The sequence below is a fragment of the Photorhabdus bodei genome, from assembly GCF_003287735.1.
GTDB lineage: Bacteria > Pseudomonadota > Gammaproteobacteria > Enterobacterales > Enterobacteriaceae > Photorhabdus > Photorhabdus kayaii.
Window position 1 is genome coordinate 1 of the sequence record NZ_NSCM01000015.1, and the last position, 57671, is coordinate 57671.

The window sequence follows — 57671 nt, forward strand, 5'->3', positions numbered from 1 at the left end:
CTTTCCGGTAAATAAAAGTAATAGATCAAAATTGGCGATTACCGTCAACCCCACTGATATCATCAATACAAAAAACCTGTGTAAGATCACACTATTTTTAAATCAGAAATACGGTGCGGAATGACGGTTAAACTGGTGTATTTAAGGTATCGCGGTGTTGCATAATAAATGCAAAATAATAACACTGCAAGTAACACAACTCATGTGCTGTTAAATCAGTACATGGAGATGTTGTTATGCCGATAATTAATTTTTCTCTTTTTTTGTTTTTATTTTTTAGGTTTAAAAATAACAACAGGTCTGTTAATAATATTAAAATCGAATCCAATTTATTTAATAGTTTTTAATGTTGCTAAACGTTTTTGGTTTTTCCTCTAATAATTTTCTTAATGTGGTTAATATTGTTATTTTATCACTTATCAATAAATTTAAAATCTGTTCTTCCTGATATTTTCTCTTTTAATATCAGTTATAGAATCGAACTTTCTAGCCGCTTTAAAAAACCTTTAATCACTGTTTTTTACCTTTAATGATTAAAGGTTTTATTTGTTTTTTTCATGATACGCTTACCTTTTTTCCAGATTTTAAAACCACACTAACGGGCAAAAAACGAATTTTCTTAACTAACACTTGTTTTATCATCACCTAAAATGGGAGGTTTTTTACCTCCCATTCATTGGTATCGAAATTACACCGCAGTTTGGAAAATCACATCATCCGCTTTTTCAGTGTATTGGTTCAGTTGATCAAAATTGAGATAACGGTAAGTATCTTCCGCGGTCTCATCAACTTTAGCCATAAATTGCTGATACTCTTCTGGAGTAGGCAGACGTCCCAACAGAGAAGCCACAGCCGCCAGTTCAGCCGATGCCAGATAAACATTCGCACCCGTCCCCAAACGATTTGGGAAGTTACGAGTCGAAGTGGAGACCACAGTTACACCGTCAGCAACGCGTGCTTGGTTACCCATGCACAAGGAACAGCCAGGAATTTCAACCCGTGCTCCACTCTTGCCAAAGATGCTGTAATAACCTTCCTCTGTGAGTTGAGCCGCATCCATTTTCGTTGGTGGAGCAACCCACAAACGAGTGGGTAATTGACCTTTATGTTGATCCAATAACTTACCGGCTGCACGGAAATGACCAATGTTAGTCATACAAGAACCGATAAAAACCTCATCGATCTTACTGTTAGCCACATCAGACAGTAAACGGGCATCATCTGGATCATTCGGCGCGCATAGAATAGGCTCTTTAATTTCAGCCAGATCGATTTCGATAACTGCGGCATATTCCGCATCAGCATCAGCTTCCAACAATTGAGGATCTTTCAGCCAATTCTCCATGCCCGTTACACGACGTTCTAAAGTACGGCGATCGCCATAACCTTCAGCAATCATCCATTTCAGCAATACAATATTGGATTGCAGATATTCAATAATCGGTGCTTTATCCAATTTAATGGTACAACCCGCCGCGGAGCGCTCCGCAGACGCATCCGCCAGCTCAAATGCCTGCTCGACTTTCAGATCTGGCAAACCTTCAATTTCGAGGATACGGCCAGAGAAGATGTTTTTCTTACCTTTCTTTTCAACCGTCAGAAGGCCTTGCTGAATCGCATAGTAAGGAATCGCATGAACCAAATCACGCAAAGTAATACCGGGCTGCATCTGCCCTTTAAAACGAACCAGCACAGATTCTGGCATATCCAAAGGCATCACCCCCGTCGCAGCAGCAAACGCTACCAGACCAGAGCCAGCCGGGAAGGAAATACCAATCGGGAAACGCGTATGAGAATCACCGCCCGTACCAACAGTATCAGGCAACAGCATACGGTTCAGCCATGAGTGAATAATGCCATCACCCGGACGCAGAGAAACCCCGCCACGATTCATGATGAAGTCAGGCAAGGTATGGTGAGTGGTGACGTCAACTGGCTTAGGATAAGCCGCCGTATGGCAGAATGACTGCATTACCAGATCCGCAGAGAAACCCAAACACGCCAGATCTTTCAGTTCGTCACGGGTCATTGGGCCAGTTGTATCCTGAGAACCAACAGAGGTCATTTTAGGTTCACAGTATTCACCAGGGCGAATACCCACCGTGCCACATGCCCGACCAACCATTTTCTGAGCCAGAGAGAAACCTCGACGACTTTCTTCAACCGCTTTCGCCTGACGGAAGACATCGCTGGGTGGTAAACCAAGAGACTCACGCGCCTTACTGGTCAAACCACGGCCGATAATCAGTGGAATACGGCCACCCGCACGCACTTCATCCAACAATACATCTGTTTTCAGTTCAAATTCAGCCAGTAACTCATTGGTTTCGTGGTGACGTACTTCCCCTTTATAAGGGTAGATATCAATTACCTCCCCCATATTTAATTTGTTCACATCCAGCTCAATTGGCAGCGCACCGGCATCTTCCATCGTATTGAAGAAGATTGGCGCAATTTTACCGCCCAGAACAACACCACCACCACGTTTGTTTGGCACAAATGGAATATCATCGCCCATAAACCATAACACTGAGTTAGTGGCTGATTTGCGGGAAGAACCTGTACCAACCACATCACCAACATAAGCCAGCGGATAGCCTTTCTTATTCAGCTCTTCAATCTGTTTGATTGGGCCAATAACACCAGCTTGATCCGGGACAATCCCTTCGCGGGCATTTTTCAACATAGCCAGAGCATGCAGAGGAATATCAGGGCGTGACCATGCATCCTGCGCGGGAGATAAGTCGTCAGTGTTTGTTTCACCCGTCACTTTAAATACTGTGACTGTAATTTTTTCTGCCAATTCAGGGCGTTCCAGATACCACTGCGCATCAGCCCAAGATTGCATAATTTGTTTGGCTTGTGGATTACCTGCTCTTGCTTTTTCTTCTACATCATAGAAGTTGTCAAACATCAACAAAGTATGAGAGAGCGCTTTAGCTGCAATTGGAGCCAGTTTTTCATTATCCAGAGCATCAATCAAAGGATGAATATTATAACCACCTTGCATCGTTCCAAGCAGTTCAACCGCCTTTTCTGGCGCGATTAGCGGTGAAATGGTTTCATCTTTCGCAATGGCGGCAAGAAAACCGGCTTTTACATAGGCCGCTTCATCAACGCCAGGGGGAATACGGTTAATCAACAGATCTAACAGGAAATCTTCTTCACCTTTTGGTGGGCTCTTCAGTAACTCAACCAGCGCCGCCGCTTGTGTCGCGTCCAATGGTTTAGGGACAACACCTTGGGCTGCACGCTCGGCTACGTGCTTGCGGTATTCTTCTAGCACGACTTTCTCCTCGCTCTCATTGTCATTTTATCTACCCGGCTCTGCACCCGCCTTAGAACCTGCCTCACCAGACTATCGTCTTTGCGCAACAATATGTGTTTTCGCAACAAATAGCTCCTCCTGGGACAGGTTGTTAGTTATGGTTCCGGGTGCCAGGTCAGAGGATTGCCGACATAACTTAACAAGTACAAATCAAGTTATGCCCAGCTTCGGGCGCTCAGCATACCAAAATTTGAATGCGATGTTAATTCGTTCACATAAAAGTAACATTAACTGATAGTAATATTCTGAATTAACAGCAGACAAAGCTATTAAAACAGATTATTCCGCTGATTTTTGCCAATAGCACCTACAAAAGCCATAATTTTTATACTGTACTTTCCCAAACAGGTCATACCAGATAAAAAAACGGCTTTCAATAAATGAAAGCCGCTTCGGTGAATTACATTAATCGATTTAAGAAATTACTTCTTTTTCTTTGCCTTCGCATTCGGCAAATCAGTAATACTGCCTTCAAAGACTTCAGCAGCCAGACCTACCGATTCATGCAATGTTGGGTGAGCATGGATGGTCAATGCGATATCTTCCGCATCACAACCCATTTCAATTGCCAGACCGATTTCACCCAACAATTCACCACCGTTAGTACCCACAATAGCACCACCGATAATACGATTACTTTCTTTATCGAAAATCAGTTTGGTCATACCGTCAGCACAATCAGAAGCAATTGCGCGGCCAGAAGCTGCCCACGGGAAAGTAGCCGTTTCATAGCTAATACCTTTCTCTTTCGCTTCTTTCTCAGTCAGGCCAACCCATGCAACTTCGGGTTCAGTGTAAGCAATGGATGGAATCACTTTTGGATCAAAGTAGTGTTTCTTACCAGAAATAACTTCCGCCGCAACGTGACCTTCATGAACACCTTTATGCGCCAACATAGGCTGACCAACGATGTCACCAATAGCAAAGATGTGCGGTACATTGGTGCGCATTTGCTTATCAACGTGGATAAAGCCGCGGTCGTCAACGTCAACACCAGCTTTACCTGCATCCAGCATTTTACCGTTAGGTACACGACCGATAGCAACCAGAACCGCGTCATAACGCTGTGGTTCTGTCGGTGCGTTTTTGCCTTCCATCGTGACGTAGATACCATCTTCTTTGGCTTCTACTACGGTAACTTTGGTTTCCAGCATCAGATTGAATTGTTTGCTGATACGTTTGGTAAAGACTTTCACCACATCTTTATCAGCCGCGGGAATAACCTGATCCAACATTTCAACAACATCAATCTGAGAACCCAGAGCGTGGTAGACGGTTCCCATTTCCAGACCGATAATACCACCGCCCATGACCAACAAGCGGCCAGGAACGGTTGTCAGCGCCAAAGCATCTGTAGAATCCCAAACGCGCGGGTCATCATGAGGAATAAATGGCAATTGGATAGGACGGGAGCCCGCTGCAATAATGGCGTTATCAAAATTAATCGTTGTTGCGCCATCTTCACCTTCAACAACCAGCGTGTTCGCCCCTGTAAATTTACCAACACCATTAACCACTTTAACTTTACGGCCTTTAGCCATACCAGCCAAACCACCGGTTAGCTGATTAATAACTTTTTCTTTCCAAACACGGACTTTTTCGATGTCAGTTTTGGGTTCACCAAAAACGATGCCATGATCTGCCAGCGCTTTAGCTTCCTCAATAACTTTTGCTACATGCAGCAATGCCTTGGAAGGGATACAACCAACGTTAAGACAAACACCACCTAAGGTAGAGTAACGTTCCACCAGAACGGTTTCCAAACCTAAATCCGCGCAACGAAAAGCAGCAGAATACCCTGCTGGACCTGCCCCAAGTACCACTACTTGGGCTTTAATTTCAGTACTCATCATGACCTCTTAATTGTTTGTCCGGCGGGTCAGGCGCCAAAAACGATATATTCCACCGGGACCTACACACCGCGAGCAGTTTACAGAATTGTTAATAACCTGAAAAGTGCGTTAACGTGACAGAACTCGCAACAAACTCACCAGATGTAAGCTGTCTCTCTGTCACCGCAATAACAATCAGGCCGGCACATGGCCGGCCTTTGAGATTACATCACCAGACGGCGGATATCGCTCATCGCATGATTAATAAATGTGATGAAACGCGCACCATCAGCACCATCGATCACACGGTGATCGAAAGAGAGTGACAGAGGTAGCATCAGGCGTGGAACAAACTCTTTACCATTCCATACCGGCTTCATTGATGAGCGGGATACGCCCAGGATAGCCACTTCTGGTGCATTAACGATTGGCGTAAATGCTGTGCCACCGATACCACCCAGGCTTGAAATAGTGAAGCATCCCCCCTGCATATCAGATGCAGTCAGTTTGCCTGCACGCGCTTTCTTAGACATCTCAGTCAGCTCGCGGGACAATTCGATGATGCCCTTCTTATTCACATCACGGAACACTGGAACCACCAGACCATTAGGTGTATCCACGGCCACACCAATGTTGATGTATTTTTTCAGCGTCAGTTTCTGACCATCTTCCGAGATAGAGCTGTTAAAGCGCGGCATCTCTTCCAGCGCTTTTGCTACCGCTTTCAGGATGAATACCAATGGCGTGATCTTCACACCAAGCTGTTTCTTCTCAGCTTCCTGATTCTGCTGCTTACGGAAGTTTTCAACTTCAGTAATATCCGTTTCGTCGAACTGTGTAACATGTGGGATCATCACCCAGTTACGGCTCAGGTTAGCACCAGAGATTTTCTGAATACGACCCAGCTCAACTTCTTCAATTTCACCAAATTTACTGAAATCCACTTTCGGCCAAGGCAACATACCCGGCAGACCACCACCGGCTGATGCAGGAGCAGATTCTGCACGTTTAACCGCGTCTTTCACGTAAGCCTGAACATCTTCACGCAGAACACGGCCTTTACGCCCTGTACCTTTCACTTTAGCCAGGTTAACGCCGAATTCACGCGCCAGACGACGGATCACCGGCGTTGCATGAACATAAGCACTATTTTCAGCGAAATCATTTTTGTCTTCTTCCGCGAAGCTTCTGCTAGCAATAACCGGTGCCGCCGCTTTCTCTGGTTCAGCCGCTGGCGCTGGCGCAGAGGCAGCCGGAGCAGCAGGCGCTGCACCCGCGACTTCAAATACCATAATCATAGAATCGGTTTTCACTTTATCACCGACCTTGATTTGAATTTCTTTAACGATACCTGCGAATGGCGCGGGGACTTCCATAGAGGCTTTATCACCTTCTACGGTGATCAGCGATTGTTCAGCTTCCACCGCATCGCCAACTTTCACCATCACTTCGGTAACTTCGACTTCATCACCACCGATATCCGGTACATGAACATTCATAGCCGCAGAAGCTACTGGTTCTGCCTCTGCCATACGCGAAGACAATGTTATCGCGGCTGGCTCTTCCGCTGGCGCAGCTGCTACAGCACCTTCCGCGGAATCAAAAATCATAATCAGTTTGTCGGTTTCAACTTTATCGCCAACCGCAATGATGATCTCTTTAACAACACCCGCCCGAGGGGATGGAACTTCCATAGAAGCCTTATCACCTTCCACGGTGATCAGCGATTGTTCAGCTTCCACTGTATCACCAACTTTCACCATGATTTCGGTGACTTCAACTTCATCCGCACCGATATCCGGTACCTTAATCTCGATAGCCATTGATTCTTTACCTCTTATGCCAGACGCGGGTTAACTTTTTCCGGGTTAATGTTGTATTTTTTGATTGCTTCTTCCACAACACTCACATCGATTTCGCCGCGCTTAGCCAATTCACCCAAAGCAGCAACCACCACGTAAGAAGCATCAACTTCAAAATGATGACGCAGATTTTCACGGCTATCTGAACGACCGAAACCGTCAGTACCCAATACGCGGAATTCGCTTGCAGGGATGAAGTTACGAATTTGTTCCGCGAACAGCTTCATATAGTCAGTAGAAGCCACTGCCGGTGCTTCATTCATGATCTGAGCAACATAAGGTACACGTGGCGTTTCTGTTGGATGCAACATGTTCCAACGTTCACAATCCTGACCATCACGAGCCAGTTCAGTGAATGAAGTCACGCTGTACACATCAGAACCCACACCATAATCGTTAGCCAGAATCTGCGCTGCTTCACGCACATGACGCAGAATAGAACCTGAACCTAATAGCTGAACTTTACCTTTGCTACCTTCCAAGCTTTCCAGCTTGTAGATACCTTTACGGATACCTTCTTCCGCGCCTTGTGGCATCGCCGGCATGTGGTAGTTTTCGTTCAACGTGGTGATGTAGTAGTAAATATTCTCTTGTTTTTCACCATACATACGCTCCAAACCATCATGCATAATCACAGCAACTTCATAAGCAAATGCCGGATCATAAGAGATACAGTTAGGGATAGTCAGAGACTGAATATGGCTGTGACCATCTTCGTGTTGCAGACCTTCGCCATTCAGGGTTGTACGACCAGAAGTACCACCAATCAGGAAGCCACGAGCCTGTTGGTCGCCAGCTGCCCAGCACAGGTCGCCAATACGTTGGAACCCGAACATAGAGTAGTAGATGTAGAACGGAATCATTGGCAGGTTATTGGTGCTATAAGACGTTGCCGCCGCCAGCCATGATGAACCGGCACCCAGTTCATTGATACCTTCTTGTAGAATCTGACCTTTGGCGTCTTCTTTATAGTAAGCAACCTGCTCACGGTCCTGCGGAGTATATTGCTGGCCGTTAGGGCTGTAGATGCCGATCTGACGGAACAGACCTTCCATACCAAAAGTACGCGCTTCATCGGCAATGATTGGAACCAGACGATCTTTGATTGACTTGTTTTTCAACATCACGTTCAAAGCACGAACGAAAGCAATAGTAGTAGAAATTTCTTTGTTTTGTTCTTCCAGCAACGCACCAAAATCTTCCAGCGTTGGCAGTTCCAGTTTCTCTTCAAAATGAGTACGACGGCTTGGCAAATAGCCACCAAGCGCTGCACGACGCTCATGCAGGTATTTGTATTCTTCAGAATCTTTATCGAAAGTCACATATGGCAGGTTTTCGATTTGCTCATCAGCAACAGGGACATTGAAACGATCACGGAAATGGCGAACGCCTTCCATATTCATCTTCTTAACCTGATGAGCGATATTTTTACCTTCCGCCGTATCACCCATACCGTAACCTTTGATAGTCTGAGCCAGGATAACCGTTGGTTTACCGGTAGTTTCCTGCGCTTTTTTCAAAGCAGCAAAGACTTTCTTAGGATCATGACCACCACGGTTCAACGCCCAAATCTGGTCATCGGTCATATCTTTGACTAATTCAGCGGTCTCTGGGTAACGACCAAAGAAATGCTGACGCACATAAGCGCCATCTTTGGATTTGAACGTCTGGTAATCACCGTCCAGCGTTTCGTTCATCAGTTGGATCAATTTACCGCTGGTATCTTTACGCAACAGTTCATCCCAACGCTCGCCCCAAAGCACTTTAATAACCTGCCAGCCTGCGCCATCAAAAATGCCTTCCAGCTCATTAACGATTTTGCCATTACCCGTCACTGGACCATCCAGACGTTGCAGGTTACAGTTGATAACAAATACCAGGTTATCCAGTTTCTCGCGGGTTGCGATAGTGATCGCACCTTTGGATTCTGGCTCATCCATTTCACCGTCGCCCAAGAAGGCATAAACGGTCTGCTTGGAGGTATCTTTCAGACCACGGTGTTCCAGATATTTCAGGAATTTAGCCTGATAAATCGCACCGATTGGCCCCAATCCCATTGAAACGGTTGGGAACTGCCAGAATTCAGGCATCAATTTTGGATGCGGATAAGAAGAGAGACCGTTGCCATGAATTTCCTGACGGAAATTATTCATCTGCCCCTCAGTTAAACGACCTTCAAGGAAAGCACGAGCGTAGACGCCTGGAGAGATGTGGCCTTGGAAATAAACCAAGTCACCGCCGTCATTTTCATTACGGGCACGGAAGAAATGGTTGAAACAAACTTCATACATGGTTGCCGAAGACTGGAATGAAGCCATGTGACCGCCTAATTCCAGATCTTTTTTGGATGCCCGCAACACGGTCATCACAGCATTCCAACGAATAGCAGAGCGAATACGGCGCTCCAAATCCAGATTGCCAGGGTAAGCAGGCTCATCCTCAACAGCAATGGTATTGATATAATCGCGGTTAGCAGCACCGGCTGCAACATTCACGCCACCTTTACGTGCTTCGTTCAGTACCTGATCAATCAAGAACTGGGCACGATCAACACCCTCTTCACGGATGACCGATTCGATCGCCTGTAACCAGTCGCGAGTTTCGATCGGATCCACGTCATTTTTCAAAATGTCTGACATGGTGTATTCCTTATCTGTTATCTGTTTCTAATGATTGTTTTGGAGCCTACCTTCCCGTCATACCCTTTGACGTTCAGCCGGTCATGACTGGAAGATAGGCCCTCACTGTTGTTGCCGCTAGCGCCCTCAGTAAAGGGACTCAACTTAGCTGTGCAGACGCAGCAAACTTCAAGATCTACACAGCTAATTTTATTCCTGATGCTGTTGAAGACGTCGTAATGATCGCTCACGGCGAGTGTGCTCGCGGCTGAGATCTAATAAGACATCTTCGATAAAAGCTAAATGGCGATGGGAGGCCTCACGGGCTTTCTCTGGTTGCCTCGCCATTATTGCTTCAAAAATCTTCGCCCGATGATCGCTGACAGCCGTCAGCATTTCCCGGCGGGTATACAAAAACTCAAAATTCTGCCGGATATTTTGTTCCAGCATAGGTGCCATACAACGTAATAAATGAAGGAGAACCACATTATGCGCGGCTTCAGCAACGACAAGCTGATATTGCAAAACAGCTTCGGATTCAGCATTGACATCACCACTTTCCTGAGCTTGTTGAATAACAAGGTGATACTGCCGAATACGCTCAAAATCTTCGTCAGTTCCACGCAGTGCCGCGTAATAGGCAGCAACACCTTCCAAAGCATGGCGGGTTTCAAGGAGGTCAAATTGAGATTCTGGGTGACCAGCCAGTAATTGTGCCAGCGGATCACTGAAACTTTGCCAGAGGTTACTCTGAACAAACGTTCCCCCACCCTGACGGCGAAAAAGAAAACCTTTAGCTTCTAACCGTTGAATGGCTTCGCGCAGTGAAGGACGTGACACATCAAACTGTTTCGCCAACTCACGTTCAGGCGGCAACTTCTCCCCTGGACGCACGGAGCCTTCAAGGATGAGATGCTCAAGACGCTGCTCAATGACATCTGATAATTTTGGTTGGCGGATTTTACTATAAGCCATATTTATTATAAGTCAGTTAGAACCAAGCCAGTTAGAACCTATCTCATGAGGCTATTTTGTTTGTTGTTTCGGTCTTTGCCGAAGTCAATTGGTAATACCAATTTAAACCACCGGGCCATAAAAGTAACAAAGTATTCATCAACTGTCTATAAAGACCTTTTGCTAAATCATAAAAACCTGCAAAATTTGACAATTTTTTTTAAAAATTAGTAAAAGCTGATAACCAGTAGGTTAATAAACATCCTAAGATAATATTTTAACCAACCTTTTTTAAACACATAAATGGGTATATTGAATCGTTACAGCAATAAAATAGTTGAACCTTTATTAAAAAGATATAGCTACCAAATCATCACCTGTTGATTTTAAATACAAATGTATACCATCAGGTTATAAATGTAGCTCAAATCAATAAAACCGAGAGGCTAAAACTAACGATTAGAAAGGAATAATGACAAAATGTGAGGAACCACCAGCAACAGCTCCACATAACTCCTGCTGATGGAAAAAATGAACTATACCCGTCATCTTTCAAGCTGCCTCTTTGTTGGCTGCACTCACGCACCCCGGTCACATAGTTATCTATGCTCCCGGGGATTCGTTCCCTTGCCGTCGCGATGCAACTTGAAATCCATAGGGTATATATTAAAACCAATAGCGCGTCTCTTCATGCCACCCTTTTCTATACATACAGGATGAAATTATCCAACGCCTTGACGATTCATTTTTATCCCAATGCTTAACTTCAGTTTTTGGCACAGTAATGTAATGATTACAGGATTTATCTTCTTTTTCGTCTTTATCTTTACAGGGAAAATGTTCTGTCTCGAAAGAATGAACAACTTCGCTGGTCCAGTCTGATGGTAACTGATAATAACCCAATGCTTTACATTCAGCATAATCTCTGTCTCTTTCATACTGAGTTGCGCCTGGTTTTTCCCATGATGTACAACCCGCCAATACAGTAAATAAGGTAAATAAAGGGATAATAGCTATTTTTCTTATAAAATTCATATAACAATACCTTAATTAAAAATAAAGAAATAACCAAAGAAATTAAATTAGAATTTAAAAGTCCCCCCAATACGGTAACTCTTATCTTCAAAAGATGGCTGTCCACCAGACTGTATAATTTGTCTATCTTGGTTTGAGATATCTCTGTAAATATCAGGAATAGAATGTATATTATCTACTTTAACTTCACTGCCTGAAACTATATCCTTGATATTACATTCAAAATAACCACAGGTTGAAATATAGCTATCAGTAAGCCGTGGCATGGAACATCCCGTAACTACAAATATTGATAATAAAGCAATGAGAAATTTATTCATTCTTAATATCCTTAAATTGCTGTATATTTTATAAAAATTTAACTTAAATGAAAAACCATATAAAAAGAGAGATCATTTCTTATGATCGAGTAAATAATATCTACATATGCATTTTATCTTTCTGGCATTCCACGGAATATCAGAACAATATCCCCCCAGAGAGAAATATATATTCTTATCGCTAGGAAAAACCTGCTTTATTGGTGAACCATTAACACCAAAGAGTAACAGGCTAGATAAAAAACATGAAATAATTAATATTTTCATGTACTTAAAACTGGCTAATGAATATAAAGTTCTATCTTATAAGATACCAAAAGACATACAATGACTTTATTTGTTATATTAACGGCTATCCTCTCCATCTTCCACATATTCCAATATATCTCCAGGTTGACACTGCAAATGCCTACAAATTTTTTCCAGCGTCTCGATACGGATACCTTTTATTTTGCCATTTTTCAGTAATGATAAATTTTGCTCAGTAATACCAATAATGGCAGCTAATTCTTTAGACTTTACTTTCCTTTTCGCTAAGATCACATCCAACCTTATTATAATACTCATGATGATTCTCAGATAAAATAACGTTGCTCATCGCTTATCTTCTTAGATTCACGCATAATTAAGCTAAATATCAGAAGGAATACACCAAACATAATAATAAACAGAGATTCTGAATTAACTCCAAACGAAAAACTAAATACCCGTTGCCCTTTCACTAAATCCACAGATAACGCCATTCCTTGTAACATATTAATCACAGGGTAGAGAAGTTGCTCTAGAATCATCAGGAAACCAATAATAAATGAAGCGGAAATATTACGGTTACTCCATATTTCACCTTTAGCAAACCGGAAAAACAGAATGCCAATTAATATATAAGATGACGTTGATATAATCCGAGGTATCGTATCCAACGAGATATAAAGCACCTGACTTAATAAAGATTGCTTAAATCCTTTTGCAGTCAATGCCGGCATAAGATCGCTATACGCCTGAAGAACAGCCTGGCGAGTGGCATCATGCCATAACGACCAAGACGCAATATGGAACCCAATATCACCAATTACCATAATGGAAGCAATAATAATAGCCAGAAAGCTGAGTAGCTTGATTCTGGGATTAGTTACAAACTCCTGTTTATCACACATCTTGTGTCATTCCATATACATGTTTAACTAAACTGTCGCTAAAGTACTTTAAAAGTTATCGTATGACAATAATTTTTTATCACTAAATAGACAGAACACACGTCAAAGTAATCAATAAATCATAGCGATAATCATTGAAAACTATCATTAATTTATTGATAGAAAAAGAAAAAAGTCATCATTTACCTGAATATCTTCAAACAGTATATGTTATTTGGTCACTGTTCTATTATCCTGCCATCACATGGTTTACCGCGATAGTTTGTTGTGAAGATTGTATGACAAATACAGAACGGTTTACTCCGGGTGCCTTTCAAAGCCCACGCAATGCCGGTCAATTTCAATACAGAGTGAATCGAAAATAATGGCTCAAAATGAACCTGATATCAGATTTTAACCAATCCCCTCATCAACACTGAAAATCAATAAGAATAATTGATGTAATGCTTTTGCGATGCTGGAGATTCGTGTTTCTGCGCAACGGCAAGAAAGTGTAAGCGCGAGGAAAAGCGTTACCCCGTATCAGCAAAAAATATAGAGGTCAAACTAGTTAAGTGTGGTCCTCAATATGGAACCGCAGTAGGCAAAAAATTCACTCCTAATACTGCAATTGAGATGAATGTTTTTGGACAGGCCATTGATACAGCTAAGAAGATATTTAATGCCAACTCTGCCGCTACCGCAGGGATGATTGATCCGTCTCTGTGGGATAACGGGATCCCGGCCTTTTTGATGAACTACACTGTCAACGGTTCGGAAGAACGTTATGACGGTCAGGGAAACTGGGGAGGATCACGTTCCCGTAATCTGTTTGCTTCTTTTCGTAACGGGTTGAATCTGGGGCCGTGGCGTCTGCGCAGTACGCAAACTTACATCTACAATCGTCAGCGCAACGAGGGCACCTCCGGTTTTTCCTCGCCGGCACAGACCCAATGCACCACCAAAAGCGAAGTTAGCCCCGATAGTGAAAGAGCGATGTGAACAGATGAGTAATTTGGAGAGAGAAGGATGTTAAACACTGAACGTTTGTGGGGCGGTCATGCAGCAAACCCCGCCTCAACTATCATGGGGCTGGGGGCGTCACTGCTCTTTTTATTGACCGCATTACCCCTCCAGGCGGCCGTCGCGGTCATTTCCGTATGGTCGGATGTTAACTTCGTCGACCCATCGGCTTAGTTATTACTCTTGTTGCAGCGCCTACTGGCGCTGCAACAAGCTAGCCGACAACCCCAGATAAGTTGAATGACTCCTTATAGAGTGATTAATTTGATGAAGCTTGGACAAATCAGAGTCATTAATACAACGAATCAAACCAATGCCCCATAAATCGTCAGTAAGGCAACGACAACAATGATAGAAAAAGTCACCTTTTTCGCCAATATCACCGCTGCAACAGGCGTTTGAATTGAATCAAGATGAGGCCCGCGACTTAATGAAAACTGAGCAAGCTGACAGAGCACTTTATATTGTGAAGTTCTTAAATCACTAAGAGAAGCAACCCACGCCGGTAAAGCCCGTTCACCATGCCCTAATAAAGCATAGGCAACGCCAGCCAGACGAGCAGGAACCCAATCCAACCAATGCAACAAGCTGTCAACACCAGATTGCGCTCGCTGAACCGAAGTACCATATTGCGCTAACCATCCCTGATAAGCTCTCAAAAAACCATATCCCATCAAAACAACCGGACCTAATTTACCCGCTACAATCAACCAAAAAATCGGTGCCAAATAATAGCGAAAATTTATCCATAGCAACGCGTTTTGTATCTCTCGCAACATATTCTCTTTGCTGGCATCAGCGGGTAAACCATGAATAATTGCGAGACGCGTAAGATATTCCCTTTGTTGTTCCCTATCATCCTGATGAACAGTACGAAAATATTCACGATAGTCATGCCGTAAGCGCCCCGCTCCGATGCACAGCAAACAAATGAACACCCATAACACCAGTTCAAGAACACCGAACATAAAATCATTTAATATTTCAATCAATACCCATGTAATCAGCATGACTACTAACGTCATTAAAAGGCTTTTCCATAACGAAAAGGATTTCATACCGGTAAATAATGGCTCAAGACGGTGCTCCAATTGCCAATGGTCACCCATTTTAAAAACTCGTTCCCACGCCAACACTAACAACAGTATAAAGAGAGTCATTCTTTCTGCTCCTGTAACAATTGCTGGTAATGTGTCCAATCGAAATAAAGTCCCAGATCAATTTTTCTTCCCAGAACAACATCATTATAGCCAGTGATATGCTCTTTTATATCCAGCCCTTCCTATATACCCGTTATCTTTCAAGTTGCCTCTTTATTGGCGGCACTCATCCCGGTCACATAGTTATCCATGCTCCCGGAGATTCGTTCCCTTGCCGTCGCGATGCATCTTGAAATCCATAGGGTATAAATCATTATGTCAGTACAACAAAATTTTCCTGGAGACAAACTATTTTCCTGGAGACAAACTATTTTCCTGGAGACAAACTAATACGATGAATAACCAATAAAACGGTTGCTCACCCTGTGGGCACAAATCGTGTGAAAGAAATTTTCTAACTCAATTCATCATGCAACCACATTTTTTCCTTTCCTTAATCTAGATGATAAAACCAAGATAGTAGTTGTTCACTACACAACAGGGTAGCATGTTAAGATCATTAATATTGTTATCACCTCTGGAGCTTTTTAATGACAAAACAAAATTACGATGTAGATCAGCGCCGTACAGTTCTTATGGAACACTTGCAGAACAACATTCCTGCCAGTGTAACCCTCGCGCTAAAAGAAGATCTGGGCGGAAATACAAATTTCACCTCTGATATTACCGGCCAATTAATTCCCGCAGATAAACAAGCCACCGCTGTCATTATCACTCGGGAAGATGGCATTTTCTGTGGACAACAATGGTTGAATGAAGTTTTTACTCAATTAGGCGACCAAATCTCCATTGAATGGTTAGTCAAAGATAGTGATACGATTACAGTTAACCAAAAACTTTGCATATTACGAGGCCCAGCACAGATATTACTGACCGGTGAACGCACCGCCCTTAACTTTATTCAAACTCTCTCTGGCGTTGCAACGGAAGTCAGTCATTATGTTCACCGTCTTACCGGTTTAAAAACTCAATTACTTGATACACGCAAAACGCTACCAGGATTACGCACAGCCTTAAAATATGCCGTACTTTGCGGAGGTGGTAATAATCACCGCCTCGGATTATTCGATGCTTTCCTTATTAAAGAAAACCATATTATTGCCAATGGCTCTATTAAACAGGCAGTAGATAAAGCTCGTTATTCTCACCCTGATGTCCCTGTTGAAGTCGAAGTAGAAACGCTAGATGAACTCATTCTGGCACTCAAGGCTAATGTTGATATTATTATGCTAGATAATTTTACTATCCCAATGATGAAAGAAGCCGTCGCTATCACATCAGGAAAAGTCGCTTTAGAAGTATCCGGTAATATCACCCTGGATACTCTGCGCAGCTATGCTGAAACAGGTATCGATTTTATCTCTGTTGGAGCACTCACCAAACATATTAGAGCATTAGATCTCTCAATGCGCTTTCAGTAATTATACCCGTCATCTTTCAAGCTGCCTCTTTGTTGGCTGCACTCACTCACCCCGGTCACATAGTTATCTATGCTCCCGGGGATTCGTTCCCTTGCCGTCGCGATCCATCTTGAAATCCATAGGGTATATACCCGTTATCTTTCAAGTTGCCTCTTTGTTGGCGGCACTTATCCCCCCGGTCACATAGTTATCCATGCTCCCGGGGATTCGCTCCCTTGCCGTCGCGATCCATCTTGAAATCCATTGGGTATAGCAATAATGATATTGATGGTGGTGTAAATCAGCAATTAGTTACTCACAAATTTGCGAACACCACCGTAAATATTTTTGCAAACCTTGCAATTCAGAAATTATTTTTCGAGTCAATTCCATAACCTTTATACATCCTGTTTCATTTTTTCCTCTTTCCTTCATTCTCTATATCGCAATACCACAACACGGAGAAAGAATATGAAACAACAAGGATTTACTTTAATGGAGATCATGGTTGCCATTGCTATCATTTCCATCTTAAGTGCCATTGGTATTCCTAGTTATCAGGGATATATTCAGAAAGCCGCTTTAACAGATATATTACAAACTATTGTGCCTTACAAATCAGGTATAGAGCTTTGCAGTTTTGAAGCTGAAGATTTCATAGGTTGCAATACAGGAATACCATCAATTCCCAAAGGTCATAACAGCAGATATATCGGGAGTATTTCAGTTAAAAATGGAGAAGTGATCATTAACGGGCAACAGAGTCTTAAAAATCTCAGCGTTACATTAAAGCCGATACAAAATACACAAACAGGTACAATTAAATGGAATAATAAATGTGAATCAACAAATAGTTCATTAAAGAGCCGTTGTCAGGAAATATTTGAATTTTAATTCATTACTCTTATCAATACATATTTACACAGGAAGCAATCAATAATGAACTCACTTTCAACGGCAGAAAACACATTGATGGAAAGAGAAATTCATGATATTTGTCAACGCCATCAATCTGTTGTAATAAAAAAAGATGATAATACGATAACAATTGCCAGCAGCGAATTACCCAATGATGATTTATTATCAGCATTACGTTTTATTTCCGGATGTATTGTTAATGTAGAAATTTGGCCACTGGCAAGGATCGAATCAGTATTACATCAAAATATTTCACTGAGTCATGTACCAGAGGAAAAATCCTCTCTATTACCACTTAAAGCTGATATCAATACAGATGAAAATGATGCCCCCGTCATTCAACTTATTAATCAAACTTTATTAACTGCAATTCAACGGCGTGCATCCGATATTCATTTTGAACCCTTCCAACAGGGTTATCGTATCCGTATCCGGGTTGATGGCGCATTACACCTCTTGTCTTCGCCATCTCATCAAATGAATGCAAGCATTGCCGCACGCCTTAAAATAATGGCGAAATTGAATATTGCTGAAAAACGGTTACCTCAAGATGGACAATTTGATTGGTCTGACACCCGACACAACTATGCTATCCGTATGGCGACTTTGCCAACCATACACGGAGAAAAAGTTGTGCTTAGAATATTAAATACAATGCAGCAATTATCGTTAGATCAATTAGGTATTCCTGACCCATTATTGAATCAGCTCCGACAAAAACTCGCATTACCACAAGGAATGATTTTAGTGACTGGTCCAACGGGTAGTGGAAAAACCGTAACTTTATATAGCTGCTTACAATATCTGGATCAGAATAAAAAGAATATTTGTAGTGTAGAAGATCCCGTCGAGATCCCACTGAATGGCATTAATCAGACACAAACTAATAGCAAAATCGAGCTCAATTTTGCCAAAGTATTACGGGCACTATTACGCCAAGATCCTGATGTCATTATGGTAGGAGAAATACGTGATGGCGAAACAGCCGAAATTTCAGTAAAAGCGGCACAAACAGGTCATTTGGTTCTTTCTACATTACATACTAATTCAACCATAGATACATTATCGCGCCTACAAAATCTGGGTATTTCAGGTTATATGGCCGCTTCTTGTATCAAATTAATTATCGCCCAACGACTTGTCAGAAAATTATGTCTTCATTGCCGCAAGCAACAAACAGAAGAAACCATTATTAACATTGAAAATAATTCTCTATTTATTAAGCAATGGTTAGCAGTTGGTTGTGAGCATTGTTTCTCCGGTTATTATGGCCGAACGGCTATTTATGAATTCTTAGAAATAACTTATGATATTCAACAAATATTATCAGAACAGAATCCTAAAAATGTGCAAAAAACCATTATGGCTCAAAGAAAAGACACTTTACTTTCATCAGGTATTTTATTAGTGGAACAAGGTATCACGACATTAGAAGAAATTTATCAAGTCACAGGTCAGGAATAATAATGAAAATTCATTATCTTTATAATTGGCAAGCAGTGAACAACAAAGGCGAAATATCAAAAGGGAAATCACTATGTGATAACAGGAAAGTTTTATATCATCAGCTTATTCATTCTGGATTGCAACCTTATAATATAAAATGTGAAAAATTGATATTTTATCATCAACAACAAATTGCCTACCGTTTGAATTTCATTCGTCAATTGGCAACACTATTATCATCAGGAATGCCATTACTGAATTGCCTCAACATTCTTATTCGAGAATGTGCTCATCCATTATGGCACTGTGTATTATTAGATATTAGCAAGAAAATTACCCGTGGAGAATCATTTTCCTCCTCATTAAAAAATTATCCATTTCTATTCCCACCTTTATTTTGTCAACTTATTTCTGTTGGTGAATTAACCGGGCAATTAGAAGTCTGCTGTCAATTATTGGTTAAACAACAGGAGCAACAAGACAAGTTACAGAAGAAAATAGCAAAAGCACTACGTTATCCTCTGATTATTACCATTGTTGCCAGCATCATTATTTTATTGATGCTTATTTTTGTTTTACCTGAATTTGAACATATTTATCATTCATTTGATGCACAACTTCCTCTGCTCACCCGCAGTTTATTAATCACTTCCAACTGGCTGATTCAATACGGTGGCTATGGTGTTATTGGATTAATTATACTGTTCCTATTTTATCTACAATTACGTCAACGCCATACAATATGGATTACTCGTGAAAAAAATCTAATGTTACGTTTACCCGTTATTGCAAAATTAATTAGTTGCCAGCAATTAGGACAACTTTTCCATATTCTGTTTATGACACAAAAAGCCGGCCTAACACTCACCGCAGGGTTAGACAGTGCTATTGCATCAATAAATCATCCGGTATTTCTGCAAGCGACTAAATTCTTACGAGCTCAAATTAATCAAGGGGTACCAATGAGCGAAACACTGAAACAACAATCTTGTTTTCCTGCTCTGTGTCAGCAGTTTGTCAGTGTTGGTGAAGAATCTGGCAATCTGGAGCTATTATTAGGCAATCTCGCTAATTGGTACCAACAACAAGCATTGGAGATTTCTGATAATATGACCCAGTTACTAGAACCAATACTTATAGTCATAATAGCAATTATTGTCGGTACGCTATTGCTCGCAATGTATTTACCCATTTTTCAACTGGGTACAATACTCACCTAAAGCAAAAATGATTCTGTCGCTTTGTCTCTAGGTCATCTGCCCCCTTTCGGTTACAATCCCGAAATAGTATCAAGTAATATTAAGGGATAGGATGACTTATATTATTGCACTCACAGGTGGGATTGGCAGCGGTAAAACCACCATCGCCAATGCTTTTGCAGCGCTTGGTGTTCCTCTTGTTGACGCAGATATTATTGCCAGAGAAGTCGTTGCTCCTGGAACGCCTGCCTTACAAACCATTTCAGAACACTTTGGTCATGACATATTGACACCCGATGGTAACCTTAACAGAGCGCTGTTACGCCAGAAAATATTCACAAACAATCAAGAAAAACAGTGGGTTAATCAACTTCTTCACCCTCTAATACATCAAGAAACCCGACGGCAATTAGAACAGATAACGGCACCTTATGTTATTTGGGTTATTCCATTATTAGTCGAAAATAATTTAAGGCATTTGGCGGATCGGATTTTAGTCGTTGACGTTTCACCTGAATTACAAATCAGCCGGGTAGCCACTCGTGATGGTATTAGCAACCAACAGGTTGAAAATATTTTGGCTGCCCAGGCATCCCGTAGCGAGAGGCTGGCTTATGCCGATGACATTATCTCAAATCATGATAACGTACAGGCAATTGCTCCTCGTGTTGCCGAACTACATCAACAATATTTAAAGTTAGCTGGATCAGCCAGGCAGGATAATCATGATGAGTGACACAACTTCTACAATCATTTTTGAACACCCACTGAATGAAAAAATGCGGGCATGGTTGAGAATTGAATCTTCTCTGCAACAACTCACCAGTCAACGCCATCTAGACTCACTAGCAAGCAGCCTCGCCTTCTTCCGCACTGTGACTGAGCTACTTGAAGTGCTAGAACGAGGGGAAGTACGTTCTGAATTGCTAAAAGAGTTAGAACGCCAACAGGCAAAATTAAAACAATGGGCTGAAATACCCGATGTTGATATTAATATCGTCAATAGTTTCAGATTAAAATTGAAAGAGCGAGCTCTCGCATTAAGTAAAGCTCCACGGCTGGGACAATCCCTTAAAGAAGATAAAATTATCAGCCTGGTGCGCCAGCGTCTCAGTATTCCCAGTGGCTGTTGTGGTTTTGATCTACCCACCTTACATCTATGGCTTCACTTACCACAATCAGAAAGAGATAAAATGGTCGCATTCTGGATTGATAGTTTGCTACCTCTCCAACAAGCCCTGGAAAGTATTTTAGAACTCATCCGCCAATCTGCTATTTTTCGTTCAGAAATCAGTAAAAACGGTTTCCATCAGAATACAGCAGAAGGCGCAGATTTACTAAGATTACGTTTGCCATTAACACCTTTATTGTTTCCCCAAATTTCCGGTCATAAGACCCGCTTTGCTATTCGTTTTTTACCATTAGATAGTGAAAAAGGCTCCGTGCCAGCTCATTTACCATTTGAATTGGCATGCTGTTAATATTACGAACTAATTATCAGGAAAATTATTATGTCTGAATTACTCACGATTGAATGTCCAACATGTGGTAAGACTGTGGTTTGGGGAGAAATAAGCCCATATCGCCCATTTTGCAGTAAACGCTGTCAATTAATTGACTTAGGCCAGTGGGCAAATGAAGAGAAACGGATACCAAGCCAAACTGAAAACTCCGATAGTGATGATTGGAGTGGACAACCTGAGCAATAATAAATAGCCGCGTTATTAATAATGCGGCTATTGACAACTCAAGCGGTAAGTAATGCAACAATGCTGCGATTAGCAGGCGGGAATTCATCAGCAATTAAATCTTTCTGTAATACCCACCGAGAAAGTTGCTCTTCTTTACCGAAAGGTTCATTTTCCCATTCATCCACCAAGAAGAAATACAGAGTAATCAACCTGTCAGGAAAATCATGTTCAACCGTTTTTACCAGCTCATAATGAGTAACTGTAATACCAATTTCTTCCTGTAACTCACGTATTAAAGCCTGTTCAGGCGTTTCTTCTTTCTCAACTTTCCCACCAGGGAATTCCCAGAAACCACCCATATGGGCATCAGCATGACGCTGAGTAATAAAAATTTCATGTTGCGTATTTCTGATAATCCCAGCGGCTATATGCAGGTGTTTCTTTTCCATATTACCCTTACTTCTTCATCTATTTTTTTGATTGCTCAACAACTAAATGCTATATCCAACGTTGCTCACTTAAAACTAACAGTAAAAAGGCGGTTTCCCGCCTTTTCATTGTTACTGCAAGCGCCCGTGGCAATGTTTATATTTTCTACCCGACCCACAAGGACAAGGATCATTACGGCCTACTTTACGAGCTCCACTGGCAATCTGAGCTTCTGTTGTAGACATCAACGCGCCTTTTTCAACCTCATGGCTTAATTGCTGTTGCCTTGCCAAGCGTTCAGCTTCCGCCCGGCGCTGTTGCTCCAATGCCTCTACTTCTTCCGGCAATCTCACTTGAACTTTGCTCAATGTACTAATCACTTCATATTTCAGCGATTCCAGCATGTTTGCAAACATAGCGAAAGATTCACGTTTATATTCCTGTTTTGGATCTTTCTGAGCATAACCACGGAGATGGATCCCCTGACGTAGGTAATCCATTGCTGCCAGATGCTCTTTCCACAACATATCCAGAGTCTGCAACATGATACCTTTTTCGAAATTACGCATCATTTCAATGCCAACAATCTCTTCTTTACGTTTATAGACTTCAACAGCCTGTTCAAGGATACGCTCACGCAACGTCTCTTCGTGTAACTCAGGCTCTTTATCCAACCACTCTTTGATCGGCAACTCTAAATCGAAATCAGTCACTAAACGTTGCTGCAAACCTTCCACATCCCACATCTCTTCCAGAGATTGAGGGGGAATATAAGCATCGATGGTTGCTTTAAATACATCTTCACGAATGCTACCAATGGTTTCACTAACATCACTCACATCCAGCAAGTCGTTACGCTGAGCATAAATAGCACGGCGCTGATCGTTAGCAACATCATCGTATTCTAACAATTGCTTACGTATATCGAAGTTACGGCTCTCCACTTTACGTTGAGCATTAGCAATGGCTTTGGTTACCCACGGATGTTCAATCGCCTCACCCGGTTTCATACCCAGTTTACGCATCATGCCAGTGACACGATCAGAGGCAAAAATACGCATCAGTGAGTCTTCCATTGATAAATAGAAACGGGATGATCCCGCATCCCCTTGACGCCCGGAACGCCCGCGTAACTGATTATCAATACGACGAGACTCATGACGCTCCGTACCGATAATATGCAAACCACCCGCAGCCAGAACCATATCATGACGCTCCTGCCATGCGGTTTTAATCTCTTCAATCTGAGCTTCTGTGGGCTCTGTCAATTTAGCAATTTCTGCCTGCCAACTGCCACCCAGCACAATATCTGTACCACGACCAGCCATGTTAGTCGCAATAGTTACCGCACTCGCCTGACCCGCCTGAGCAATAATATCCGCTTCCATTGCATGAAATTTGGCGTTAAGTACGTTGTGCTCGATACCCGCGTTAGTCAGTTCACGGGAAACCAGTTCAGATTTTTCAATAGAAATAGTTCCCACCAATACAGGTTGCCCCTTGCTGGTGCGTTCTCGGATATCTTCAATGATAGCTTCAATTTTTTCAGCTTCGGTCATATAAACCAGATCTGGCAAATCATTACGGATCATTGGACGGTTTGTCGGAACCACAATGGTATCAAGCTTATAAATAGAGCTAAACTCAAACGCTTCTGTATCTGCCGTACCGGTCATACCCGCCAGTTTTTTATACAACCGGAAGTAGTTTTGGAAGGTAATTGAAGCTAACGTTTGGTTTTCATTCTGAATTTCTACACCCTCTTTAGCTTCAACAGCCTGATGCAATCCATCAGACCAGCGACGCCCCTGCATAGTACGGCCCGTATGCTCATCAACAATAATGACTTCACCCTCTTTCACGATATAGTCAACATCACGGGTAAACAGCGCATGGGCACGTAGTGCGGCTGTAACATGGTGCATTAACATGATGTTAGTGGGTGAATACAGAGATTCACCTTCTTCCATCAATTTCGCTTCCACTAACAATTGCTCAACCAGAACCAGACCACGTTCTGTCAAGTTAACCTGACGGGATTTCTCATCAACAGAAAAGTGGCCTTCTCCCTGGAAAGTCTCTGAATCTTCTTTTTCCTGGCGAATCAGTTTAGGGATCAACTTATTGACCTTGATATAAAGTTCAGAGCTGTCTTCCGCCGGGCCGGAAATAATCAATGGGGTACGCGCTTCGTCAATCAGAATGGAGTCAACCTCATCCACCAGCGCATAATGCAATTTACGCTGAACACGCTCTTCCGGGCTAAATGCCATGTTGTCACGAAGATAGTCAAAGCCATATTCGTTGTTAGTACCATAGGTAATATCCGCAGCATATGCCTGGCGTTTAACGGGTGCCGGCATACCTGGCAGGTTAATACCAACACTCAATCCCAGAAATTCAAACAATGGGCGGTTATTTTCGGCATCACGCTGCGCCAGATAATCATTCACTGTGACTACGTGAACACCATGCCCAGTTAATGCATTCAAATAAGCAGGCAAAGTCGCTGTCAGTGTTTTACCTTCACCAGTGCGCATCTCCGCAATACAACGTTCATTCAGAACCATACCACCCAGTAACTGAACGTCGAAATGACGCATAGCAAACACGCGCTTACTTGCTTCACGTACTGTTGCAAACGCTTCAGGTAACAGATTTTCCAGCGATTCGCCTTTTTCCAAACGGGCCCGGAATTCGGCTGTTTTACCCTTCAATTCATCATCAGACAATTTTTCAAACTCTGGCTCCATGCGGTTGATGACATCAACAACTTTACGCATACGACGCAGTGTACGGTCATTACGACTACCAAAAACCTTTGTTAATAATTTAATCAGCATAGTTAATTACATCTCAGATAAGGCCGTTATCTCGCAGCCAGCAAATAGTTATTTATTTCGAAAATTTGTAAAAAAACGAAGATTCAGAGGTAAACAGTAGGACCTGCACGAATACCTTGGGCTTTAGCAATCCAAAACGTCGGAGTATAAGAAGATTGTGATGCAACATTCAGGAACAGTATATCTAAGACTGGTTCAGGTGGCTTAGGTTCCCGAACTAATAGTGTATTCAGGGTTTCCAGAACAAGCTGCTGAATACTGCAAGAACTTAACCGGATACTTTGTTTTGCTGTTTCATCGCTCATAGGTTGCGAAACAGAAAAAGCAAAAGAAAGCTGTCTGATCACGTTACGTACAGCATGTTGTTGCCAGTAATTAACGCCATTGGCTGGCTGGTGTTGAACATTCTGCAATGAGAATAGATTATCAAAAGCCGATAAAGCCTGATTTTGCCAACTCTGGCTAGGCGAGGTATTAGCTTGTGAAATATTATCGGTAACACCCGCTAAAATGGTAGGAACGCCAATACTTGCCGCAACCACCCCTAATAACAGATGTGACCAGAAATAACGTCTGCCAAATTGTCGCCAAAGATTTAGAATACCCATTAATCCTTCATCATACCGGAGCTACTTTCATTATGCGCGATAGCCGCCCACAATCATTAGATGTTCTTTTTGAAGACGCCGCCGTTGAGAAAAGCCCGCTTCATGTTATCCAGCAACGTGCCGTCGCTTTGTTAAAACTTAACCGTGCCGTTGTCAGCTTGCTTCCCGCACAATTACATCCGTGGTGCCGGGTCGCTAATTATCGCAAACAAATTCTGGTACTGGAAGCAGGAAACGCCAGTTGGATGACCAGATTACGTTACGAGCTGCCAACGCTGCTTTCTACACTAAGAAGCGAAATTCTACCATCATTGTCATCTATCGACATCAGGATTAACCCATCACTCATGATTAAGCATGGCAATAGTGCGCAGAGCTTCGCAAAAACGATGAGCGATGATCATAAAACTTTACCGACACGTCAGTTAAGTCAAGAGAGTGCGAAAGAATTAATAATGCTAGCGAACCGTAGTCCAAAAAAGCTGAAGGAAAGATTAGAACGACTAGCTGCACTGGCCGGAGAGAGTGCCAGTACAGCTAAAACGACTAAGCGATAACGCCAAATAAATTTAAGTGCTAACGCTGATAAGTGCTAACGCTGAATAGTGTTAACGCCGAGTAAAAAACATCAGCGAGAACAAAATCACTGATAACATAACCCACTGATATATCATTGAATTATTATCAGCATACTAGAGAGTTATGCCATTACAGTTGATGGAGCACGAAAAGCCAATGGCATTTCAGCTTCATCTTCGAAAGTAGTCAGCTCCCATGCACTTTCTTGCGCCAGAACGGCCTGCAATAGTTTATTATTCAACGCATGACCAGATTTGAACGCAGTAAATGCGCCAATGATGTTATAGCCACACATAAACAGATCACCAATCGCATCCAGCATTTTATGGCGGACAAATTCGTCTTCAAAACGCAAGCCATCTTCATTAAGCACACGATAGTCATCAACAACAATCGCACAATCAAAGCTGCCACCTAAACACAACCCTTTAGATTGTAAGTACTCAATATCACGCATAAAGCCAAATGTACGTGCACGACTGATTTGACGAACAAACGCTTCTGCCGAGAAATCCAGACAGTAACGTTGAGTGCTTGAATCAATCGCAGGGTGATTGAAATCAATAGTGAAATCCAGGCTGAAACCATTATAAGGTGCCATCTCTGCCCACTTATCCCCCTCCTCCACACGCACGGTTTCCTTAATACGCAGGAATTTTTTAGATGTGTTCAGCTCTTCAATACCCGCATCCAGCAGCAGGAAAACAAACGGGCTAGCACTACCATCCATAATGGGAATTTCTGGCGCATCAACTTCGATAATAATATTATCGATACCTAACCCCGCAAGCGCTGCATTCAGGTGCTCAACCGTTGAGATTCGCACGTCATGCTCATTTACCAGGCAAGTACAGAGCATAGTATCACGCACGGATTTTGCATCTGCCGGAAAATCAACCGGTGGATTCAAGTCAGTGCGGCGATAGATGACCCCGGTGTTAGCCGGTGCTGGGCGCATTGTTAGCGTGACTTTTTTGCCGGTATGTAGACCGACACCAGTCGCCTGAACAATACGTTTAAGTGTCCTTTGTTTGATCATCGTTTTATCTCGCAATGTTATCCATCCTGCCAACCACTATACACTATGATTGGCGGGCAAGTTTAGCACAAAAAGCGGAGAATCCAATTTTTTAGCTATTAATCGGCCTGTTTACGCAAAAATGCAGGAATATCCAAATAATCGGGCTCCTTGCTAGTTTGTACGCTTTGGTCATTCACCACTTTTGCTGCTGGTTTATTTTCTTCAGACAATGAAGACATACCGCCAGGCATTTGCTGATGGCGGTGTTCCATTACACTTGACTGAGAAGACTTATTGGTAACCAACGTAATTTCAGGACGTTTATCCATACCAATACCCGTGGCAACCACAGTCACACGCAACTCATCATTCATGTCTGGATCCAGAGAGGTACCGATCACGACAGTTGCATTATCAGATGCAAATGCACGGATCGTGTTACCCACTGTTTCGAACTCATCCAAACGCAGATCAAAGCCAGCAGTAATGTTAACCAGAACACCACGAGCGCCTGACAAGTCGATATCTTCCAGCAATGGGCTGGATATCGCCATCTCAGCAGCTTCTTCCGCACGATCTTCACCCTGCGCAATACCGGAACCCATCATAGCGTAGCCCATTTCGGACATCACGGTACGCACATCAGCAAAGTCAACATTCATTAGACCTGGACGCGTGATCAGTTCAGCGATACCCTGAACCGCACCTTTCAAAACATCATTAGCTGCGCCGAAAGCGTCCAGGAGTGAAATGCCGCGGCCAAGCACTTTTAACAGTTTGTCGTTAGGAATAGTAATCAATGAATCTACATGCTTGGACAATTCAGTGATCCCTTGTTCGGCAAACGCCATACGTTTCTTACCTTCGAAATTGAAAGGCTTAGTCACCACGGCAACTGTCAAAATTCCCAGCTCTTTTGCAATCTCAGCCACCACAGGCGCGGCACCAGTACCGGTACCACCGCCCATACCGGCAGCGATAAATACCATATCCGCACCATCAAGCGCAGTACGCAATGCATCCCGATCTTCTTGAGCAGCAGTACGACCAACTTCCGGGTTTGCACCCGCCCCCAAACCTTTAGTAATACCATTACCAATCTGGATAGTCTGGCCGACAGCAGTTTTACGCAATGCCTGAGCATCCGTATTTACTGCAAAGAATTCAACACCTTCGATGCGTTCACGCACCATGTGCTCAACAGCGTTACCGCCGCCGCCGCCGACGCCGATGACCTTAATCACCGCGTCATTGGTTAATTCTATTGGTTCAAACATAGTTTCTCTCCGCTTTATGCCTTTATATCGAGACTAAAAATAGATGTAGTCTCTGTATAAAATTAAAACTCTTTTTTCAGCCAGCTACTGACTCTCTTAAACCAACGGCTCACTGAAACATGTTTTTCAATATCCGCATCACCATTAAGATGAGAGGCTTTTCCGTAATGCAGCAACCCTACCGCTGTTGAATAATAGGGTTGCTGCGCATAGTCCGTCAGACCAGTAATATTAAGAGGTTGACCGATACGCACCTGAGCATGGAACACACGCTGAGCGCATTCAGCCAAACCATCAATCTGAGCACCACCGCCAGTCAAGACAATACCCGCCGCCAGATGGTGTTTAACCCCCTGCTGGCGTAACTGTTCCTGCAATCGCAAGATTTCATCATTCACTAAATTCAGTAATTCGATGTAACGCGGCTCAATGACTTCAGCCAACGTCTGACGCTGTAAGCTACGTGGTGGACGTCCACCGACACTAGGTACCTCCACACTTTCATCTTTGCTGACCAACGAACCTAGTGCGCAACCGTGGCGTACTTTTATCGTTTCCGCGTCGCTTGGTGGCGTACCAAAGGCATAAGCAATATCACTGGTGACAACGTTACCGGCATAAGGAATAACTTTGGTATGACGCAGCGCTCCGCCGGTATACACCGCAATATCCATCGTCCCTCCGCCAATATCTACCACGCAAACGCCCAATTCACGCTCGTCTTCGGTCAAAACAGCGTAGCTGGCAGCCAACCCGGAAAAAATAAGCTGATCGACTTTCAAGCCACAGCGTTCAACGGCTTTTGCAATATTCTTCGCCATATCATTATGACAGGTAATCAAGTGAACTTTCGCCTGCATACGCACACCGGAAAGCCCCACCGGATTTTTAATGCCTTCCTGATAATCGATAGCATATTCTTGCGGAATAACATGCAGTATTCGGTATTCATCACGTACACGAACTGATTTGGCAGTATGAACAACATTGTCCACATCTTCCTGAGTAACTTCCTCTTCGGAAATAGGAACCATCCCGATTTCATTCTGACAACTGATATGTTTTCCAGATAACGCCAGATAAACAGAGGAAATTTGACAATCTGCCATCAATTCAGCCTGATCGATAGCCCGCTGTACACATTTAACAACCGACTCCAGGTCGTTTACACCGCCTTTATCCATACCGCGGGATGGACAGCTTCCCACCCCGATAATATTAACCATACCATCGGGCAGAATTTCACCAACAAGGGCAGATACCTTTGCTGTGCCAATCTCTAGGCCAACTACTAATTTTCTGTCCGTCGATTTGATCATCGTTGTTCTGCCTGCCTCATATAATTATTGCCAGTAATTGTTTATTGCCCTTTGACCGGAGCATTAGGATCACCAATTGGTAAAGATGCCCAACCTACCGCGGCACCACTGTCATAACGCAAATCCACATAATCTACCCTTTTCTCTGTGTTCTGCTGTAACAGCGGATAAAGCTCGATAAAACGTTTAATACGGCCTGTTGTATCCATTCTTCCCAGCTTTAGCTGGATACCATTATCCAGAGTCAGTTGCCAGGAACGACGCGCAGTCATCGCCGCCGCTTTTAATTTCAGTTTATTGGCAGCGAGAAGTTTAGCCATGGCTCGGTAACCATCAAGTACTTCTTTTTCACTGCCTTGTGGGCCATAAAGTATCGGGAAATACCCTTTAGCTCCCCATTCAGCCGGAATGCTGAATACCTGACCTTCGGCATCCAGCATCTGTGTGTCATTCCAGCGCACATAAGGGATATATTCTACCAGATGAATTCTCAGTTCATCAGGCCACTGTTTACGGACAGTGACTTGCCTTATCCACGGCATCCGTTCAATTTGTTGCTGAATGATATTCACATCCTGCGTCATGAAAGTTCCCGGTTGCCCTAGTGACAAAATTGCCTGCCGGATATCATCGTTGGTAGTGTAGTGACGCTCACCCGTTACCACCAGTTTTGAAATAGGCAATCTGTTAGCATCTTTCATCCAATTAAGGACGGCCAAACCTCCCCAAATAATGGTCCCAAGTACCATCAGGAAGAAGATAAGCCCTGCCAGGTAAGAGCCATTACTAGGACGGGAACTGCTATTTTCATTATCCCGTCCCCTCACTTTCAGGGCCGCTTGAGACATATCAATCAGCCAACTCCAAAATCTTTACCACCAACTGTGAAAAACTTAATCCCGCCTGACGCGCAGCCATCGGCACCAAGCTGTGACTGGTCATCCCCGGAGAGGTATTCACTTCCAACAGATAGAAATCACCATCAGTATCCATCATGACATCAACTCGCCCCCAACCACCGCACCCAACTGACTGATAAGCTTTAAGCGCCAGTTCTGTCAATTGCTGCTCTTTTTCATCACTTAAGCCACTTGGACAAAAATATTGTGTTTCTTCAGACCAATATTTTGCATCATAGTCATAAAAAACAGCAGCGGGTTGAATACGAATAGAAGGTAAAGCCGTATCACCAAGGATGGCTACTGTGTATTCCGGGCCGTTCAACCATTTTTCCACCAGCAAGTCAACGTCATAACGAAACGCTGCCTCTAATGCGCCACGCAACTCTGAAATCTCATCAACCTTAGTCATACCAACACTGGAACCTTCCAGACTTGGCTTAACAATTAATGGCAAACCTAAATCCGCTACATATTCTTGGAGTTGAGAATCAGTCAATCGTTCAAATTGCTGAGAATTAATTGAAACATATGGCGAAACAGTCAACCCAATTCCCTGCCATAACTGTTTTGTCCGCAATTTATCCATTGACAGTGCAGAGGCCATCACGCCACTACCGGTATAGGGTAACTGCAAAAATTCCAATACACCTTGCAAAGTACCGTCTTCCCCACCACGCCCATGAAGCGCGATAAAGACTTTCTCGAATCCAGCTTCTTTAAGTTGAGTCACAGGAAAATCTTTTGTATCAACTGGATGTGCATCAATACCCGCTTCTCTCAATCCAGCCAACACGGCTTGTCCCGATAACAGCGAAACTTCACGCTCAGCGGAAGTTCCTCCCAACAGTACCGCGACTTTCTCAGCCATTGTGTTTTTCCTCATTCAAAGATGGCTGTAATTTCGTTTCAGCCAGATTACGCGCTATTTTGCCTATATTGCCGGCCCCTTGAACCAGAATTAAATCATTACCATCCAGCACCTGTGCCAATGCAGCGGTCACCTTTGCCGGATCAGAGACCAAAATCGGATCTAACTTACCGCGGCTACGGATAGTACGGCACAACGAACGACTATCTGCCCCCGGAATAACCACTTCACCCGCAGAGTAAACATCCAACATCAGCAATACATCTACCTGATTCAATACATTGGCAAAGTCATCGTACAAATCACGGGTTCGGGTATAACGATGAGGTTGAAATATCATCACAATCCGTTTATCCGGCCAGCCAGCACGAGCGGCTTTAATGGTTGCATCCACTTCCGTTGGATGATGACCATAATCATCAACCAACATCGCACTGCCACCTTTGCCGTTAACATGTTCCAGAGGAAAATTCCCCAAAAAATCAAAACGGCGCCCGGTTCCCTGAAAACCTGCCAACGCAGCCAAAATATCACTGCCAGAAATCCCCTCCTCAGTCGCAACAGCCACTGCCGCCGCCGCATTCAGCGCATTATGGCGACCCGGTGCATTCAATACGACTTTCAGATCCGCCATATCTTGACGACTAACAGTAAAATATCCCTGAGCACCTTTTTGCTGATAATGGGTGATACGTACGTCCGCTTCTTCACTAAAACCATACGTCGTGATATAGCGCCCAACACGAGGAATTAACTCTTTGGCAACCGGATCATCAATGCACATGACTGCACGCCCGTAAAAAGGTAGGTTGTGCAAGAAGTTGATAAACGTCTGTTTCAAGTTTTCGAAGTCACCATGATAGGTATCCATATGGTCTGCTTCGATATTCGTAATGACCGCCACCATCGGCTGCAAATGCAAGAAAGAAGCATCACTTTCATCAGCTTCCGCAATTAAATAACGGCTACTGCCAAGACGAGCATGCGTTCCTGCTGCTTTAACTAAACCACCATTAACAAAAGTGGGATCTAAACCAGCCTGTGCATAGATGCTAGAAATCATCGCTGTTGTTGTCGTTTTACCGTGAGTCCCGGCAATAGCAATACCATGACGGTAGCGCATCAGTTCCGCCAACATCTCTGCTCTGCGAATAACCGGAATTCGGGCCTCACGAGCAGCAACAATTTCCGGGTTATCCGCCAAGATTGCGCTTGAAGCCACAACAACACTGGCATCCAGTATATTTTCAGGACGATGATTAAAATAAATCTGAGCGCCCAACTTAATCAGTTGCCGAGTTACCGGGTTTGGGGCCAAATCAGATCCACTGATCTGATAACCTTCATTAGCCAACACTTCGGCGATCCCCCCCATGCCAGCACCACCAATGCCAACAAAGTGGATGTGCCTGACTTTTCTCATCTCAGGCACGAAAACTCTTAATTTCGCCAGTTGTTGTGTATTCACGTTTTCTTCTTCACTATATATGTTTGCTTCACCGCCCCTTTTAAGGCGGTCTAAATCATTTTTTTGCCGCATCGATTAATGCCGCCGATACTCGCTCAGTTGCATCAACAATTGCTGCTGAACGGGCTTTTTCCGCCATTTCCAGCAATTGCGGCCGTTGCCACTGAGTTAATAATTCGATTACTGCATCAACCGTAAATTGGGGTTGCTCCAATATTTTTGCTGCGCCAACCTTTTCTAGAGGTAACGCATTCCAGTATTGCTGACGATCTTTATGCTGAAATGGCACAAAAATCCCAGGTAATCCCGCCGCTGACACTTCACTAACCGTCAACGCGCCAGAACGACAAATCACCACATCAGCCCAAGCATAAGCTTGTGCCATATCGTCAATAAATTCAGTAATCTTATGTTCGCATTTAACTAAATTGTCATAGGCATTCTGAACACTTTCTTTAGCCCCTTTGCCTGTCTGATGCCAAAGAGTAATTTTATCACCCATACGGGCAGCAATTTCAGGCATTGCCTGGTTAAGAATTCTCGCCCCCTGACTGCCACCAACAACCAGAACTCGAATCGGACCTTCACGCCCTGTCAAACGTTGTTCAGGTATAGGCAGTGTCAACACATCTTCGCGAACAGGATTGCCAACAACGGGCGCTTTTGGAAATGCGCCGGGAAATGCTTGTAAAACAGTCGTAGCGATTTTAGCCAGCCACCGGTTTGTCAGCCCGGCAATACCATTCTGTTCATGCAATACAACCGGAATACCGCACATCCACGCAGCAATGCCGCCGGGACCAGAAACATATCCCCCCATGCCAAGCACGACATCTGGCTGATAGCGACGCATAATCGCCTTTGCCTGACGGATTGCTTTGAAAATTCGGACCGGGGCAGCCAACAATGCTTTGATCCCTTTACCTCGCAGACCAGAAATCTGAATAAATTCAATATCAATGCCATGTTTTGGCACTAAATCGGCTTCCATACGATCCGCTGTTCCCAACCAGAGAACGTCCCAGCCCTGGTCTTTTAAATGATGAGCTACAGCCAGACCAGGGAAGACATGTCCTCCAGTTCCACCTGCCATCACCATCAAACGCCGGGTTTTGCCACTCATCGGGGGCTCCTTACAAACGCTTGAGCTTTTGCCAAGCGTGTTTCAAAATCAATTCTTAATAGCAATACGATAGCTGTCGACATAATCAGCAAACTTGAACCACCGTAACTAATCAAAGGTAAAGTCAAACCTTTAGTCGGTAACATACCTGCGGCGGCCCCAACGTTAACCAGAGCTTGGAAACTAAACCAAATACCCACCGAACAAGCCAGAAAACCCGAAAAACGCTGATCCATCTGTAATGCGCGGCGACCTATCGTCATTGCGCGAAAAGCGACGAAGAATATCATTAACAACACCAAAACCACACCTACGTAACCTAATTCTTCTGCCAAAACAGAGAAAATAAAGTCAGTATGTGCTTCCGGCAGGTATTCCAGTTTCTGTACTGAATTTCCTAGTCCTTGCCCTAAAAATTCCCCTCGACCAAAAGCCATCAAAGATTGCGTTAATTGATAACCTTTGCCGTATGGATCTTCCCAAGGATCCAGAAAGGAAGTTACACGGCGTATACGGTAAGGTTCAGCAATGATTAACAAAACCACCGCGAATACCCCTGAACCAATAATTGCTAGAAACTGCCATAATTTTGCCCCGGCCAGAAATAGCATTGCCAACGTTGTTACAAACAGTACAACCACTGTTCCCAAGTCAGGTTGAGCCAGAAGTAACACGGCTAACACGACCATCACGCCCATTGGCTTACAGAATCCCCAAAAGTTATTCCGCACTTCTTCTACTTTGCGCACCAAATAACTGGCGAGATAGCAAAATAGAGAAAGTTTCGATAACTCAGCAGGTTGAATTCTCAAAGGCCCAATGGCAATCCAACGCGATGCACCATTTACTGAATTTCCCACCACCAGGACAACCAGCAACAAAATAACGGAAATAAGCAGCATCAGATTGCTATAGCGTTGCCAGAAATCCATTGAGATACGCAATGTAATCAATGACAACCCGAAAGCCAGCAAGAGATAAATCGCATCACGCTTAGCAAACAGAAACGGATCTTCTGCAAGACGCTGCCCAACCGGCATCGATGCTGATGTCACCATAACAAAGCCGATAATTCCTAATCCGAGTGTCAGCCAAACCAGTGTGCGATCATACAACACCATATTGGTGACATCAGTTTCACGGCCACCAATAACCCAGTCTTTTAATCTACTGAATCCCGGAATAGACATCAGCCCAACTCCTCTGCCAAGCGGGTAAACTCATGACCACGCTGTTCAAAATTACGGAACTGATCAAGGCTTGCGCAAGCAGGAGATAACAGCACCATGTCACCAGCCACCAGACGCGGAGCAATATCACGTATCGCCTGTTCCATAGTTTCAGTCAATGTCGCTATTTCCGGGCGTAGTTGAGCCAACTGTTTTCCATCCCGACCAAAGCAGTAAAGCTGAACTTTATTCCCACTCAGGAAAGGTTTAAGCGGAGAAAAATCTGCCGACTTGCCATCACCACCTAACAGCAAATAAAGCGAGCCCTCCAGGTTCAGACCATCAAGCGCCGCCACCGTACTGCCAACATTGGTCGCCTTAGAATCGTTAATCCAACGCACCCCGTTGTTCAGGCGAACAAGCTGGAAACGGTGGTCAAGTCCCGGATAAACCGTCAATGTTGCCAAACTGGCTTCACGAGGAATACCAACCGCATCAGCTAAAGCCAATGCAACCAACCCATTGACGTAGTTATGTCGTCCAGTCAGCTTAATTTCATTTGTCGCCAGCAGTGATTGGTTGTGAGCTTTCAAAAAGGCATTTTCACTATCAAGCTGGTAGTCACCACAATCGACACCAAAGCTGACACAACGGCTATCCATACCCGTTTCAGGCAGTGTCAGGGGATCTTGAGCATTCACAATGCATCTTTTCGCCTGACGATAAATCCTCAGTTTAGCTGCCCGGTACTGAGATACCCCCTGAGGATAACGATCCATATGGTCCTCAGTCACATTAAGCACAGTGGCGGCTGTTGCGTTCAGACTATATGTAGTTTCCAACTGGAAACTGGAGAGCTCTAAGACATAAAGCTGACAAGATTTCTTCAACAATTCTAATGCAGGTAGGCCAATATTACCGCCAACACCCACCGGCCAATTAGCCGCCTTCGCCATTTCACCGACAAGACTGGTAACGGTACTTTTACCATTAGAGCCAGTAATGGCGACTATCGGGGCTGTTGCTTCACGGCAAAACAACTCGATATCACCAACAATTTCAATACCTGCATTAGCCGCAGCCTGCAATTCCGCCGTTGCCAAGGCAACGCCTGGGCTTACAACAATCAAGTCAGCATCCATCAACCAGCCAACATTCAGGCTTCCACTGTGACACTCAACACCATCGGGCAGTTTATCCTTGCCGGGTGGTACCGCACGAGTATCTATCACACGAGGGATCACACCTCGCGCCATAAAAAAGTCAACACAGGAGAGACCCGTTAGCCCCAACCCGATAATGACGACTTTTTTACCCAAATAATCTGCCATGATTAACGTACCTTCAATGTTGCCAAGCCAATCAGCACTAGCATCAGAGAAATAATCCAAAAACGCACAATAACACGCGGTTCTGGCCAGCCTTTCAATTCATAATGATGGTGAATAGGTGCCATACGGAAAATACGCTGACCGCGCAGTTTAAAAGAACCCACCTGTAAAATAACTGACAGGGTTTCCACCACAAATACACCGCCCATAATCACCAGTAGAAACTCTTGGCGTAGCAACACAGCAATCGTCCCCAGTGCGCCACCTAATGCCAAAGAGCCCACATCCCCCATGAAAACCTGAGCCGGGTAAGTGTTGAACCACAAGAAACCTAATCCAGCACCCACAATCGCAGTACAGACGATAACCAGTTCACCAGCATGGCTCAGATAAGGGATATGCAGATAGTTAGCAAAATTGACATTACCTGTCGCCCATGCCACCAAAGCAAAACCCGCTGCAACAAAAACGGTTGGCATAATTGCCAAACCATCCAATCCGTCGGTCAAATTCACTGCATTACTGGTTCCGACAATCACAAAGTAGGTCAACAGAATATAAAGCACACCCAGTTGCGGCATCACATCTTTAAAGAATGGCACGACCAATTGTGTTGCCGGAGTATCTTTGCCGAAACTGTACATTGCAAACGCCACCCCCAATGCCAGGACGGACTGCCAAAAATACTTCCAACGGGCAATCAACCCCTTAGTATCTTTGCGCACAACTTTGCGGTAATCATCCACAAAACCAACAATGCCGTAACCAATCAGCACAATCAGCACGCACCAAACATAGGGATTATTCAAGCGTACCCACAACAGTGTAGAAATCGTAATTGAAAGTAAGATCAGCAAACCACCCATCGTCGGCGTACCACGTTTGCTAAAGTGAGATTCCGGCCCATCATTGCGAACAACCTGCCCGATTTGTAATTTTTGCAGAAAGGCGATCATACGCGGCCCCATCCACAATGCGATAGCCAAAGCAGTCAGCAGGCTGACGATAGCCCTAAACGTCAAGTAAGAAAAAACGTTAAAGCCGGAGTGATATTTGACCAAATATTCGGCCAGCCAAACTAACATGTGAAGCTCTCCTGTAATGCGTGGACAACATCTTCCATTGTGGTATTACGCGAACCTTTAACTAACACTGAAAAGACTTTGTGTTGTTGTAATAGTGGAACCAATGTTGCGATCAATGCAGCTTTATCCGCAAAATGCTGACCACAACCGCTCGCTTCACTAACATGAATACTTAATTTGCCCACACTGAACACACTATCGATACCGCAAGAAGCTACGGTTTCACCAATCTGACGATGGTAATCTGCTGACTGTTCACCCAATGCCCCTATATCGCCTACAACCAGCACTCGGTAACCCGGCATCTGTGATAACACCTGAACTGCAACAGTCATTGAGCCGACATTGGCGTTATAAGTATCATCAAGCAGCAATTTTCCTTCTGCCAGATTGATTGGAAACAACCGCCCTGACACCGCTTTCAGCTCAGATAAGCCCAGACGAATATCTTGCAGGGTTGCTCCAACAGAAATTGCTAACGCACTGGCTGCTAACGCATTGGCGACATTGTGTTTTCCAGGCAACGGCAAATTGATTTCTGTGCTACCAATAGGCGTATGCAGACAAAAATCCGTCGTCAGTTGTTTAACCTGAACATCTGTAGCGTAAAAATCAGCACCTGATGCTTGTTGCATGGAAAAACGCTGTACTGTTTTGTCGCCAATAACCTGCTGCCAGTGAGTCCAATCATTGCTTTCCATATTGATAATGGCCGTACCTTTCTCTGAAAGACCGGTAAAAATCTCGCCCTTAGCTTTTGCAATACTCGCCAGAGAGCCAAAATCCGCTAAGTGCGCAGCAAACAGGTTATTGACTAATGCTGTTTCCGGCCGAGCCATTTCTGCGGTATAGGCAATTTCACCAACATGGCTTGCACCTAATTCAACCACAGCAAACTCATGTTGTTCCGTCAGCCTGAACAATGTCAGCGGCACACCGATATCATTATTCAGGTTACCTGCGGTATAGAGCGTGTTGCCACATTGGCGCAAAATCGCTGCGGTCATCTCTTTTACCGATGTTTTGCCGGACGAACCCGTCAACGCAACAACACGGGCATTACTCTGCTGGCGAACCCAACTCGCTAATTTACCCATTGCTAAACGAGTATCTTTAACCACGACCTGTGGAAAGTTAATATCCAATACGCGGCTGACGAGCAAAGCACTGGCACCAGCGTTGACTGCATCAGCACAAAAATCATGAGCATCAAAACGCTCACCTTTCAAGGCAATAAACAAACTGCCATTGCCAACCTGACGGCTGTCAGTAGTCACATCACTAATACAAATATTTGCTGCCTGCTGCTCAGTCACCTGATTCAATACGCCATCCGTTACTTGTGCCAGTTGTTGCAGAGTGAGGGAAATCATGCGATCACCCCCAGTAACCGAGCAACAGTCAACCGGTCTGAGTAATCCAAGCGACGATGGCCCACCAATTGATAATCTTCATGGCCTTTACCCGCTATCAATACAACATCATCTGCTTTTGCCTGCATAATAGCGTTGGTTACCGCTTCAACACGGCCATGAATCGTTATCGCACCTCCCGGATCAAGAAAACCCGTTAAGATGTCAGCAACAATTGCCTGTGGCTCTTCATTGCGCGGATTATCATCTGTAACAATCACATAATCGGCCCACTGCTCTGCTACGCCCCCCATTAACGGGCGTTTACCTTTATCACGATCTCCGCCACAACCAAAAACGCACCAAAGTTTACCCTTACAATGTAAACGCGCGGCTATCAAAGCTTTCTCCAGCGCATCAGGTGTGTGAGCATAATCAACGACGACAACGGGTTTATCCGGTGCCGTGAATACTTCCATTCGTCCACAGACAGGTTCCAGGCAGGAAGCTGTTGCAAGCAGTTTTTCCAGCGGATAATCCAGAGCTAATAAGGTGGAAAGCGCCAACAACAGGTTGCTGACATTAAATGCTCCCATCAGGGCGCTATCAATTGTACCGCCTCCCCAACTGGACTCGAAGGTAATGGATACCCCTTTATCGTGATACTTTATTTCACGCGCCGCTAACCAACGCCCTTGCCAATTTTCCGGCAGACAGTTTTCCATCGTCACGGCAACCGCTTGCGGTAAACGGGACAACCACTTCAATCCAATATCATCATCAGCATTGATGATTTGTTGTTTCACATTATGCGTGGAAAACAGCAACCATTTAGCTGCTTCGTAGTGCGCCATATCACCATGATAATCAAGATGATCACGGCTCAAGTTGGTAAACACCGCCGCTTCAAACGGCAACGCAGCTACACGCCCCTGAACCAGTCCATGAGAAGAGACTTCCATTGCCGCAAAAGTCGCCCCTTGCCGAACAAGTTGTTGCAAATCCAGTTGAATATCAACAGCCGAGCCTGTGGTATTTTCAGTTGGCGCCACATGCCCCAGTAAACCATTACCGACAGTTCCCATCACGGCACTGGTTTCCCCCAATCCGTGACTCCACTGAGCAAGTAATTGGGTAGTGGTTGTTTTACCATTGGTTCCGGTTACACCAATCAAGTGCAATTTATCACCGGGGTGACAATAAAACTCACCAGCTAACTGTGACAACTTATTATTCAAATCGTTCACATAAACAACCGGAACACCATGCATAATTTGTACGGTTCCGTTATCAACCTTGCCCTGGGCTTCTGCAATAACCGCCGCAACCCCTTGTGCGATGGCTTGAGGAATGTAGTGTCGACCATCTGTCTGGTGCCCTTTAATAGCAACAAACAGATCTCCGGCAGCCGATTTACGGCTGTCCAATGTCATTTCGCGTAACTCACACACTGGGACGTCAATACCCAACGGCGCGAGTAAATCGCGTAGATTACGATCTGCCACCTGTATCCTCTTTCTTATTAATCACAAATTCGTTTTTATCACCTGCCGCCAAAGCATCTGGCTCCACATTCATGATGCGTAGAACGCCCCCCATAATGGCACCAAATACCGGCGCAGAAACCACACCGCCGTAATACTTACCTGTCAGTGGATCATTAATGATCACAACCAGTGCAAATCTTGGATTACTTGCAGGGGCAACACCTGCGGCGTAAGAGATATATCGGCTAGCATATTTGCCATCCGGCCCAACTTTCTTAGCTGTACCCGTCTTGATTGCAATCCGATAACCTTTTATCGCCGCTCGCACTCCGCCGCCGCCGGGCAGAGCCACACTTTCCATCATATGAACGACTGTTCGCATAATAGGCTCAGGAAATACTCTTGTGCCTGGCACAGGTGGATCAACTTTGGTAATTGACAGAGGACGATAAATACCCAAGCTACCAATCGTTGCATAGACCCGCGCTAACTGTAATGGTGTTACCATCAGCCCATAACCGTAAGAAAAGGTCGCTCTATCAAGATCTGACCACCGTTGTTTTCCTGTTGGATATAAGCCACTGCTTTCTCCAACCAACCCCAGATTGGTCGCCTTTCCTAACCCAAAACGTGAATAAACATCCACCAATTCTGTCGCGGGCATCGCCAACGCTAGCTTAGAAACACCGACGTTACTCGATTTTTGTAAAATACCAGTGATAGATAATTCAGGATAACGGGATACGTCTCTGATTTCCTTACCGCTTATCCTATAAGGTACTGTATTAATAACGGTATTTTCTTTGATGATACCATCATTCAGCGCAGCCATTACCACCATCGGCTTAACAGTGGAACCTGGCTCGAAAATATCGGTGATAGCCCGGTTACGCATTACTTCTTTTGGCGTATTGATGCGATTATTTGGGTTATAAGATGGGCTGTTTGCCATTGCCAGCACTTCTCCGGTATTAACATCCACCAACACCGCTGTACCGGATTCTGCTTTGTTAAAGGCCACCGCATTGGTTAATTCGCGGTAAACCAGCGCCTGTAAACGTTCATCAATACTCAATACCAGATTGTGGGCCGCCAGACTATCAACAGATGAGATATCTTCGATGACACGGCCAAAGCGATCTTTGCGTACAGTCCGCTCACCCGGTTGCCCCGTCAACCAACGATCAAAACTTTTTTCCACGCCTTCAATACCCTGACCATCAACGTTGGTCACGCCAATAATATGTGCCGTTACCTGACCTGACGGATAATAACGCCGGGATTCCTGACGCAAATAAATTCCCGGTAATTTCAGTTTATGAATATAATCGCCAACTGATGGGTTAACCTGACGCGCTAAATAAACAAAACGACCTTTTGGATTAACGCTAACTTTGTCAATAAGCTGCTCAAGAGGCAAATTAATGGCATCGGATAAAGCTTTCCAGCGGGTATCACCCGTAATTCCCCCTTGTTCAAATACCTCTTTCGGATCTGCCCAAACAGCATTTACTGGAACGCTAACAGCCAGAGGTCGGCCCATTCGGTCACTGATCATACCGCGAGCGGTAGGGACTGATTGCACGCGCAGGGAACGTAAATCACCTTCTTTAACCAGTTGATCAGGATTGATGACCTGCAAATAAGTCACTCTCAGCAATAAGGCAATTAAAGCTACAGCAATCCCCCCACATAACAAAGCAAAACGCCAGCTAACAAAACTGGCTTTTTTATCTTCTTGCCTTTTTAACTTCACGGGGCGTGCTGCTTTCATCTCTTACCTTTTTAATAATTAAATTAACTCACTGTGAAACAACAATGTTTTCTTGAGCAGGGCTAACATGCTGCATATGCATTTTTTCAACAGCTATCCGCTCAACCCGGCTGTGATCACCCAAAGCATTTTCTTCGAGGATCAAATTACGCCACTCGATATCTAATGCATCACGTTCCACCACCAGATGCTCTCTTTCAGCCGTCAACAAACGGGTTTCATGTGCAGTAGTTACAACAACTATGGCCGAAACCAGTACAACGACTAGAAGAATTAACGGTATCTTGGCATTCTTGAGCAAATCGCTGCCGATAATACCGGTTAATCCGTGACGTTCACCTGCCATTATTCACTAACTTTTTCAGCAAAACGCAAAACAGAACTACGAGCCCGTGGGTTATTAGCCACTTCTTCCTCTGGAGGTTTCATCTTGCCAATCGATTTCAAGCTACGCCCACCTTGTGCTTTCAGTTGCTCTTCTGTGAGTGGCAATCCTGCCGGTACTTGTGGCCCTCGACTATTCTGACGAATAAATCGTTTAACAATCCGATCTTCCAGCGAATGGAAACTAATCACTGAAAGTCTCCCCTGCAGTGCAAGCACTTGTAATGCTCCCTCCAGCGCCTGCTCAATCTCTTCCAGCTCACTGTTGATATAGATCCTAATAGCCTGGAAGCTCCTGGTTGCTGGATGCTTATGTTTTTCTTTTACCGGGCTGGCCTGAGCAATCAAATCGGCTAGCGCTTTTGTTCGGGTAATTGGCTCTTCCTGATTGCGTGCCACAATTGCTCTGGCAATGCGTTTGGCGAAACGCTCTTCACCAAATGTTTTCAATACCCAGGCAATATCATCTGCTGTTGCGTTCATCAGCCATTCCGCTGCTGACTGCCCGCGAGTCGGGTCCATCCGCATATCTAGCGGCCCATCACGCATAAAAGAAAAACCGCGTTCCGGATCATCCAACTGAGGCGAAGAAACACCTAAATCCAGTAATACACCATCAATTTTGCCGATTAGCCCGGCTTTTTCTGTATAGTGAGCCAATTTAGAAAATGGCCCATGTACAATTGAAAAACGTGGATCTGTAATTGCTTTCGCCACTTCAATCGCCTGAGGATCTCGATCAATGGCAATTAAGCGACCTGCCGTCCCCAATTGCGACAAAATCAGACGTGAATGCCCTCCACGGCCAAATGTGCCATCAATATAGATGCCATTTTCACGAATATTCAGTCCGTTGACTGCTTCATCCAACAATACGCTGGTATGTTTAAAATGACTATTTGCCATATTTATAGTGATAATTCCTGTAGCCGTACTGATAAAGGTTCCTGTGTGGATTGCTCAGCCGCAATATCATCTTTAACCTGTTGATACCAAGCCTGTTCATCCCACAGTTCAAATTTGTTGAACTGACCAACCAGCATGACCTCTTTGACTAGCCCTGCATGCTGACGCAATGTATTAGCTAATAAAAGACGTCCTGCACTATCCATCTGGCATTCACTGGCATGACCTAAAAGTAAACGTTGCACCCGACGCTCCGCCGGATTCATGCTGGATAAGCGAGAAAGTTTTTCTTCAATAATTTCCCATTCAGATAATGTATAAAGCAACAAGCATGGTTGATGAAGGTCAATGGTACAAACCATTTGCCCTTGTGATTCCTCATTTAGCATAGCCCGGTATCGGGTAGGTACGGTGAGCCGCCCCTTGCTATCGAGATTTATCTGCGTTGCTCCACGAAACATCCTCAGGCCGCCCCTGGTGATCAAAAATTACCACTTTATCCCACTAATCCCCACAATAAGGAGTTTACGGATGGGACGAAAACCTTGTCAAGCCAGAGCCGATGCGCTTTAGCTATATTTGATGGCAGGATTTTGGCTGTTGGGAGGCATAATTATTAAATTTAGCAATATCAATAATAATTAACACCATGATAATTCTGAATAATTTTACAAGCACAAGGAGAGTAAATGTTTACGATAAAATAATGAAAAAATAGTTGTGTGATTAATTTATTTACATAATTTACATTTCATTACTATTTAACCACCGTGCAGCAATGTTTATCATTCTATTTGATGCATTCACACTCAAACTAACTAGCAGCAAAAAACCACAAAATAAATATTATTAAAATCAATTTAATATATAAAAGACGGCAAAAAACGGGGATAAATAGACAAATCCCAAACTCAAATAAGCGCTGTTCCATGCGCTTCTTCCTACTGAATAATTTATGTATGAACGAAATTGCCATTTGCTCGCGCTGAAACACTTCTCTTAAGACAGATCTGACAACCAAAACCCCCCATCAGAAAATTAATGAGGGGTTTTTATCATATTTTCCGACTCAGGCTTCCTCGACGACATAAGTCACGATGTATCCGTGTGATACCTGGCCCTGGCTTCTGCTTTTCATCCAGACTTGCTAACACCAGTTCCAATACCTGTTCAGCGATTTCACGATGACGCTGCGCTACAGAAAGCACTGGACATTCAAGGAAATCCAATAATTCATGATCACCAAAAGTCGCAATAACCAATTGATTTGGTAAACGGCCGCTGTGTTTTAGCGTAACATCCATGACTCCCTGTAACAGGGCAAAAGAGGTGGTGAACAACGCTTGTGGCATTGGATGAGTTTCTAACCATGTGGTGAACACTTCAGCAGCCGCATCACGCTCATAGCTGTTTGAGTAAAGATACATCACTTTGCGAGGGTCATCTTTCCATGCTTCACGGAACCCCTGTTCACGCAGAAAACTGACTGATAATTCAGGTAATGCACCGAGATAAAGCACAGATTCAGCAGGGAATTGGCGAAATTCTTGTGCCAACATCTTTGCATCTTCAAAATCATCACCCACTACGCTGATAAAGTGTTCATTTTCAAGTGCCCGATCGAGAGCAATAATAGGCAAAGAACGACTAGCCCAGCGTTGATAAAAAGGATGCTCCGGCGGTAATGCGGTAGAAACAATAATTGCATCCACCTGACGTTGTAGCAGGTGTTCAACACAACGCATTTCATTCTCAGGTTGGTCTTCCGAACAGGCTATCAATAACTGATAGCCACGCTGACGAGCCTGACGTTCCAAATAATTAGCAATACGGGTATAGCTGGTATTTTCTAAATCTGGAATAACCAAACCAATAGAACGGGTACGCCCTGCACGGAGACCGGCTGCCACAGCATTAGGATGGTAATTATGCTCTCTGACCACTGCCATCACTTTTTCTACCGTTTTATCACTGACACGGTATTGCTTGGCTTTACCATTAATTACATAACTGGCCGTTGTGCGTGAAACACCTGCAAGGCGGGCGATTTCATCCAGTTTCACATTAACTCCTTCATAGACCCAAAAAAGGCCCTACTTTATCGCAGAGCCTGATAAATGTATGCACATAGCCCCGCAGTTTGCGATTTTTCATCGCATAATTTTATCCCCGCGAGAGACACCGACAATACCCGAACGAGCAACTTCAACAATTTCAGCAACATCCCGAACAGCATCGAGAAAGGCATCCAATTTATCGCTGGTTCCCACCAACTGTACGGTATATAAGGTCGAAGTCACATCAACGATCTGCCCACGGAAGATGTCAGTACTGCGTTTGATCTCTTCACGTCCATATCCACTGGCCTGCAATTTGACTAGCATAATCTCACGCTCTACATGAGAACCCGGTGCCAACTCGCTGACTCGTAACACATCCACCAACTTGTGCAACTGTTTTTCAATCTGTTCAAGTACCCTTGCATCGCCCTTAGTCTGAATTGTCATCCGCGATAATGTCGGATCATCAGTTGGGGCGACAGTTAAACTTTCAATGTTGTAGCCACGTTGGGAAAACAGACCAACAACCCGGGACAAAGCCCCTGATTCGTTTTCAAGTAATACAGATAAAATCCGGCGCATAATCAGGTTCTCTCCGTTTTGCTTAACCACATCTCATCCATTGCTCCTCCACGGATCTGCATAGGATATACATGTTCAGTTTCATCCACAGTGATATCAACAAATACCAGCCGCTGATTTTCAGTCACCTCTTTCAAGGCTTCGGCCAATTTACTTTCCAATTCATCATAACGTTGAATAGAAATGCCAACATGACCGTAAGCTTCAGCCAATTTGACAAAATCAGGCAAGGATTCCATATAAGATTGAGAGTGACGACCAGCATAAATCATATCTTGCCATTGTCTTATCATCCCCAAGAAACGATTATTCAAGTTCAGAACCAGTACCGGCAACCCATATTGCAATGCGGTGGACAGCTCCTGAATATTCATCTGAATACTACCATCCCCCGTAACACAGACTACCGTCGCTTCCGGTTTCACCAGTTTAACGCCCAAAGCAGCCGGTAAACCAAATCCCATCGTTCCCAAACCACCGGAACTGATCCAACGCCTTGGTTTATCAAATGGGTAATGCAATGCAACAAACATCTGATGCTGCCCAACATCTGAAGTGACATAAGCTTCCCCTTTCGTCAGACGATAGAGAACCTCGATAGCCGCTTGTGGTTTAATTTTTTCACCGCTGCGATCAAAACTGAGACATTTACGGCTACGCCATTGCTGAATGGATAACCACCAATCTTTTAGCGCATCTGGATCTTGTGTATCTTCTACTGTCTCCAACAACGCCAGCATTTGCTTAAGCACCTGTTTAGCATCACCGACAATAGGAACATCTGCGGAAACCGTCTTCGAAATTGATGTTGGATCAATATCAATATGTAATACCGTTGCTTCCGGGCAATATTTTTCCAGATTATTGGTTGTACGATCATCAAAACGTACACCGACAGCAAAAATGACATCTGAATTATGGATTGCTTTGTTAGCTTCGAATGTACCATGCATACCGAGCATGCCCAGGCTTTGCGGATGAGTTGCAGGGAAACTGCCTAATCCCATCAGGGAGCTCACAACAGGGATATTGAATTTTTCTGCCAATACCAGTAATTCTGCTGAACAATCTGCGTTAATCACCCCCCCGCCTACATATATGACTGGTTTTTTCGCATTCAATAGTTTTCTTAATGCCCGCTTAATCTGCCCTTTGTGTCCTTGAATCGTTGGATTATAAGAACGCATACTTATCTGATCAGGATAAATATAGGGTAATTTTACTGCCGGATTTACCGTGTCTTTCGGTAAATCAATAACGACGGGTCCCGGACGACCACTGGAAGCTAGATAGAAGGCTTTTTTCAGTACCTTCGGAATATCCTCTGCTTTTTTCACTAAAAAACTGTGTTTTACGATCGGGCGGGATATCCCTACCATGTCACATTCCTGGAATGCATCATTACCAATCAACGAACTGGCGACTTGACCGGACAATACAACCATCGGAATTGAATCCATATAAGCGGTGGCAATACCGGTAATGGCATTGGTTGCTCCAGGACCGGAGGTGATTAATACCACACCAACCTTCCCGGTAGAACGAGCATAGCCATCAGCCATATGAACTGCCCCCTGCTCATGACGTACCAGGATATGCTCAATGCCCCCAACCGTATGCAGGGCATCATAAATATCCAGTACTGCCCCCCCCGGATAACCGAATATATGCTTAACGCCCTGATCAATTAACGATCGGACGACCATTTCAGCTCCTGATAACATTTCCATAGGTTTTCCTCCAGGCTCTGTTTGCAAGTTAATAAATCGGAAGTTCCTTCCACTTTTATTTTAGTAAGACGAATAGCCTCTCAGCGATATATTGATGCTGAGTTAGTTAACATAACGCTAGAAACAGGTGTTAGCAATGTGAGTAAAGGCAGAATAGCCATTTTCTGACAATTCCAAATGTCTCCGGTAAACGTTATCTTACTATCAAGAAGCTAAAATCAAGTAGAATATGAGGCGGCTATACCTAAAAAGAGCGACAACATATAGGTGTTATCCAGTATATATACGATAAAAAACTAAAAAGCAGTTTTCAAAATCGTTTAAGTCACCACTGCATGAATCTGATAAAAGAAGTGCGGATGAATACCTCAGATAATTTAATCATAATTTCATCGTTTCTAAATAACCATTGTGAATAATTCATTCAGGTAAAATCTATTTACCTCATTTTAATTAGAAAATACGATAGAAACCATTATCTTTCCTGGAAGACTAATTCCACATATTCAATACTTACCTGGATATATAAATATTCATTTTCATCATTAAACAACCCAACATAATAATCAACAAAATAATGATTTAAAATAATTCAAATTATTTACACGGCTTGATAATAATGTACTTTTTGGGTTTTATATTTTCATTCACAAATGACGAAACATAGGGCGTTAGAAATAGTAACGATGCAGCATATGAAATTGTATATAAAGATGAGTATACCCGTCATCTTTCAAGTTACCTCTTTGTTGGCTGCACTCACTCACCCCGGTCACATCGTTATCTATGCTCCCGGGGATTCATTCCCTTGCCGTCGCGATGCATCTTGAAATCCATAGGGTATATATCGCTCCACCGTTCCAGTGATATGTGATTAGCGTGAATGATATTATCATCTCCAAATACAAGGTAAAAGAATTTCCTGAGGAAGCTAATATTAATTTTCTAAATTCTTTATCCATTATTTTCCTCCAGATAAAATAACCTAAATAAATATAGGCCCTGCAATAATTACATTTTTTTCAGTATTTCCACTTGAATAATATCCACTATTAATTTAATTACTGCATCTTTAGTTAAGGTGTCAGTATCAATAATTTCCCAAGTATCATCATAAAACGTCTGGTATTGATTAAGAACATGTTTTTGATATTCTATGAAATCATAATTTTCATTTGTCTCTAATTTTCCAGACTCACTAGGTTTTAATATTCTTTTCCTTTTTTCAGCAATGTCTGGAGGAACATCAAGATATATAACCATATCTGGTTTTGTGTTTATAGATAGAACCGATTTACTTAATTCTGCTAATTCCGTGGATTTAAGTAAGAATCTTGCCAAATATTTATAATACCAACTATCACATATAATAATTTTACCTTGCAATAAACAAGGTTGAATAATTAAACTATCTAAAACAGAAAACCATGATGCTATCAATAGAATCCAATGCCGGTCACCAAGTTCACCCAATGGAGCTGAAATGTCATAATCCCAAAGGATATCTCGTATTTTTCCCATGTGATACATACTATACCCAGATGGTAGTAAAGGATAATTTTTATCTAAAAAAACAATATTATTATAATCTAGAGATAAAATATCATAAATCTCGCGTGAAATTGTTGATTTACCTGCACCATCATTTCCTTCAAAAGCTATAAATAACCCGCGTTTAATCATTTCTTTTTTCCCCGTAGTACGCTTCAGTATCAAGTGAATTTCTACCACTACCGATAATAAATGGTTTGAATCCATATTTTTGATATAATTTATGCATCTCAGCATATGTTTTATAAATATCTTCAAAAACAGGTCTAGGGTGATTTTGATATTCAGAACCATGATCGGGATGAAAAACTGCTATCGCTGGAACTATGCCATTTTTTGAAAAAAATTCCATTCCTTGCACTAAATCATTTAAAGGTTCTAATCCCGCTACAAACCCAACATAAACATTGCCTTCACCTAACTCTGAAACAGCAGCCAGGTATGCTTCTAATAGATTATTTCTCCCGTAGTCCTGTGATTTACCAGGACATATCTGATCAAATAATTTAGGATTAAATATTTCTAAACTAATAGCCCAGCTATCAACAAATTCAGAGATTCCCTTTATTTTATTTAAATTTCTAGGGGGCATTGATATTAGATGACTGTTAAGGTTGTTTTTTTCACAAAAAGGTTTTAGAGAAATTAATAATTGTTTGTGCATTTCAAAACCAATATCATTTTCACGATGTATTTCGCAGAAATATATATTTTTATCTAGTGTTTTTGCATGATAAAATAACGCGAAGGGGATTCACTCCCTTGCCATCGCGATGAATTTTGAAATCCATAAGGTATAATCTTTATTCTTTCCATTGCATTCCTCATATGTATTATCTTGTTAATGCCCCTAGTCTTTCGAATTCCGATATATAAAAACTAGCATTTGTATTAGTTTTTCCAACTCTGAAACAACTTCAAACTCTGTTTTTTCATTATCTATTACTAACCAAACCTTATATGCATCTGAATTGATTTCACATAATGCTTTTTTTGCGAAAAGTATTAATTTCCCATCTTTACACAGGGCTCTATACCATAAATTCTTTATTATTGGTTTATTATTTTCATCTGATAATGAAATATCGGATGTATTAGCTATTCTTTTTTTTGTAAAAGATACATTGTAACTAAAAATATCTTTTCCTTGACAATAGTCTAAAGTTAATTGCCACATTTTTGCAACTGAATTTATGTAATCAATTGTTGCAATATCATTGATTACATTAAATTTTGAACAAACCATCAAGTATATAGATGTTATTGGATGGTCTTTTCCAAACTCCTTCATTGCATTTTGATAGCGCCATTTTATTAATGTGGATGTGTTTTCATTTGAAGCTAAAATATAATCCATTGCTGAATTAACTGTTCGTTCAAAGTTGAAGGCTGCTGATATTAGGTCATTATTTAAAATATTTCCAATCCCATCGGAAAAACACTTTTCTCCAAAGTTTTTTGCTTTGGTCTTAAGTATTTCACATAATTTAGCTTTATTTATTCCTCCTTTTAATATGTCAAAATTATTTGATTTTATAATCGATTCCCCTGTTAATATCCTATGAGATAAATGCAATTTATACCAATCGGAGTTTAAGCTTCCATTGTTGATTATCTTCATGATTTCTTTTATCTCTTTTAAAGAGATTATTGTCACTTCTAACATTCCGATATCGGATGGTATAAATATCTCTTCGCATTCTTTTTCTAGTTCTTCTTCCAATATAACATAGACATCATAATCAGATTTTGGCGTTGAAAACCCTTCAATGACTGAGCCTGACAAGTAGCAAGTATACAGATCAGTATCATTAAATTTTTTATTTATTATTTCTGTTATTTTCTTTTTTACGTTAATTATGTCCATGCTTTACCTTTTATCTTATATACCCGTCATCTTTCAAGTTGCCTCTTTGTTGGCTGCACTCGCTCACCCCGGTCACATAGTTTGCTATGCTCCCGGGGATTCACTCCCTTGCCGCCGCGATGCATCTTGAAATCCATAGGGTATAAATGAAAGAACAAATAAAGGAATAAAGGTTATGATATACCTTTATTCCTTTTTCTATTAATTAGGTGACGAACTCATTAAACCATTATCATAATTTAATGTTTCATCATCAGTTAGTGGTCTAAATGCTTGTGCTGTTATCTCATTCACTTTATTCCCCTCCGAGATGTTTGTTTTGACAAATACACTGGATTAAAATTTAATTCAGTTTTGTAATATTAACAGTTTTTATTATTTCAGCTATATAATAGTTACTTATTTGTGGGTATAATCACAACTAAAAATGTAACCTATTGAAAAATTGTACATTTTTTATTACTTTTTGTGATGAAAATTGTACCAAGCTTGGTATGCTTTTCAATAAGTTAATTTGACGTAATCATTTGAATTTATTGTTATTATTCTTTCAGTCATGCATTAAATGCAGTGATCATCATGTAAAATTCTGTCATTTATTAAAGAATTTTTGATGGCCAAAGTTGACGTGAAGTGCCCATTTTGTCAGCAGACCTCACCCTTCGTCAAACGATAGAAACCATTATTTTTCTTGGAAGACTAACTACACACATTCAATACTTACCTGGATATATAAATATTCATTTTCATCATTAAATAACCCGATATAATAATCAGTAAAATGATGATTTAAAATAAGATAAATTATTTACACGGCTCATGAAATAATATTAATAATTCATAAAAATCATATTCCAATATTAAATAAAATTCTATGCAATACATTATTAAAAAATTAACATCTTAAGAATAAATTAATTTAAGAAATAAATCATCAACTCTTACAGAATATAAAATCACACCAAGAAAAATCTTAATAGAATTTTATTTTCCATAGTGCAAAATATATATCCATTTAACTTAAATTATTTAATTTTAATTCAATCCATCATAAATTTATTTTTTATTATTCATAAGCCACATTAATTAAAATAGCCAAGTTATGAATATAAGTAAACTTGGCATATCTACAAAACAACAAGACATTTATTTACAACATTGAATTATCTTTTAATATCTTTTCTAGCTGAGGAAAAACAGTAAAGCCGTCGCGATCTAAAAAGTGCCCACCATCGGAGAAACCATATAATTCAGCCCGAAGCTGCTGACTTAAATTTAATGTAAACTGTGGCGATACAATCTCATCATTAAGCGATAATATTGCTATTCGTTGGTTTATTTTCTGTCTGAGTGAGCAAAAATCCAGTTCCTCTTCAGTAAATGTACTTAATTCAGGTAAGGTTGATAGTTTTTCATGAAATCCTGCAATTAGTACAACTCCCCCAATATTTACATTATCAGGTAAAGATGAGATATAACGGAGTGTAGCAATGCAACCCAAACTATGCCCGATAAAAAGTGTTCTTTCGTTAGGACTGAAAATACTCTCCTGCAATTTTTCTTGCCATAAATGGGGAAAAGGAGCATGAGATTCAGGCATTTCCGGCACAATAATATTGACATTTAACTTTTCATACTGATCTTTAAGCCAAGGAAACCAATGGTGATCAGGGGTTGCTGAAAGACCATGAACAATAACTACATTATTGAAATTCATCAATTCACCTAATTATACAAAGTGTATTTTATTTACTATACAAACTTTATAATTATCTTATCCATATATACCCGTTATCTTTCAAGTTGCCTCTTTGTTGGCTGCATTCGCTCACCCCAGTCACATAGTTACCTATGCTCCCGGGGATTCACTCCCTTGCCGTCGCGATGCATCTTGAAATCCATAGGGTATATTCCTTCAAAAGAAGATAATTATGTCCTGACCTACTATATAATATAGCGATATATTTATTATAGGAATAGCATGATATTGTCAATAAATATATTCCGTATAATTAACTAAAAGAATAGCACCAATCTCATGAAGCTATGTTTATTTAATATTTAATAACTAAAGATTGATCTTGGAAAATATAATTTATCTGCGATTTTAAGGCTGAAATAAAGTTTATTTTTCCAGTATTTAAGTCTTGAAATCCGGGTATCTTCAGAAAAAACCCAAAGCGGGATATTACTACAATATCCCTCATACTTTCCCTGAATAACTGGTAACACTAACTCTTTGTATAAAATCCCGAAAATCAATCTTGATACATAGATTCAATCTCTTCATAGTAACGCTGCATAATAATTTTCCTCCTCAATTTCAGTGTTGGAGTTAATTCACCCGTTTCCATTGAAAATGGTTTTGGCAATAATATGAAACGCTTTACCTGATCGAAATGAGCAAAGTTTTTCTGCACCTCTTTCAAGCGTTGCTCAAACATATCGATAATCTGACTATGGCGTAGTAATTCAACCCGGTCATGATATTTGAGATTAATTGACCTTGCATACTCTTCCAATGCTTCATAACAAGGCACGATAAGAGCGGATACAAATTTACGGGCATCAGCAATAACAGCAACATGCTCAATAAAACGATCTTGCCCTAGCGTGCTTTCAATCATTTGAGGAGCAATATATTTACCATTCGATGTTTTCATCAAATCTTTCAGACGTTCAGTAATGAACAAATTACCATTTTCATCCAACTTACCAGCATCACCTGTACGCAACCAACCGTCTTGAGTAAATGCCTTGGTGGTTTCTTGCTGATTATTGAAATAGCCTTTCATCACAATTGGGCCACGCACTTGTATCTCATCTTCTCCACCGATACGGACGTCAATGCCAGGCAAGGGTTTACCAATAGAACCAAATATATAACCTTGCTCTTCCCAACAGGAAACCGTGGCACAAGTCTCTGTCATACCATAGCCATATTTGATATTTATCCCAACAGCGAGAAAGAACAGGATAATCGTTTCGTCCAGACGTGCGCCAGCAGCAGGTAAAAACCGAACTCTGCCCCCCAACACATTTCGCAATTTACTCAACACCAATTTATCAGCCAGTCGATGCATTGCTGTTGACCAAGGGCCGCTTTTTTTACTTTGCAAATTACGTAAAAACTGACGCTCACCACATTTAATCGCCCAATTAAAAAGTTTTCTTCGATGCCAAGGAGCCTTGGAAACCTTTTCAAAAACCGCGCTATAAATTTTTTCGTAAAATCTCGGCACTGCACACATCACTGTCGGGCGGACATCCGCCATCGCTTGACGAACAAAATTAGTGTCGGTCAGATAAACATTTTGTGCTCCTACATGCATGACATAAAAACTCCATGCGCGTTCAAAGACATGGGATAACGGCAGAAAACTCAAAGAAATGTCCTGATCAGTTAATGTCAAGATATGATCATGTGAATACAACTGATAGGCTAAATTGCGGTAATCAAGCATGACGCCTTTAGGCTCACCCGTGGTACCAGACGTATAAATAAGTGTAAAAAGATCATCCAGATTGTGGTTAGCAATACGGGTTTCCAACGCAGATTGATGTTGTAATTTATTATCGGCCATGAAATCAGATAAATGCCGAGCTAATGAACAATCCCGCAAATCGACTGATTCATCTAAGACAATAATGTGACTTAACTGAGGACAACGTTCTGTCAAAGAAATAGCAACATCATACTGCGGCTGTCCACCAACAAACAAAATACGCACACCAGCATCATTAAGTATGAAACCAGCCTGTTCTTGACTACTGGTTGCATACAGAGGGACAGTGACCGCCCGAAGTTGTAATACAGCGATATCTGCCAATGACCAGGCCATGCTGTTATGTGCAAAGAGGCCAATTTTTTCTTGCACATCAATGCCAATCTCCAACAATGCCCGGCTAATAGCATTGGTCTTTTTACCAATATCATTCCAGTTTAGTTCGAGTTGCTCAGCCGGAGACCATTGGCGAAAAGCAATTTTCTCTGGGTGTTGTTTGATTTGTTGTTGCAACCGGTTTATCAAGTGATAAGGATGTAAATTTTTAGTTATCACAATTTTTTTCCTGTTCGAAAAACTTTTTTCTTATCGGAGAAAAAACAGTAATTTTATTCTCTGATAATACCTTTTCGCATCACTTATTCGCTTTTCAGCTTACAGGTGTTAGCTATTTCCTTGCAGTCTACCGATTCCTGAACAACAGGAAAAGTCTATTTATCAAAAGTTGAGAAATTTGTGATAAAATAAAAAAACTCACCACCCTTATCCAGTAGTGAGTTTTCAAGTTAATTATCTGCTACTAAGTTGACTCAACAACGATTTCATCCATTGATGCCCTTTATCTTTCGTTGTAGATTCATGCCAAATCAAATAACACGGACGACTTACTTTATCCCACGGTAATGAAACCGCTTTTATTGCTAATTGTTCGTTATAGTGCTCAACTAACCATTTTGGCGCAATCGCAACCAAATAGGTTTGAGAGACAATATGCAACACGCTATTCAAATCGGTCCCCTGATAAACCACCGAACGCAAACGTTCACCTCCATCATAATAGGGAACGCTGAATGAACATATATTATCCAATGATACAACGGCATGATGTTCCTCATACAATTGCTGCTCACTAATACTATTTTCAATTCTTGGATGATGATTAGAAACAGCCAAAACCAACTCATCATTGAATAACGGGTAATGATGAAAATCCATACGTTCTAGCTGCGTATAGCTAATGACAAACTCAGTTTCCTGATACCTGAGCTGATGTTCAATATTATCATGTAGATATGATCTAATCGTCACCCCCAGATTGGGTGTATTTTGTTTCACCTGTTCAACTATTTTTGCAGCCAGTCTAATATCTAGAGGGCTACAAATTGAAAGACTAAAAATCCTATCACTATTATCAGGTTCAAAACCAACCCCAGGTAACTCGTTATATACCAGTTGTAATGCCTGACGGACTGGACCAAATAATTGATGAGCTCTTGCCGTCGGTTGTATTCCACGCCCATAACGCACAAATAATTCATCATTGAACATTAGCTTCAAACGAGAAACCGCATTACTGACAGCTGGTTGTGACATTCCTAATATCTGTGCCGCACGTGTTACATTCTGCATTTGCATAACTGCATCAAAAACAGTCAACAGATTGAGATCCACATTACGTAAATGAATTTCATTTGGATCTTTTTTGGTTGCAGTTACTGAGGTGTATTCAGCCATTGTTTAACTCCACTAAACTGATGCAGATGATCCCGGCTAATAACAAAACATCGGAAATACCTTCATTTATTACTCAGATATTACGATGACTGTAACTATTAACGAGATCAATTGTCTTAATCATTTCGATAACAAATAATTAAGACTCGTCCTTGTACAAATCTGAATACGCATAGCTAACCAGCGCATCCCCTTATTAATGTTAAAAATATATAATTTCAATTAGTAGACAATATAGTGCTCATTATTCATTCACAAAAAAGTACAATTACGTTAACAATTTATTCACCCTGATATTTTGTATATGATGATAAATCAAAGAATTACACAATTCACAATAAAATTACTGACTTATTATTATTAAACAATTTTATCAGAGTTATTATATTATAGAATTATTTTTTCAAAGATATATAACATAACTTCCTATTTGTATCTATTTTTCCAATGACAAATGATGTTTTTCGGAAAAATACAAATCGACTTCCAGCTCATCACACAAAAAATACTTAATTTTAATTAATCAGTATAATGCGCTATTTTTTATATAAATCAGAGCTTATCATTAAAGTCAAACCAGAACAAAAAAGGATAAAATAAAAGCTTTTTAAATATAAACAGATCAACACTTCAATTTACCACCATGAGAAAAGTAAAACCAAGAATCATATGCCTAAATGAATTCTTGACATCACTTTTAAGATAACGTATCAATAAAAGCATATGAATCACAAATACTCATTAATACTACTGAAAGGTTGGATCGATATGATTCACTCAATTTGTCTACTAAACCT

The 57671-nt window shown here is 42.3% G+C and carries 52 protein-coding genes; 11 read left to right on the forward strand and 41 right to left on the reverse strand.

What is annotated here, in order from left to right; translation table 11 throughout:
* Positions 1 to 688: 688 nt before the first annotated feature.
* The 10 genes from acnB to CKY02_RS11175 form a co-directional block, all read right to left on the reverse strand.
* Positions 689 to 3286: a bifunctional aconitate hydratase 2/2-methylisocitrate dehydratase gene (acnB, locus tag CKY02_RS11135; protein WP_112895339.1), complete on the reverse strand. Its 2598-nt coding sequence runs from the start codon at positions 3284 to 3286 to the stop codon at positions 689 to 691.
* Between the two features lie 464 nt (positions 3287 to 3750).
* Positions 3751 to 5178 (reverse strand): dihydrolipoyl dehydrogenase, encoded by a 1428-nt coding sequence (gene lpdA, locus CKY02_RS11140; RefSeq protein WP_112895340.1) that lies wholly within the window; start codon positions 5176 to 5178, stop codon positions 3751 to 3753.
* A gap of 206 nt (positions 5179 to 5384) precedes the next feature.
* Positions 5385 to 6983, reverse strand: coding sequence for a pyruvate dehydrogenase complex dihydrolipoyllysine-residue acetyltransferase (gene aceF / locus CKY02_RS11145; protein ID WP_112895341.1), 1599 nt, complete (start codon positions 6981 to 6983; stop codon positions 5385 to 5387).
* Positions 6984 to 6997: 14 nt separating this feature from the next.
* Positions 6998 to 9661 carry a pyruvate dehydrogenase (acetyl-transferring), homodimeric type gene (gene aceE, locus CKY02_RS11150; RefSeq protein ID WP_112895342.1) on the reverse strand — a complete coding sequence of 888 codons (2664 nt, stop codon included), beginning with the start codon at positions 9659 to 9661 and terminating at the stop codon, positions 6998 to 7000.
* A 189-nt stretch (positions 9662 to 9850) separates the two neighbouring features.
* Positions 9851 to 10615: a pyruvate dehydrogenase complex transcriptional repressor PdhR gene (gene pdhR / locus CKY02_RS11155; RefSeq protein ID WP_036777528.1), complete on the reverse strand. Its 765-nt coding sequence runs from the start codon at positions 10613 to 10615 to the stop codon at positions 9851 to 9853.
* A 403-nt stretch (positions 10616 to 11018) separates the two neighbouring features.
* Positions 11019 to 11270: a hypothetical protein gene (locus CKY02_RS24545; RefSeq protein WP_167405297.1), complete on the reverse strand. Its 252-nt coding sequence runs from the start codon at positions 11268 to 11270 to the stop codon at positions 11019 to 11021.
* A complete protein-coding gene (locus CKY02_RS11160) occupies positions 11261 to 11629 on the reverse strand; it encodes a hypothetical protein (protein ID WP_112895343.1) in 369 nt (122 codons plus the stop codon). Before CKY02_RS11160 ends, CKY02_RS24545 begins: the two co-directional genes overlap by 10 nt.
* 47 nt (positions 11630 to 11676) lie before the next feature.
* On the reverse strand, positions 11677 to 11949 hold the full coding sequence (locus tag CKY02_RS11165; RefSeq protein WP_112895344.1) for a lipoprotein: 273 nt from the start codon (positions 11947 to 11949) through the stop codon (positions 11677 to 11679).
* Between the two features lie 345 nt (positions 11950 to 12294).
* Positions 12295 to 12516 (reverse strand): helix-turn-helix domain-containing protein, encoded by a 222-nt coding sequence (locus CKY02_RS11170; protein WP_112876763.1) that lies wholly within the window; start codon positions 12514 to 12516, stop codon positions 12295 to 12297.
* Between the two features lie 8 nt (positions 12517 to 12524).
* On the reverse strand, positions 12525 to 13103 hold the full coding sequence (locus tag CKY02_RS11175; protein ID WP_112876764.1) for a hypothetical protein: 579 nt from the start codon (positions 13101 to 13103) through the stop codon (positions 12525 to 12527).
* Between the two features lie 615 nt (positions 13104 to 13718).
* Here CKY02_RS11175 and CKY02_RS25720 point away from each other — a divergent pair.
* A complete protein-coding gene (locus CKY02_RS25720) occupies positions 13719 to 14084 on the forward strand; it encodes a hypothetical protein (RefSeq protein ID WP_238399211.1) in 366 nt (121 codons plus the stop codon).
* A 326-nt stretch (positions 14085 to 14410) separates the two neighbouring features.
* On the opposite strand, the gene ampE is transcribed toward CKY02_RS25720, so the two are convergent.
* Together ampE and CKY02_RS24550 are read right to left on the reverse strand one after the other, a co-directional pair.
* On the reverse strand, positions 14411 to 15265 hold the full coding sequence (gene ampE, locus CKY02_RS11185; protein WP_112895345.1) for a beta-lactamase regulator AmpE: 855 nt from the start codon (positions 15263 to 15265) through the stop codon (positions 14411 to 14413).
* Positions 15266 to 15405: 140 nt separating this feature from the next.
* Positions 15406 to 15552 carry a hypothetical protein gene (locus CKY02_RS24550; RefSeq protein WP_162120621.1) on the reverse strand — a complete coding sequence of 49 codons (147 nt, stop codon included), beginning with the start codon at positions 15550 to 15552 and terminating at the stop codon, positions 15406 to 15408.
* 243 nt (positions 15553 to 15795) lie between these two features.
* Here CKY02_RS24550 and nadC point away from each other — a divergent pair, with 243 nt between their 5' ends.
* The 8 genes from nadC (at position 15796) to yacG (ending at position 21937) form a co-directional block, all read left to right on the forward strand.
* Positions 15796 to 16686, forward strand: coding sequence for a carboxylating nicotinate-nucleotide diphosphorylase (gene nadC / locus CKY02_RS11190; RefSeq protein WP_112895346.1), 891 nt, complete (start codon positions 15796 to 15798; stop codon positions 16684 to 16686).
* Positions 16687 to 16755: 69 nt separating this feature from the next.
* Complete coding sequence (locus CKY02_RS24555; RefSeq protein ID WP_167405298.1) at positions 16756 to 16923, forward strand: hypothetical protein; 168 nt, start codon at positions 16756 to 16758, stop codon at positions 16921 to 16923.
* Between the two features lie 213 nt (positions 16924 to 17136).
* The gene (ppdD, locus tag CKY02_RS11200; RefSeq protein WP_112895347.1) at positions 17137 to 17559 is read left to right on the forward strand and encodes a prepilin peptidase-dependent pilin; all 423 of its coding nucleotides are present in this window, start codon (positions 17137 to 17139) and stop codon (positions 17557 to 17559) included.
* Positions 17560 to 17604: 45 nt separating this feature from the next.
* Entirely contained in the window at positions 17605 to 19047 is a 1443-nt protein-coding gene (gspE, locus tag CKY02_RS11205; RefSeq protein WP_112895348.1) for a type II secretion system protein GspE, read from the forward strand.
* Between the two features lie 2 nt (positions 19048 to 19049).
* Positions 19050 to 20249: a protein transport protein HofC gene (hofC, locus tag CKY02_RS11210; RefSeq protein WP_112895349.1), complete on the forward strand. Its 1200-nt coding sequence runs from the start codon at positions 19050 to 19052 to the stop codon at positions 20247 to 20249.
* Between the two features lie 91 nt (positions 20250 to 20340).
* Positions 20341 to 20964: a dephospho-CoA kinase gene (gene coaE / locus CKY02_RS11215; RefSeq protein ID WP_112878536.1), complete on the forward strand. Its 624-nt coding sequence runs from the start codon at positions 20341 to 20343 to the stop codon at positions 20962 to 20964.
* A complete protein-coding gene (gene zapD, locus CKY02_RS11220; RefSeq protein ID WP_112895350.1) occupies positions 20957 to 21709 on the forward strand; it encodes a cell division protein ZapD in 753 nt (250 codons plus the stop codon). The genes coaE and zapD overlap by 8 nt, the downstream gene beginning before the upstream one ends.
* Before the next feature lie 30 nt (positions 21710 to 21739).
* Positions 21740 to 21937 (forward strand): DNA gyrase inhibitor YacG, encoded by a 198-nt coding sequence (gene yacG / locus CKY02_RS11225; protein WP_112895351.1) that lies wholly within the window; start codon positions 21740 to 21742, stop codon positions 21935 to 21937.
* A 38-nt stretch (positions 21938 to 21975) separates the two neighbouring features.
* On the opposite strand, the gene mutT is transcribed toward yacG, so the two are convergent.
* The 3 genes from mutT to secM form a co-directional block, all read right to left on the reverse strand.
* Entirely contained in the window at positions 21976 to 22368 is a 393-nt protein-coding gene (mutT, locus tag CKY02_RS11230) for an 8-oxo-dGTP diphosphatase MutT (RefSeq protein WP_112895352.1), read from the reverse strand.
* A gap of 111 nt (positions 22369 to 22479) precedes the next feature.
* The gene (gene secA / locus CKY02_RS11235; RefSeq protein WP_112895353.1) at positions 22480 to 25191 is read right to left on the reverse strand and encodes a preprotein translocase subunit SecA; all 2712 of its coding nucleotides are present in this window, start codon (positions 25189 to 25191) and stop codon (positions 22480 to 22482) included.
* A gap of 83 nt (positions 25192 to 25274) precedes the next feature.
* Positions 25275 to 25799, reverse strand: a complete 525-nt coding sequence (gene secM, locus CKY02_RS11240) for a secA translation cis-regulator SecM (protein WP_112895354.1) — start codon at positions 25797 to 25799, stop codon at positions 25275 to 25277.
* 32 nt (positions 25800 to 25831) lie between these two features.
* Here secM and CKY02_RS11245 point away from each other — a divergent pair, with 32 nt between their 5' ends.
* Positions 25832 to 26356: a DUF721 domain-containing protein gene (locus tag CKY02_RS11245; RefSeq protein WP_112895355.1), complete on the forward strand. Its 525-nt coding sequence runs from the start codon at positions 25832 to 25834 to the stop codon at positions 26354 to 26356.
* Positions 26357 to 26499: 143 nt separating this feature from the next.
* On the opposite strand, the gene lpxC is transcribed toward CKY02_RS11245, so the two are convergent.
* The 23 genes from lpxC to CKY02_RS11355 form a co-directional block, all read right to left on the reverse strand.
* Positions 26500 to 27417 (reverse strand): UDP-3-O-acyl-N-acetylglucosamine deacetylase, encoded by a 918-nt coding sequence (gene lpxC / locus CKY02_RS11250; protein ID WP_112895356.1) that lies wholly within the window; start codon positions 27415 to 27417, stop codon positions 26500 to 26502.
* 98 nt (positions 27418 to 27515) lie between these two features.
* The gene (ftsZ, locus tag CKY02_RS11255) at positions 27516 to 28676 is read right to left on the reverse strand and encodes a cell division protein FtsZ (RefSeq protein WP_112878543.1); all 1161 of its coding nucleotides are present in this window, start codon (positions 28674 to 28676) and stop codon (positions 27516 to 27518) included.
* A gap of 62 nt (positions 28677 to 28738) precedes the next feature.
* Entirely contained in the window at positions 28739 to 29995 is a 1257-nt protein-coding gene (gene ftsA, locus CKY02_RS11260) for a cell division protein FtsA (protein WP_011147813.1), read from the reverse strand.
* 41 nt (positions 29996 to 30036) lie between these two features.
* Positions 30037 to 30843 carry a cell division protein FtsQ gene (gene ftsQ, locus CKY02_RS11265; protein WP_112895357.1) on the reverse strand — a complete coding sequence of 269 codons (807 nt, stop codon included), beginning with the start codon at positions 30841 to 30843 and terminating at the stop codon, positions 30037 to 30039.
* 1 nt (position 30844) lies between these two features.
* Positions 30845 to 31765, reverse strand: a complete 921-nt coding sequence (locus tag CKY02_RS11270; RefSeq protein ID WP_112895358.1) for a D-alanine--D-alanine ligase — start codon at positions 31763 to 31765, stop codon at positions 30845 to 30847.
* The gene (murC, locus tag CKY02_RS11275; RefSeq protein ID WP_112895383.1) at positions 31758 to 33233 is read right to left on the reverse strand and encodes a UDP-N-acetylmuramate--L-alanine ligase; all 1476 of its coding nucleotides are present in this window, start codon (positions 33231 to 33233) and stop codon (positions 31758 to 31760) included. The genes CKY02_RS11270 and murC overlap by 8 nt, the downstream gene beginning before the upstream one ends.
* Before the next feature lie 55 nt (positions 33234 to 33288).
* Complete coding sequence (gene murG, locus CKY02_RS11280) at positions 33289 to 34356, reverse strand: undecaprenyldiphospho-muramoylpentapeptide beta-N-acetylglucosaminyltransferase (protein WP_112895359.1); 1068 nt, start codon at positions 34354 to 34356, stop codon at positions 33289 to 33291.
* A complete protein-coding gene (gene ftsW / locus CKY02_RS11285; RefSeq protein WP_112895360.1) occupies positions 34353 to 35546 on the reverse strand; it encodes a cell division protein FtsW in 1194 nt (397 codons plus the stop codon). The genes murG and ftsW overlap by 4 nt, the downstream gene beginning before the upstream one ends.
* Complete coding sequence (gene murD, locus CKY02_RS11290; RefSeq protein WP_112895361.1) at positions 35546 to 36856, reverse strand: UDP-N-acetylmuramoyl-L-alanine--D-glutamate ligase; 1311 nt, start codon at positions 36854 to 36856, stop codon at positions 35546 to 35548. Before murD ends, ftsW begins: the two co-directional genes overlap by 1 nt.
* 2 nt (positions 36857 to 36858) lie before the next feature.
* On the reverse strand, positions 36859 to 37941 hold the full coding sequence (mraY, locus tag CKY02_RS11295; protein WP_011147820.1) for a phospho-N-acetylmuramoyl-pentapeptide-transferase: 1083 nt from the start codon (positions 37939 to 37941) through the stop codon (positions 36859 to 36861).
* Positions 37935 to 39314 (reverse strand): UDP-N-acetylmuramoyl-tripeptide--D-alanyl-D-alanine ligase, encoded by a 1380-nt coding sequence (gene murF / locus CKY02_RS11300; RefSeq protein ID WP_112895362.1) that lies wholly within the window; start codon positions 39312 to 39314, stop codon positions 37935 to 37937. Before murF ends, mraY begins: the two co-directional genes overlap by 7 nt.
* Positions 39311 to 40798 carry a UDP-N-acetylmuramoyl-L-alanyl-D-glutamate--2,6-diaminopimelate ligase gene (gene murE, locus CKY02_RS11305; RefSeq protein WP_112895363.1) on the reverse strand — a complete coding sequence of 496 codons (1488 nt, stop codon included), beginning with the start codon at positions 40796 to 40798 and terminating at the stop codon, positions 39311 to 39313. The genes murF and murE overlap by 4 nt, the downstream gene beginning before the upstream one ends.
* Positions 40785 to 42554, reverse strand: a complete 1770-nt coding sequence (locus CKY02_RS11310) for a peptidoglycan glycosyltransferase FtsI (RefSeq protein WP_112895364.1) — start codon at positions 42552 to 42554, stop codon at positions 40785 to 40787. Before CKY02_RS11310 ends, murE begins: the two co-directional genes overlap by 14 nt.
* 28 nt (positions 42555 to 42582) lie before the next feature.
* Positions 42583 to 42903, reverse strand: coding sequence for a cell division protein FtsL (ftsL, locus tag CKY02_RS11315; RefSeq protein ID WP_112895365.1), 321 nt, complete (start codon positions 42901 to 42903; stop codon positions 42583 to 42585).
* Complete coding sequence (gene rsmH, locus CKY02_RS11320) at positions 42900 to 43844, reverse strand: 16S rRNA (cytosine(1402)-N(4))-methyltransferase RsmH (RefSeq protein ID WP_112895366.1); 945 nt, start codon at positions 43842 to 43844, stop codon at positions 42900 to 42902. The genes ftsL and rsmH overlap by 4 nt, the downstream gene beginning before the upstream one ends.
* A gap of 2 nt (positions 43845 to 43846) precedes the next feature.
* Positions 43847 to 44305 (reverse strand): division/cell wall cluster transcriptional repressor MraZ, encoded by a 459-nt coding sequence (gene mraZ, locus CKY02_RS11325; protein ID WP_011147826.1) that lies wholly within the window; start codon positions 44303 to 44305, stop codon positions 43847 to 43849.
* Positions 44306 to 44899: 594 nt separating this feature from the next.
* Complete coding sequence (gene cra / locus CKY02_RS11330; RefSeq protein WP_112895367.1) at positions 44900 to 45907, reverse strand: catabolite repressor/activator; 1008 nt, start codon at positions 45905 to 45907, stop codon at positions 44900 to 44902.
* A gap of 87 nt (positions 45908 to 45994) precedes the next feature.
* Positions 45995 to 46486 carry an acetolactate synthase small subunit gene (gene ilvN / locus CKY02_RS11335; RefSeq protein ID WP_167405300.1) on the reverse strand — a complete coding sequence of 164 codons (492 nt, stop codon included), beginning with the start codon at positions 46484 to 46486 and terminating at the stop codon, positions 45995 to 45997.
* Between the two features lie 2 nt (positions 46487 to 46488).
* Positions 46489 to 48216: an acetolactate synthase 3 large subunit gene (gene ilvI, locus CKY02_RS11340; protein WP_112895368.1), complete on the reverse strand. Its 1728-nt coding sequence runs from the start codon at positions 48214 to 48216 to the stop codon at positions 46489 to 46491.
* Between the two features lie 800 nt (positions 48217 to 49016).
* Entirely contained in the window at positions 49017 to 49178 is a 162-nt protein-coding gene (locus tag CKY02_RS24560) for a hypothetical protein (protein ID WP_162120827.1), read from the reverse strand.
* A 49-nt stretch (positions 49179 to 49227) separates the two neighbouring features.
* Entirely contained in the window at positions 49228 to 49899 is a 672-nt protein-coding gene (locus CKY02_RS11345) for a dTMP kinase (protein WP_110090836.1), read from the reverse strand.
* Positions 49892 to 50431 (reverse strand): radical SAM protein, encoded by a 540-nt coding sequence (locus tag CKY02_RS11350; RefSeq protein ID WP_238399245.1) that lies wholly within the window; start codon positions 50429 to 50431, stop codon positions 49892 to 49894. Before CKY02_RS11350 ends, CKY02_RS11345 begins: the two co-directional genes overlap by 8 nt.
* Before the next feature lie 186 nt (positions 50432 to 50617).
* The gene (locus tag CKY02_RS11355) at positions 50618 to 51634 is read right to left on the reverse strand and encodes a hypothetical protein (protein ID WP_240002045.1); all 1017 of its coding nucleotides are present in this window, start codon (positions 51632 to 51634) and stop codon (positions 50618 to 50620) included.
* Between CKY02_RS11355 and CKY02_RS26285 the strand changes: the two genes are divergently transcribed.
* Positions 51633 to 51764, forward strand: coding sequence for a hypothetical protein (locus CKY02_RS26285; RefSeq protein ID WP_275658213.1), 132 nt, complete (start codon positions 51633 to 51635; stop codon positions 51762 to 51764). The genes CKY02_RS11355 and CKY02_RS26285 overlap by 2 nt on opposite strands.
* A 1020-nt stretch (positions 51765 to 52784) precedes the next feature.
* On the opposite strand, the gene CKY02_RS11360 is transcribed toward CKY02_RS26285, so the two are convergent.
* The 3 genes from CKY02_RS11360 to leuO all read right to left on the reverse strand — a co-directional run bounded on the left by CKY02_RS11360 (position 52785) and on the right by leuO (position 56874).
* Complete coding sequence (locus CKY02_RS11360; protein WP_112895369.1) at positions 52785 to 53351, reverse strand: RBBP9/YdeN family alpha/beta hydrolase; 567 nt, start codon at positions 53349 to 53351, stop codon at positions 52785 to 52787.
* Positions 53352 to 53892: 541 nt separating this feature from the next.
* The gene (locus CKY02_RS11365) at positions 53893 to 55692 is read right to left on the reverse strand and encodes an AMP-dependent synthetase/ligase (protein ID WP_193493119.1); all 1800 of its coding nucleotides are present in this window, start codon (positions 55690 to 55692) and stop codon (positions 53893 to 53895) included.
* 237 nt (positions 55693 to 55929) lie between these two features.
* A complete protein-coding gene (gene leuO, locus CKY02_RS11370) occupies positions 55930 to 56874 on the reverse strand; it encodes a transcriptional regulator LeuO (protein ID WP_112895371.1) in 945 nt (314 codons plus the stop codon).
* Between the last annotated feature and the right edge of the window lie 797 nt (positions 56875 to 57671).

Coding starts and splice junctions, on each gene's coding strand:
- murD (WP_112895361.1), bottom strand. CDS start 36,856: ATGGCAGATTATTTGGGTAAAAAAGTCGTCATTATCGGGTTGGGGCTA.
- hofC (WP_112895349.1), top strand. CDS start 19,050: ATGAAAATTCATTATCTTTATAATTGGCAAGCAGTGAACAACAAAGGC.
- yacG (WP_112895351.1), top strand. CDS start 21,740: ATGTCTGAATTACTCACGATTGAATGTCCAACATGTGGTAAGACTGTG.
- gspE (WP_112895348.1), top strand. CDS start 17,605: ATGAACTCACTTTCAACGGCAGAAAACACATTGATGGAAAGAGAAATT.
- nadC (WP_112895346.1), top strand. CDS start 15,796: ATGACAAAACAAAATTACGATGTAGATCAGCGCCGTACAGTTCTTATG.
- lpxC (WP_112895356.1), bottom strand. CDS start 27,417: ATGATCAAACAAAGGACACTTAAACGTATTGTTCAGGCGACTGGTGTC.
- ilvI (WP_112895368.1), bottom strand. CDS start 48,216: ATGGAAATGTTATCAGGAGCTGAAATGGTCGTCCGATCGTTAATTGAT.
- CKY02_RS11165 (WP_112895344.1), bottom strand. CDS start 11,949: ATGAATAAATTTCTCATTGCTTTATTATCAATATTTGTAGTTACGGGA.
- CKY02_RS24555 (WP_167405298.1), top strand. CDS start 16,756: ATGCTCCCGGGGATTCGTTCCCTTGCCGTCGCGATCCATCTTGAAATC.
- CKY02_RS11160 (WP_112895343.1), bottom strand. CDS start 11,629: ATGAATTTTATAAGAAAAATAGCTATTATCCCTTTATTTACCTTATTT.
- ftsW (WP_112895360.1), bottom strand. CDS start 35,546: ATGTCTATTCCGGGATTCAGTAGATTAAAAGACTGGGTTATTGGTGGC.
- mraZ (WP_011147826.1), bottom strand. CDS start 44,305: ATGTTTCGTGGAGCAACGCAGATAAATCTCGATAGCAAGGGGCGGCTC.
- lpdA (WP_112895340.1), bottom strand. CDS start 5,178: ATGAGTACTGAAATTAAAGCCCAAGTAGTGGTACTTGGGGCAGGTCCA.
- zapD (WP_112895350.1), top strand. CDS start 20,957: ATGAGTGACACAACTTCTACAATCATTTTTGAACACCCACTGAATGAA.
- mutT (WP_112895352.1), bottom strand. CDS start 22,368: ATGGAAAAGAAACACCTGCATATAGCCGCTGGGATTATCAGAAATACG.
- coaE (WP_112878536.1), top strand. CDS start 20,341: ATGACTTATATTATTGCACTCACAGGTGGGATTGGCAGCGGTAAAACC.
- CKY02_RS25720 (WP_238399211.1), top strand. CDS start 13,719: ATGAATGTTTTTGGACAGGCCATTGATACAGCTAAGAAGATATTTAAT.
- ppdD (WP_112895347.1), top strand. CDS start 17,137: ATGAAACAACAAGGATTTACTTTAATGGAGATCATGGTTGCCATTGCT.
- mraY (WP_011147820.1), bottom strand. CDS start 37,941: ATGTTAGTTTGGCTGGCCGAATATTTGGTCAAATATCACTCCGGCTTT.
- CKY02_RS11175 (WP_112876764.1), bottom strand. CDS start 13,103: ATGTGTGATAAACAGGAGTTTGTAACTAATCCCAGAATCAAGCTACTC.
- aceF (WP_112895341.1), bottom strand. CDS start 6,983: ATGGCTATCGAGATTAAGGTACCGGATATCGGTGCGGATGAAGTTGAA.
- ftsZ (WP_112878543.1), bottom strand. CDS start 28,676: ATGTTTGAACCAATAGAATTAACCAATGACGCGGTGATTAAGGTCATC.
- CKY02_RS11245 (WP_112895355.1), top strand. CDS start 25,832: ATGCGCGATAGCCGCCCACAATCATTAGATGTTCTTTTTGAAGACGCC.
- murF (WP_112895362.1), bottom strand. CDS start 39,314: ATGATTTCCCTCACTCTGCAACAACTGGCACAAGTAACGGATGGCGTA.
- CKY02_RS11310 (WP_112895364.1), bottom strand. CDS start 42,554: ATGAAAGCAGCACGCCCCGTGAAGTTAAAAAGGCAAGAAGATAAAAAA.
- leuO (WP_112895371.1), bottom strand. CDS start 56,874: ATGGCTGAATACACCTCAGTAACTGCAACCAAAAAAGATCCAAATGAA.
- CKY02_RS11355 (WP_240002045.1), bottom strand. CDS start 51,634: ATGGACATAATTAACGTAAAAAAGAAAATAACAGAAATAATAAATAAA.
- ilvN (WP_167405300.1), bottom strand. CDS start 46,486: ATGCGCCGGATTTTATCTGTATTACTTGAAAACGAATCAGGGGCTTTG.
- ftsQ (WP_112895357.1), bottom strand. CDS start 30,843: ATGTCTCAAGCGGCCCTGAAAGTGAGGGGACGGGATAATGAAAATAGC.
- CKY02_RS11345 (WP_110090836.1), bottom strand. CDS start 49,899: ATGATTAAACGCGGGTTATTTATAGCTTTTGAAGGAAATGATGGTGCA.
- CKY02_RS11350 (WP_238399245.1), bottom strand. CDS start 50,431: ATGCACAAACAATTATTAATTTCTCTAAAACCTTTTTGTGAAAAAAAC.
- CKY02_RS26285 (WP_275658213.1), top strand. CDS start 51,633: ATGCTTTACCTTTTATCTTATATACCCGTCATCTTTCAAGTTGCCTCT.
- CKY02_RS11360 (WP_112895369.1), bottom strand. CDS start 53,351: ATGAATTTCAATAATGTAGTTATTGTTCATGGTCTTTCAGCAACCCCT.
- aceE (WP_112895342.1), bottom strand. CDS start 9,661: ATGTCAGACATTTTGAAAAATGACGTGGATCCGATCGAAACTCGCGAC.
- rsmH (WP_112895366.1), bottom strand. CDS start 43,844: ATGGCAAATAGTCATTTTAAACATACCAGCGTATTGTTGGATGAAGCA.
- secM (WP_112895354.1), bottom strand. CDS start 25,799: ATGGGTATTCTAAATCTTTGGCGACAATTTGGCAGACGTTATTTCTGG.
- pdhR (WP_036777528.1), bottom strand. CDS start 10,615: ATGGCTTATAGTAAAATCCGCCAACCAAAATTATCAGATGTCATTGAG.
- ampE (WP_112895345.1), bottom strand. CDS start 15,265: ATGACTCTCTTTATACTGTTGTTAGTGTTGGCGTGGGAACGAGTTTTT.
- CKY02_RS11270 (WP_112895358.1), bottom strand. CDS start 31,765: ATGGCTGAGAAAGTCGCGGTACTGTTGGGAGGAACTTCCGCTGAGCGT.
- ftsA (WP_011147813.1), bottom strand. CDS start 29,995: ATGATCAAATCGACGGACAGAAAATTAGTAGTTGGCCTAGAGATTGGC.
- CKY02_RS11170 (WP_112876763.1), bottom strand. CDS start 12,516: ATGAGTATTATAATAAGGTTGGATGTGATCTTAGCGAAAAGGAAAGTA.
- CKY02_RS24560 (WP_162120827.1), bottom strand. CDS start 49,178: ATGGATAAAGAATTTAGAAAATTAATATTAGCTTCCTCAGGAAATTCT.
- murG (WP_112895359.1), bottom strand. CDS start 34,356: ATGAGTGGCAAAACCCGGCGTTTGATGGTGATGGCAGGTGGAACTGGA.
- secA (WP_112895353.1), bottom strand. CDS start 25,191: ATGCTGATTAAATTATTAACAAAGGTTTTTGGTAGTCGTAATGACCGT.